Below are 56388 nucleotides of genomic sequence, written 5' to 3' on the forward strand. Positions count from 1 at the left end.
TCGCTTTCGACCTTGCAACGTCAATCGGGCATGCTTATGGCTGTTCATCCGGTTCCCTGGCGCGGGTTACTGATGTCTCGACAACCTCAGCTTCCTTCACCACAGCCGGATGAACAACCTATCGAATCGCAACACCTAGGCCCGTGCTGATGTCGGATAACCGCGCGCAAGCACCACACACGGTGTGACATGCGACGCGCTGCCTCTGGCAGATCAACTGTTCCGCATGCTCGCGACAATGCCGGCGAGCTGGCGCACGGCCGCTTCGGAGGCCGCGCGGTCGGGCGTGCGATCGCTATTGTTGAAGTCCCCGGTAGCCCCGAACGCTTGCACCAGCAAGCCATCGCTGCGCGGCACCACCCCGAGGGTATCGGTGGAGAGTGCGTAGTTGACTTCCGGTTGTGGAATGAGCCGCGCGGTTTGTCCGCGCACGGGGATGATCGACGAGTCGTTGAACAGGGCGCGGGCGCCGTATCCGGTGGCGTTGATCAAGGTGTGTTCCGGCAGCTCGAGCAGCTCGCGCGGATGAGTGAATTCGCGCACCACGATATGGCCGCCGGCCAATTGGAAATCCGCCATCAGCATGTGCGCGTAGGTGCTGATGTTGAACATCATGGTGGTATAGCGGCGCACCGGCCCGGGAAAGGGAGTGCTGCCGGCGGGGAGCGTGATCGAGCGCGGGGTAAGGTCGTGCACGCGATCCTGGAAGTCGCCGTAGTCCGGTTCGTCGGAAACCTTTTCGCCCTGGCCGGGCGAAGCGCCCGGCAGGTGGTAGCCATCGATCCATTCGATCGGACGGCCGGGCAGGCCCAGCAGGTTCTGGTACATCGCGTGAGACGTGCGCGCCATGTCCTCCCAGCGCGAGGCGAAGCCATCGGCATGTCCGGCATCGCAAATGCGCGAGTCGGGAGTCCACAGCCCGGTCGCGCGCATCGACAGGACATCCGGCGGAAGTGCCTTGGCATAGATGCGCACGGACAAGCCGGCGCGTTGCGCCAGCAGCGCAGAAGTGAGACCTAACGCGCCACAGCCGATCACGCCGATGCGCCGCACCCCGGTCGCCTGCGCCATGCGCAAGGCCAGCGCGCTCGAGCCCCACGATAGCGACCAGCCGCTGCCGCCGTGACCGTAGTTGTGGACGATAGTCTTGTGGTCCAGCTTTTCCGCTTCGACGCGCGGTCCAGCGGCACGGAACGGCCGGGTGCATACGTACACACCAGTGATGCGATCGGTCTGCGCCTTGATGGGCGCCAGTTCCGCAATGCCCGATGCCATCCGCGCCGCCGGTATGGGCAACGGTGGCGTGGAAGATTTCGGCAAGATGGCTTGCCTTGCGCATCCGGCAACACTGGCGGCGGAGGCGGCGGCCAGCGCCGCGCCCGCGTGGTGCAGAAACTGGCGACGTTGCACGCGCGTGCTTCCTGTCATGAAGGGACACGCGAAAGTAAACGCGGCACATCACAAAAGCAACGGCCCGCCGGCACGGGAGAATCCGTTGCTGGTCATGCTGCCGGTCATGTTGCCGAAGCAGGCCGTTCCCCTGGACGGCCTGCTTCGGCATGACCAGGCCACTTCAGAACCGGTACTCGCCCATGAGCGACACGATCCCGGTGGAGCGCTTCAGGTCGGCCGTTGCGACGCCGGTGGCTGGATCAATCACCTTGCCGGCGTTAGCGTGGAAGTAGTCGTACTGCAGGCCGATACCGAAATGCTCACTGATATCCCAGCCGGTGCCCGCGCCCGCGTACCAGCTGTCCTGGCCGGCACGGCCGGTGGTCAGCGTGCCGAGATTCCCGCCCATCTCGTAGGGATAGGCATGATCGTAGTTATTGGGATGGAAGTAGCCGCCGTGCGCACTGAGGTACCAGCCAGGCAGAAGATTGATGCGCCCATTCAGGCCAACGATCCAGCCGCGCAGGGCATTGACGCTCGAACTCTGGTTGACCGGCTGCGAATTGAAGATATTGCGCACGCGGAAATTACCCAGGTCCGCATAGCCGGCCTCGACGCCCAAGCCAACATCGGGGCCCACTTTCCAACGATAGCCCCCGGTGAGGCCGTAACCGGTACGGCGGTCACGCTGTCCTTGCGCGAAATCGAAATTGGAGAAATTGCCGAAATGCTGGTCGCCATTGCCATTGGTGCGGCCGACATTGGCATCCAGGAACCAGTTGCCGGAGCCAACCGGCTGGTCCGGCTGATAGGCGCCTTGCGCGGCGGAGGTGTCCTGTGCGGATACGGAAAAGGCGATCAGGGTGGCGGCGGCAATCGTCGCTGCGAGGCAGGTCTTGTACATGAAAGCATCCTCTTATAGTTCTGCTCCGGCCAGGCGAATGGATTCGCGTGGCCGGCGACCGCAGGGGTTTGCAGTCGGGCGACATTGGAAGGCAGAGGACTTCAACGCCTTGTGTTTGCGTCACAACGGATTTAAGCCGGGGTTAACGCACCTAAACGAACGCGACGATAGGTGAAACTTTATGCAGGCTTGCCGGTCAGCGGCGCTTGATCGTCGTGCAGGTGCAAGCGTGCGAGCGCGAGGTGACAGGCCGCGGTCCGTGGCGTGAGGCGTTTGGCCTGTGTTCGTTGCCGTCGTCGGTACCGACGCGGATCAGCTTATGGCGGGATCGCCCGTGGCGCGGCCGTCGGCAGCATGGTCTCCTGATGAGCCGCGATCTGCCTCCGGACCATTGTGAGGGCCGCTCACCACGACGCGATTGCGGCCATCCCGCTTGGCGCGATAAAGCGCGCTGTCGGCGGCAATCAGCAGGCGGCGCAAATCGTAGCCTTCGTGTTGGGTGGAGGCGATGCCGAAGCTGGCTGACACGGTAATGTCCTGCGATTCGCCCTCCGGCGTCGTGCTGATTGCCACGCGCAGCCGCTCGGCGCGCTCCAGCGCCTGTATTACCGAACTTTCCGGCAGCAGGATCCCGAACTCCTCGCCGCCGATCCGGCCAAATACATCGCAGGAATGCAGATGTTGCTGACACACGGCCACGGCGCGTCGCAGGACGTGGTCGCCAGCGGTATGCCCATGCGTGTCGTTGATCAATTTGAAATGATCCAGGTCGATCAGGATCAAGCAGGCCATGCGCATAGACTTGGCCGCATAGCGCAGCGTCTGTTCCGCTTCATCCACAAAATGCTGGCGGTTGAAGATGCCGGTAAGCCCATCGCGTCGCGCCAGGCGCATGAAGCGTAGCTGCGAGCGCTTCAGGCGCAGGAGCCACAAACCGATCGACGCCAGTACGGTAAGCAGCAGGGCAATGTAAAGACGGCCAGCTTCCACCGCCTTGTGATCGAGGGCCTGTTGCAGCTGGAGAATCTGGTTTTGCTTGTTCAGTTCGTCCAGTTCTACCTTCTTGGCTTCAACCTGTTGCTTGACGAACTGGTAGGCAAGCGCTTTTTCCCGCACGTCGTCCAGGCGGCCTTTATCGGCCGTCATGTATTTTTCGTGATAGTTGAGTGCGTCGCGCAGATCGCCTTTCTGGCGATCGATTTGGTAAAGCAATTGATAGGCGGTCGTAAGCGGTTCGATGAACTCGCTTTTCTGTGCCAGGTCGACGGTATTCAGCGCGAATTCTTCAGCCCGTGATGTATCGCCTTTCTGCCAATAAGCCTCTGTCATCAGCGCTGCGTATTCAGAGGTGAGTTCCAGGTAGTGGTACTTGACGACATTCAAGTAGTGGCTTTCGAGCAGGTTGATGGCATCGACCGTGCGGCCCTGTCGGATAGCAAAGCTGGCTACATCGCGCCGTGTCGCATCGGCAAAAAGATTTTCGTTGACCTGCGTGCATGCATTGATGGCTTGCTGCGCTTGCGATCTCCAGGATTGAGCCGATTTGCCGCCAAGGAAATCGGCATGCACCTTCAGGTACATGCCTATGCATCGGTTTCTACCGCTAGGATAATCGGCAATGATCTGGTCGGCGTAACTGGCGGCAAGGTCATATTGTCCGGCGCCAACCAGCAGTTGTGACGCTTCGCCCAGTATGTGAAAACGTGCGTCCTTATCGGTGACCTTCGGTAACTCGTCCAATGCGTGGTCAAGACGGGTATAAGCCTCTTCGTATTGATGGCTATAACCCAGGATATTGACGAGCGCTGCCGCGGCATGCATGCGGATGGCGTCATCGGGGGTTTCCCGGATGATCGTTTCCAGCAGCGGCCGGGCCTTTGCGAAGTCACCCAGATAAGCCACTTGCCAAGCTTTGAGATAGCGCAGCCGCCATTTTTGCGTGGCAGACAAGGCGACGGTATTTTTATCGAGTAATGCAAGCAATTCGACGAAGGCGGCGTTGTCGACCGTCTTGATTGTGTCGGCACGACCAAGCAAGTCTGCCAGGTTGCTGCTCGCGGGAGAGGCTGGAGCTGCCCGGCCCGCAAGCAACAACATGGCAAGGAGCCAAGAAGCTCCTGCGTATCGTTTCCGGCGCTTGCAGCCGGTTATCACCATCCGTGCGCTTACGCTTGAGCGAGCGATGGAGTGGTATGCGAGCCACGTATACCTTTCGGTCCCGGGTTCTCGCCTGGCTCGTCTTCCTCCTGCTCTTCCTCTTCTTCATCGGGTGCCGTAGGAAGCATGGTGCCGAAGAGCGGCGCCTGGTGCAGCAAGGCGTGCAACATGTCGTTGTCTTTGTCGAGAATGGCGTTGCGGACCGGCGTCTCGATATCTGTGCCGTCCAGCGCGAGTTCGATATCTTCCCGGGCCGCGTTGCGCCAGTGCGCCTCGCTACCCATTTTTTCCAAAAATTCAGTTACGCCTGGCATCGAATATCCCCCTGTTAGCTAAACGGTTGTTCCACTCGCGACCCAGGGTCGCGAGTGGATGATATCCGCTTGATCTCGCCATGGAACTGGCGCCGGCGAGTGTTTGATCCGTAACGCAATGATAGATTGACGGTGCGGCTATGGCGTCGCTATCGTCGCACGGTCCAGGGCCTGGAGCCTGGCCCGAACCTCTGCGTTTATCTGCAATGGACGCGCGGGGGGGATCGCCAGGGTATCGGCCATTCCCAGGTCTGCTTCTGGCAGTGCTCTAAGCGAGCGTTTTTCCATTCGAGGACTCTGGATGGGCAGGGTTGCCGCTCGATAGATAATGACTCCATGGTCCAGCGGGTAATGCTGCGCGAGCAGGTCGACCAGGATCTCCCGATAGGCGGGACCGGTGGCGAACCTCTTGTGGGTTTGGTCGCCAGCCAGGCCCACCTGCCAGAGGACCAGCCATGCGCTTGGATCGATGCAGCGCCGATAAAGCATGAACTGGCTGGTTTCGAAATGCTGGCAGCCGAAGGCGCCGGGATCGATGCCCAGGTCGGCATAAAGGCAATCTTCCGAAGAGATGCCGGGCTCCATGTGGGCCGGATAACCCTCCTGCCGGGCTATCTGGATCGCCTTGTGCGGCGCCCAGGCAAATACGCCCGGATGGCCGTAGAACACGCCGCAGACGCGCTTGCCGGCGCGAACCTCGGCCATGATGGCGGCGACCATTTCGCGGTAGGTCTTGTACCTCGACTTTCCTTCCCGGTAATACTGTTGAAGGCTGCGCACGTCCTTGTTCATGCCGGCGATCCATAGCTCGACCACGCCATCGGAGACCCCGACGAACACCACGTCAGCCTGCTCGATATGGCTGCGGGCCAGCGGACTGAGGTGCGAGCCCAGGGTGATGCCCGCGCCTACGCAAGCGAGGCTTCCCTTGGATGTTGCGTTGGTCAAGGCCTTACCCCTGAATCGGCTTGCGGGCAGTATTGCGTGATCGCGTGCAGGCGTCGAGCCGGCCGCATCGTTCCGGGAGCGGATGTGGGCACCGAGGGCCAAATCGATGATTGGGACGGGTCGCAAGCGGCCGTGCGAGGCAAGACGTTCGTCTATGTACTGCCGTGTGCCGGGGAGGATCTGACCAAGGTCGGTTTCACGCACGACCCGGTGCAACGATTCCGCAGCTTTCATCCCCGGTTCTTCGCCTTGTTCGATCTGGAACGGGGCATGCTGGTGGAGACCGGGCGCTTGCGCGACGCGCGCCGGGTGGAACGGCTGTTGATCGAGCGCTGGCCGGAGCACCGCGCCGCGGCGCCGCTGCTGGTATCGGAAGCGGCCGGCGGCCACACCGAGTGGTTCCGCGGGATAGCCGACCAGGCCGATGGATTGGTACGCCGGGTAGCCGAGCGCTATGGATATCCCTTGCACGCACCGCTGAGCGGCTGGTTGCGTGCCCGCTTTGCGGAACGTGCCGACCAGTTGTACGAATGGTCGCTGCGCATGCTGGACATGCTTGAATGGCAGGCGCTCAACCTGCCGCCGGAAGTCCAGGACGCGCGTCTTGCCGCGATGCTGGGCGATACGCTGGATGCTTGCCGCGCCGTCGGCATGGATATTGCGGCGTTGGTGCCGTCGCGCGTGATGGCGTGGCACGCAAAACGGCATGGTTAGCGACATGCTCACGCCTGGCCGATTACAGTTCAGGCTCCTGACCTTGCCAAAGGCGTCGCCGTGAAGCTTCCACGCCTGCCCCGATCCGCCTGGCTGCCGGCAGTCGTGGTGGTCGCGGTATTGATCGTGGTGCGCCTGGCCTTGCCGCAGGTGGTCCGCCACTATCTCAACCAACGTATCGCGCACATGGGGGCGTACCAAGGTTCGACATCCGACATCGATCTGCATCTGTGGCGCGGTGGCTATACCTTGGAGAACCTGCGTGTCGACAAGATCGGAGGGCGCCCGGGCGAGCCGTTCCTGATGGCGCCGCGCACCGAAGCATCGATGAGCTACATGGCGCTGCTGCACGGTCACCTGCGCGGCAAGATCGGTTTCTACAATGCCACCGTGAACTTCATTGACGGCAAGACCGCTGGCGAAAAGCAGACCGGCACCGGTGTCGACTGGAGCGAGAAATTGAACATACTCATTCCGGCGCAGCTCGACGAAATCCACGTGCACAACGGTACGGTGACGTTCCGCAATTTCGTTTCCAGTCCGCGCGTCGACCTGAAGATGACGGATGTCGAAAGCACGATGACCAATCTCGCCGCTTCACACCAGCGCGATGGCGCCCGCGTAGCGACGTTGCATATGACCGCGCACATCCTCGGCGACGCCGCGCTGGAGACCGATGCTTATTTCGACCCGGCGAACCATTTTGGCGATTTCGACTATCACATCCGCGCCACGCACATCCAGCTGGTGCGCGCCAATGACCTGGCGCGTGCTTATACCGGGCTGGATTTCGCCGCGGGTACCGGCGATTTCACGATGGAGCTGAAGGCAAAGGACGGCTATCTGCATGGCTACGCCCAGCCCATCTTCAACAACCTGCAACTATTCAGCTGGAAAAAGGACGTGGAGCAGGAGAAGAAAGGGCCGGTCAAGCTGCTGTACGAGGCCGCGGCCCAAGGGGTCGTGGATCTTTTGAAGAATCAGTCGAACGGTCAGTTCGCCACGCATGTACCGATCAGCGGCCGCATCGACGATCGGCAGCTCGATGCGCCACAAGCCATTCTCAATGTGCTGCGCAACGCTTTCATACAAGCGTACAAACCGCAGCTGGATCACCTGAAGCCGGCCTCCGAAGCGCCCGCCCAACATTGACCTTGCAGCGAGCCCGCACTGCGCTGCAGGGCGGGCCGGCAGCGTGCGCTTGCGCGGTGGCGGCTATGGCGCGGCGTTGACCGCTGCGCCGCGGCATGCCGGGCGCGCAAGGGAGGCGGAGCGAGGTCCGAGCCAAATCTCAGGGTTGCCCGGGTTTCAAGACAACCTTGGTCCATCCTTGCTTGCGCGCATCGAAATTCTTGTAACCCTCCGCTGCCTGCTCCAACGGCAATTCATGCGAGATGATCATCGAGGGTTTGGCCCGGTCGGCTTCGATCAGCTTGCAAAGCCGTCGGTTGTACGCTTTTACATTCGCCTGGCCGGTGCGAATTTTCTGTCCCTTGAACCAGAAGTGGCCAAAATCAAACGCCATCTGGCCCTTTTTCGCCAATTCGTCTTTCGCGCCGGGGTCCTCCGGAATGAAGACGCCTATGACGCCGATGCCGCCGGTGGCTTTTACCGTCTTGACCAGATTGTTCATGGTCAGATTGGGCACTTCATGCCCTTTCTGGTTGCAGCATTGATAGCCGGTGCACTCGCAGCCGCAATCGGCGCCCATGCCGTGGGTGAGTTCGAGAATCCGCTCCACGCCTTCCTGCTCGACATTGTCGACCGTGATGGCGCCGAGCTTGTCGGCGAGCGCGAGACGATCTTTGTGCGTATCGACCACGATGACCTTGCTGGCGCCACGGATCATGGCCGAATGCGCCGCCATCAAGCCTACCGGGCCAGCGCCATAGATGACGATCGTTTCGCCCGGTTGAAGCCCGGCCAGTTCGACCGCGTGATAACCGGTCGGGAAGATGTCGGCCAGCATCACATAGTCGTTTTCCTTGTCCTCGGCGTCGGGGGGAAGCACCAGGCAATTGAAATCGCCGAACGGAACGCGCAGGTATTCCGCCTGGCCGCCCTCATAAGGGCCCATGCCGGCAAAGCCATAGGCGCCTCCGGCCGTGCCGGGATTCACGGTCAGGCAGTAACCGGTCAGGCCGCGTTCGCAGTTCTCGCAAAATCCACAGGCAACGTTGAAAGGCAGGCAGATACGGTCGCCCACTTTGATGCGTTCGACGGCTTTGCCGACCTCGACCACTTCGCCGAGGTTCTCGTGTCCGAGAATACGGCCGCTTTCCATGTCGGTACGGCCTTCATACATATGCAGGTCGGAACCGCAGATGTTGGTGGATGTAATGCGCACCAGCACGTCGGTGGGCTTTTCGATTTTCGCATCGGGCACGTCAAGCACCGCTACGTCGCGTGGACCGTTATAAACGAGGGCTTTCATGTCAGGGCTGTCTCCTATCAGATGGGCTCGCCTGGTTCGCCGGTGGAGCGGCGCCGTAAAGCGTGGCGCGTGCCTGGCTGCTTGCCCGGACCGGCCATGGCACACGAAAACTACCGGACATACCGTCACAGGCACGGGTAGGCAGGGTGGTAATCAGGTGATGCCTTGGATCGGCATGCCGGCAACCCCAGATCCGTCCGATAGACGATGTTTTTCAGGAGGTGTCCCATGGCTATCGGTTGGGCCGGCGATGGCGCTGTGCAAGACCAGATCGACGCTACCGTCAACGACGCGGTGCAACGCGCGCGTTTGCAGCTCAAGCACGGTCCCGGGCGAACGCACTGCGAAGAGTGCGACGCGCCGATTCCCGCCGCGCGGCGCAAGGCCGTACCAGGCGTGTGCCTGTGTGTAAATTGCCAGCAGGCTCACGATGCGGGGCGCGGCGCCAGCCTCTACAACCGACGCGGCAGCAAGGATAGCCAGTTACGTTGATGGCGGTCTGCGCGCGATACGTAGACCGTAACGAGAAATATCGCGCTGAATAAGCGCACTTGCTTCCCGGCGTGGCATTTGCGCGAGAGCAGCCGCGTCCTGCGCAGGGAGATATGCGGGACTCGAAAGATAGTGGTGCCCTGAGCCGGAACGGCAACCTTCCAGTTGTCATGGCTTATCCAGGCGCCATGCCAATCAAGCAAGCCTTATGGGACTACTCGTCCGGGATGTTCCACACCCATGTCCCTCTTTGCGTCCTGGTCTATTTCCTCCGCTCCCTGTTTGGTCTTCCGGTTGCGTTCTTTCTGCAGGGTATGGTCCATGTCAGCGACGCCGGACTCGTTGCGATCGCCGGATTCATGCTTGCTGGAATCGCTTTGTTTTTGCACTGTCGTCACCTTAGGCCGCCGGCATGGCGACGACCTAAACGTTACGCAAGGGCAGCTGTCCATGGCGGCTAGGGGCAGTGAACAAGCTCATCTACAATGCCATGCGCCGTCTGGTTAAACATATCGAAGACAGAGCGATACAAGGCTTGGTGATAGGCTTTGCCCATCGCCATAAACCTGAGGAGCCGTCCATGGAAGTCAGCTTCACTAACTGGGGTGAGGCAGTCGCGTTCCTTTCCGAGCGGACCGACATCGCGCTGGAGGGGTTGATGGCGTTGAGCGCGCAGCAGATGGTGGACCAGCAAGTGATTGCGGCGCTCCTTTCGTCTCATTCCCACCTGCGTGCCGCAGCTGACGCATGGCGAAAGATGGCCTCGGCCACGCTGCCCATTACCCACGTGCGAAGCCTGCAGAACGACCAGCCCGAGTCGGTGCGCGAGGCCTATTCGGAGCGCATGGCGTATTGGGAAGAAATCTTTCGCCGGGCCATTCCCGAGAACGAATAGGGGCAAAACGCCGGCATTCCCGGATCAGGGGGTGCATGCGGCAGGGCGGCGTGCAACCATATGCGCGCTGTTTTTTCCCCCTTGCCGCAGGCCTGCCGATGCGCCCTTCATTCCGACGCCTGCTGGCGTCCGCCCTGTTGTTTTTCGCCGCGCATGCTGCGCTGGCGCAAACGCCCCAGACGGTTCAACTGCAAAACCTTACCTGGACCGAACTGCGCGACCAGGTCCGCGCCGGCAGAACCACGGTGATCATTCCCATCGGTGGTACCGAGCAAAGCGGGCCCTATGTCGCGGTGGGCAAGCACAATGTGCGCGCGGCCTATCTCGCCGACAAGATCGCGCGGCAGTTGGGCAACGCGCTGGTCGCGCCGGTGGTGGCCTACGTGCCGGAAGGCGGCTACGACCCGCCGACGTCGCACATGCGTTTTCCGGGCACCATCACGATCCCGGGCGACGTGTTCGAGAAAATGCTGGAATCGGCGGCCAACAGCTTTGCGGTCCATGGCTTTCGCAACATCGTGTTTCTCGGCGACCACGGCGGTTACCAGAACGACTTGAAGCTTGTGGTGGCGCATCTCAACAAGAGTTGGGCCGGCACGAAGACGCGCGCCTTCCTGCCACCGGAGTACTACCAGGCTTCGTCGGAAGGTTATGCGCAGATCCTGCGCCAGCGCGGTTTCCGCGACGATGAAATCGGCACGCACGCCGGCCTGGCCGATACCTCGCTGCAACTCGCCGTCGCGCCGCAGATGGTGCGGCTCGGCCCATTGCGCAGCAGCGCAAAACTGGGCGCGGCCGATGGCGTCTATGGCGGCGACCCGCGCCGCTCCAGCGCGGAACTGGGCCAACTGGGCGTGGATGCTATAGTTTCGCGCACGGTCGAGGCCATCCGGAAAGATACAGCGGGGCGCTGACCTCTTGCCGGACCGGAAACTTTTGTTGCCCTCCTCACTACGGGAATCTTGCTGTGAAATTTGATCGTTTCGGGCGTCTTGCCCTGCATGCCGGCGCCATCCTCGCCGGCCTGTGCGTTAACGCCGTTGCCATGGCGCAAACGGTAACCACCGTTCCCGGCATGCCGCCGGTAACCAATCCCAAGAACATGTATAGCGACGCCGGCTTCAATATGTTCAGCCCGGCCGTGGCTGGTGCGTTGCCGCGCATCTATGTGCCGAACCTGCGCTCGGACAACGTCTACGTCATCGATCCGAAGACCTTCAAGGTGGTCGACAAATTCCCGGTTGGCCACAGTCCGCAGCATGTGGTGCCGTCATGGGACTTGCAGACGTTGTGGGTGACCAACAACGCCGAAGGCCGCACCGACGGCAGCCTCACCCCGATCGACCCGAAGACCGGCAGGCCGGGCAAGGCCGTGCTGGTGGACGACCCGTACAACATGTACTTCACGCCGAACGGCAAGGAAGCCATCGTGGTGGCCGAAGCGCATGCGCGACTGGATTTCCGCGACGCGCACAGCATGGCGCTGAAGTCGAGCCTGCAGGTGCCCGAATGCAAGGGCATCAATCACGCCGACTTTTCGATCGACGGTCGCTACGCCATCTTTACCTGCGAATTCGGCGGCAAGGTGGCGAAGATCGACATGGTCCACCAGAAGGTGGTGGGCTACCTGGAGCTGCATAAGGGCGGCATGCCGCAGGACATCCGCGTCTCGCCCGACGGCAAGGTGTTCTATGTCGCGGACATGATGGCCAACGGCGTGTACCTGCTCGACGGCGACAGCTTCAAGCAGATCGGTTTCATCAAGACAGGCATCGGCACGCACGGCATGTATCCCAGCCGCGACGGCACCAGGCTCTATGTTGCCAACCGCGGCTCGAACAAGGTGCATGGTCCGCGCAACGGCCCGGGCAGCGTGTCGGTAATCGATTTCGCTACGCGCAAAGTCGTTGCCAATTGGCCGATTCCCGGCGGCGGCAGCCCCGACATGGGCAATGTCACCGCCGACGGCAAATGGCTGTGGCTATCGGGCCGCTTCGACGACGTGGTCTATGCGTTCGATACCGCCACCGGCAAGGTGAAGATCGTCAAGGTCGGCATGGAGCCGCATGGCCTGGCGGTATGGCCGCAGCCCGGCCGTTACTCGCTGGGTCACACCGGCATCATGCGCTGATCGGATACGTCGAACGAATGGAAGCGGGAAGGCCGTCGCATCGACAGCCTTCCTTTTTTTATGCTGCGGTCGCTAGTGCGGCTAGTGCAGGGAAGTAGCAAGGGCATCCAGCGATGTGGATGCCGGCAGGGTTACAACTGCACGACGTCGAAATGTACGTCGGGCGGGATGTCCGCGTCGTAATCCACATCCGCGCGGGCGAAACCGAACAGGCGCAGGAAGTCATGCTTGTAGCCGGCGTAGTCGGTCAGCTGCGACAGGTTTTCGGTGGTGACCTGTGGCCATAGCGCCTTGCAGGCCTGCTGCACGTCGTCGCGCAGTTCCCAATCGTCCAGGCGCAGGCGGCCCTCGCCGTCGGTGGCCGGAGCCGCCTGGTCCTGGCGGTACAGGAAATCGTGGAACAGCCGGTTGATCTGTTCGATGGTGCCTTCGTGGATGCCTTTCTCCTTCATGATGCGGAACACCATGGAGACGTACAGCGGGATCACCGGAATGGCCGAGCTGGCCTGGGTCACCACCGATTTCATCACGCCCACATACGCCTGCAGGCCCTGGGCGGCATGGCGCGTACGCAGTTCGCGCGCGGTGTTGTCCAGGTGCTGCTTGGCCCGGCCCAGCGTGCCGTGCCAGTAGATCGGCCAGGTGATTTCCGTGCCGACGTAGCTGTAGGCCACGGTGGTGGCGTGCTCGGCCAGCACGCCGGCCTTGCTCAGCGCATCGATCCACAGGGCCCAGTCTTCGCCACCCATCACCTTGACCGTATCGGCGATCTCCTGCTCGGTCGCCGGCTCGACCGATACCTGCACCACGGTATCGCGATTGGTATCCACCGAAGACGCGGTGAAGGTGTTGCCGATCGTCTTCAGCGCGGAGCGCACCGTTTCACCCGTGTCCGGCAACTTGCGCACGGGCGAAGCCAGCGAATAGACCACCAGGTCGATCGGGCCGCCCATCTCGTTCTTGATCAGTTCGATCGCGCGATCGCGCGTTTCGTTGGCGAATGCGTCGCCATTGATGGACTTGCTGTACAGGCCGGCCTGCTTGGCGAGCTTGTCGAAGGCGGCGGAGTTATACCAGCCGGCCGTGCCGGGCTTGCTTTCGCTGGAGGGCTTTTCGAAAAACACGCCCAGCGTCGCGGCGCCGTAACCGAAGGCCGCGGTAATGCGCGAGGCCAGTCCATACCCGGTGGAAGCGCCGATCACCAGCACCCGCCTGGGACCGGCGGCCGGCGTGCCGCTGGCCCTGGTGATGCCGATCTGTTCGGCCACGTTTTTTTCGCAGCCGGCCGGATGCGCTGTGATGCAGATAAAGCCACGAACCTTGGGATGGATGATCACGAAAAACCCTCATGCGAGCAGGTCCGCCATTCTAATCGGCGAAACGACCATGCGCCGCCGCAGGGAACCGCAGCCAGACCGGAACAGTGCACATTCCCTTGACGCGATCCGCACCCGCCGTTCGGGTCCGCTGCGCCATGCTGCGAGCCTGTGCAAGCCTGACGGCGGAGGAAGACCAGCATGCATGCCCCGAAAAAACCCAGCGATTCGCAGGACGCGGAGCGCCAAGACCCCAACACACAGCCCGATCCCAAGCATCGGCGAGGCCCGCCGCAACGGCTGGAAGATACCGATGCCAGCGGGGATGCGCTGAACGATACGGGCGAAGATAACCACCGCCACAAGCACGAAGATTGAGCCGCTTTAAGCGCAAGCTGGCGGTGGCGAGGTTATGGCGGGGCGGGTTTGACCATCCCGCTCCTCGCCGGCAGCGGGACGGTATGTGCTGCATCAGACAAACATGCCGCCCGACGCTTCGATGCGCTGGCCGTTGATCCAGCCGCAGTCCTTCGACAGCAACGCGGCGACCACGCCGCCGATATCGTCCGGCAAGCCAGCGCGGCCCAATGCTGTTTGCGACGCGACGAACGCATTCAAGTCCGCGTTGTCGCGCACCACGCCGCCGCCGAAATCGGTTTCGATCGCACCGGGCGCCAGGGTGTTGACGGCAATCTTGCGTGGGCCCAGTTCCTTGGCGAGATAGCGGGTGAGTACCTCGATCGCGCCTTTCATCGAGGCATACGCGGCATGGCCGGGCAGGGCGAAGCGGGCGAGGCCGCTGGAGATATTCAGAATGCGGCCGCCGTCAGCGATCAGTGGCAACAGGGCCTGGGTCAGGAAGAACACGCCCTTGAAATGCACATGCATCAGTTCGTCGAATTGCGCCTCGGTCGTGTCGGCAAACCCGACATGGATGCCGATGCCGGCATTGTTGACCAGGTAGTCGACCTGGCTGCGCTGCCATTGTTGTTGCAGCGCTTCGTGCAACTGTGCGGCGAACTGCTTGAAGGTCGACACGTTGCCGGCGTCCAACGGCAAGATGGCGGCGCGGCGGCCGAGCTTTCGGACTGCCTCGGCCACCGCCTGCGCTTCGGCCTCGCTGGAGCGATAGGTCAGTACCACGTCAGTGCCGTGTTCGGCCAGTTTCAAGGCCATGCTTTTGCCCAGTCCACGGCTGCCGCCGGTGATCAGGGCGATCGGGGTTGGTGTGTTCATGGTGCGCTCCATCGTTGGGGAATCGATAGCGGCCAGCATATTGGTCTGTACATGCCGCATAAACCGCCGGATCATGACTGCTGTGTTCGTAAGAGACGAACAATTGCACGACGCGAAGGTGAGCCATGAACCGGATCGAAGCCATGCAAATTTTCGTGCGGGTAGCGGAGCTGGCCAGCTTCACCAAGGCTGCCGATAGCCTGGGCTTGCCCAAGGCCAGTACCTCCAGCGCCGTGCAGCAATTGGAGGCGCAGCTCGGCACGCAACTGCTGCACCGGACTACCCGCAAAGTGCAGATGACGCAGGACGGCCAGCGTTTCTACGAGCGAAGCAAGGACCTGCTCGCGGACATGGACGAATTGAACAGCATGTTCCGGCAGGCGCCGCAGTTATTGAGCGGCAGGCTGCGCGTGGATATGAACAGCGGCGTGGCAAGGCGCGTCATGCCACGCCTGCCGCAATTCCTGCGCGCGCATCCGGGCCTCGAAGTGCAGCTCAGCTGCACCGATCGCCGCGTAGATGTAGTGGGCGAAGGCTTCGACTGCGTCGTGCGCGTCGGCACGCTGGATGATTCCAGCCTGGTGGTGCGGCCATTGGGCCTGTTCCCCGTCATCAACTGTGCCAGTCCGGCGTACCTCGCCGAGCATGGCGTGCCGGAAACGCTCGACGATCTTGCCGGTCACAAGCTGATCCATTATGTATCGACGCTGGGCCAGCGGCCGTCGGGATTCGAATACCTGGAAGGCGCCGAGTGCCGTTACGTGCCGATGCAGAGCTTACTCACCGTCAATAGCATTGATGCTTACGAAACCGGATGCGTAGCCGGGCTAGGCATCATCCAAGTGCCGCGCGCAGGCGTGCTGAACCTGATCGAGGCAGGGCAACTGGTGGAAGTACTGCCGCAGTACCGCGCGGAGCCGATGCCGGCATCGCTGCTTTACGCGCAGCGGCGCAATGTATCGACACGGGTGCAGGTGTTCATGGATTGGCTGGCGGATACCCTGAAACCCTACCTTGATCAGGCATGAGCCGGAGCGATGTGCGACGGAAAACGTCACACTGGACGGATATGGTGATGCGCACACCAAACTGGCATGACGCTGCATGCATGGTCGATGTGGCGAAATGCAGACTACTTTCGAAGGGAGCACGATATGTCCGCAACCGGCGCCAATCCGTTATCGGCCATCAACCACATCGTTGTGCTGATGCTGGAGAATCGCTCGTTCGACCATATGCTCGGATTCCTCTACACCGATGCCGGCAATGTGTCGCCCTCGGGTCAACCGTTCGACGGGCTGACCGGCAAGGAATCGAATCCCGGTGCCGATGGCACGCAGGCGGTGAGCGTATCCAAGATCCAGGTGGCGACGAGCAGCACGTATTTCATGCCCGGCGCCGATCCGGGCGAGGGATATACCGCCACCAATGCCCAGTTGTTCGGCAGCACTACGGCACCGGTGCCGCCGGCGGCCACCAACCAGGGATTCGTCAGCGATTTCTCCTACACCTTGAGTTGGGAGTCCAAGGAAAAAAATTCGGTGCTGCCCGGCACGGTCGCCAATGACATCATGGGCATGCATACGCCCGAAACGTTGCCGGTGCTGTCCGCGCTTGCGCGCGGTTTTGCGGTGTGCGACGGCTGGTTCGGCTCGGTGCCGACAGAAACGTTGCCCAATCGCGCCTTCGTCCACGCGGCTACGTCGCAAGGCCATATGGATGACAAGACCAAGACCTTCACCTCGGCCACCATCTACACCGCGCTGAGCAAACAGAACATCAGCTGGAAAATCTACGGCTACGATGCCGATCCGCTGACACGCCACACCTTCACCGAGCTGACCTCGCTTGCGGATGCCTATTTTGGCGAGTTCAAGGATTTCCAGGCCGATGCGGCCAGCGGATCGCTGCCTTCGTATGCTTTCCTCGAACCGAGCTGGGGATCGAAGGGCAACAGCCAGCATCCGAATTACGATGTATCGCTCGGCGAGCAATACATCCAGGACGTGTATGTCGCCTTGCGCAACAGCCCGTTGTGGAACGAAACCTTGTTGATCGTTACCTACGACGAGCATGGCGGTTGCTACGATCATGTCGCGCCGCCGACCAGTGCGATACCGCCCGATACGTCGGCGGGCGAATACGGATTCGACTTCAAGCGCTTCGGTCCGCGCGTTCCCACCTTGCTGATCTCGCCGCGGATTCCGGCCGGCACGGTGTTGCGCGTGCCGGCAGGCTCGATGCCATTCGATCACACCTCGATTCTCAAGACGGTCGAACGGCGCTGGAATGTGCCGGCGCTGACGGCCCGTGATGCTGCCGCTCCGGACGTTGGCGCGGCTTTGAGCCTGAATACGCCACGCACGGATGATCCGTTGGCGGGGGTAACCGCGCCGGTCTCTACAGGCGCCAATCCCGCCGCAAACCAACCCTCGCACCTGCAGGAAGTCTATGCCGAACTGGTCGCGCGCCTGCCGGTGCCGGATGCGGGACAGGACACGCAACGCCAGCCTCCGCTGCAAAACGGCGACGATTACGACCGTTACATCAAGGAGCGGCTGGCGGCGTGGAAGGCCAGCCGCAGGATGGCGAAACCATAGGCCCGGTTGGTGCGCGTCGTCGCACGGCTTTCCCCGCCACGGCTAAAGCCCGTTCCCGGCAGCGCGAAAGGTCACTACCAGTACATCGCGGTGTGCCGGCTCGTCGGCGACGAGCGGCGTTACCGGCGTGACACCATGGAACACGCGCGGATCATGGATCAATGCCGCGTCGAACGGATGGGTCAGCGTGAAATCGCCCAACGGTTTTCCGTCCGGCGTATGGATGGTGGTGGTGCCGCTGGCGATGTTGTGCCGATCCACCAGTAACACCAGTACGAAATCCACGCCATCGCGGTGGCTGCCCTCGGGCGTGGGTTCGCCGGCCGTACCGCTGCTCGCTTCGATGCGGAATTGATGTACTTCCACATGCCACTGCGTGATGCCAGGCGACAGCGCGCCGAAGAAGCCGTGGCAGAACCCGAGGATGGAGCGCAAGCTGGCGCCGTTCGCCACGGCCGGTTCGATCGGCTCGAACCAGCGCTGGATATCGCCTTGCAGTGCGTTGTAATGCAGCGACTGATAATGCGCCTGATGCGCGGCAAGTTCGACCGGACCTTGGGCGCGGGCCATGAATGTTGCGTGCCGGCGCCGGCGGAAGCGCCCTTTTGCCGCGAGATAAGCATCCGGGCCAAGCCGGTTCCAGCTCGCGGCAAAGGCGGGCCAGTCAGTCAATTCCCCGGCGGATTCCAGCAGCGGCTGCATGATATCCGCGGTGGCGAATGAAAAACCGTCGTGTCGCACGGCATCGAGCAGCGCGGCAGCCGGCGAAGGGGATGGGGTGTGCATGGCGGGATTATAGACGCTGGTGCCGGGGGCTGGATTTGCCGTGCGGATCGCAGCCGTCTGGTGACGCCCTGGTGCGGCTCCCTGGGCGATCGAACGCTGCAATGGCGCGCGCAGCATCGCTGTCGATCGGCAAGGTGCCAGGCATCGTTATCGGAAAGGATGTGCATTGCCGATCGATGGCTCGGCGCACATCGGGATTCGCCATCTTGTGCTGCCTTGCGCTTGCGAAGAGTGCACCAGCATAAAAAAAGCAGAGGCACGGGCCTCTGCTTTTTTGCGGATAGATCGCAAAGTTCAGGTGCTGGGCGCAGAGGCCGTCGAGGACGCGCTGGCCGGCTTGCTGCCCTTGTGCCCACGGGCGCTCGGGTGATGCATCGGCCGGTTCCGGAACAGGTCGTCGGCGGTCTGTTTCTGTTCCGGCGACAGTGCTGCGTACAAGGTACTGAAGGCGGATGAAAGCTTCTGCATGTTGTCCGCATGCAGCTGCGCCAATTCCGCATAGGATTTCATCACTTCGTCGGCATTCATGGCCGACATTTTCTGTGCGCGTTCCTTGAATGCTTCACCGGTCTTCTGCGCGTTGTCGCGCATGGCCTGGGCGTATGCGTCCCATTGGCTCGATTGCGCGTCGGTGATGCCAAGCTTCGTATGCAGGCTGGTGATCTGCTGTTCCACTTCGTCCGCGCGCCGCTGCGCGTGGGTTTTCGTGGCGGCTGGCGCGGTGGATGCAGGCATCGCCGAGGCTGGCGCCGTGCTCTGGGCGATGGAGGCGCCGGCGAACATGGCAAGCGACAGCGCGAGAGGTAGGGCAGCCTTGCGTATAAGGTTTTTCATGAGATGAAAACTCCGATTCCGATTCATGAGTACGGGCCGAGGACACCGACCGGGCGTGGTGGCTGGACGCGCGGGGTGCTCGCTATCACTGCGGCGGATAGCCGTTGCTGTAATAGACCACGCCAGGCGGTGGCGGCGGAGGCGGTGCGGGTTGTACGTACACTGCGCCAGGCGGCGGCTGCGCGGCGGCCGAATTTGCAATGGCTGCGCCCGCCACGACGCCTAGCAGTCCGGCCGCGATGGCCACGCCGGCGTTGTTGCCGCCGCGATGGCCGCGATCCCAGCGCGGCGGCGGAGGCGGTGGACGGTGATAGCCATGGCCGGGACGGTTGTAACGCTGTGCCTGCGCCGGCATCGCAGGGGCCACCATGGCAAGTGCGATGGCTACGGCGGCAATCTGCCGGTACAACGGAATGGGGGAGCTGCGAGTCATCGATCTATCCTCCTCGCTATGCGGCGTTGGTCGCGTGCATCGAGCCAGCATCGGATGCCCGCGGGATGGAAATCCATAGGGCGATAGGGCGGCGCTACAACCTCTGGCACGTCACCGCGCATCGTCGTGCTGGGAGTCTATGACAAATCGCGCGAGGGTTTGTCCGGCAAGGTACATGGTGTGGGGATCGGTTCATCTAGCGCTTATCGCCATATGCTCGCCTTCGCGGGTATTGCGCTGCGGCACCGCATCGTGGATGAGAGGGGAATCTCCATGCCGGTCACTATGGTTCGCGAAGACGCCAATGACGCGGATCGGAAGCATCATGGACTGAACACCAGCACCAGGAATACCACGAACAGCGAAAGGTGCACCGCGCCTTCCAGCATCGTGGTGCGTGAATTGGAAAAGGTGATCGAGCTGAGGATCAGCGTCGCGATCAGCATCACGATGCTGGAAGGCGGCAGGCCGAGCAGTACGGATCGGCCCGTATACAGGCTGATGGCGAGCACCGCCGGAACGGTCAGCCCAAGCGTGGAGGTGACCGCGCCAAGGCACAGGTTGATGGCGCGGGTCAGGCGATCGGCGCGGATCGCAATCAGGGCGGAAATGCCTTCCGGAGCGAATACCAGCATGGCGATCACGATGCCGCCGAGCGCCGTCGGCGCGCCGGTGGCGGCGATGCCGTAGTCGAGGATCTTGGCCAGGCTCTTGGACAGAATGACGATCGGCAGGATGTTCGCCAGCAACAACAGGAAATGCAGCGCAAGCGCTTTCTTGTCGATCGCCGCCGGACGGTGGTGCTCCATCTCCTTGGCATCGATCGGCTGTGCATCCGGCGCCACGAAGTAACCGCGATGCCGTCCGGTTTGCAGCCAGAGAAAGATGCCATAAAGGCCGATGGTCAGGAGCGAAAACATCACTGCCTGGGTGGGTGTAAGCGAGCCGTCGCGGGTGGAGATGGTGAAATCGGGCAATACCAGCGCGATGATGGTCAACGGGATGATCACCGACAGGTAGGCCGACGCGCCTTTCAAATTATAAGTCTGCTCGTAATGCCGGATGCCGCCCATCAGCAGGCCCAGTCCGACCACGCCGTTGAGCACGATCATCAGCACCGCGTACATCGTGTCGCGCGCCAACGTGGCGTTGTCGTGCGAGCCAAGCATCACGGCCGAGATAAGCACTACCTCGATCACCACGATGGACAAGGTAAGCACCAGCGTGCCGAGCGGTTCACCCAGCATCTCGGCCAGTGTTTCGGCCTCGTGCACCACGCCGAAGGCCACCCACACGATGGCGAAGAACAGCCACACGAACAGGCCGAGCGCCATGGCATGGTGAGCGAGGCTGCCCATCCATCCCGGTCCGAATATCAGGAAAAGCGCTACCGTGAGCCAGCCGATGAAAGGCCGTACCGTGGTCATGGGTATCCGCATGGTGATCCTTACCTGTTTTCCGCCCGTGCATCGGGCTGGTTGATAGTAAGCGCTTCGGTCGTGCCAAGGCGAACCCGCGCCGCATAAGCGGTGCCGGCTTTGATTCGCTTGCGCTGCGGATCAGGGCTCCCGGCCCGGTAATCTGCCGGGTCACCAGTCGAGCCGGTTTCATGCATCGATGGCGATGGCTCGGGCCTGTTCGCAAGACAAGCGCCGCCAGGCAGCTTCGCGCGGAGCGTCCATGGGCATTTGTCGCATCCGGTGGACAAGTTCGATATGCAACCCCCGAACACGAGATAGTGGCGCCCGATGCCATGGGCCGAGGTTGTTGTTGATGCTGCAAACCTTGTTTCCCATTGAACGGCTGGCGTCCGTGCTGCACGGCATGTTCGGGATATCGTCGATGACGCGCTCATGGTAGGGCGGTGCGCAAAGCAGCGAGGCTGTTTACCAGTCATGTGTGGCGACTCGTGCAGGGTGCGCCTAAGCGCTGATGCAGATAGCGCCCGCCAGCGGGAAGTGCTCGCCGCGTTTTTTACCGCATGTGTCCTTTGATTTTTTTGCTACCGGCCTGCTCAATCCGGATGTGTTACTGGTTGCCGATGCTGTTGCCGCGCAGGCACGGATGCGCCAATGCCCACAGCGGAATCACGCAGTGCGAAAGCAATGGCCGGGATGTTCTCCCGGACGCGCCAAGGGCGTGCAACTGGCACCTATCGATGGCGTTGCAGGCGCGCTGTGCATCGGGGCATTGCCGCGCGTTAGTTTTGCTTCCAGGTCGAGGCAGGAAAATGATGCAGATCGAACGGTCGCCGACCCGGCGCGCATCCGGCAATTGGATGTAGTGCTAATGGATACTTGAGCGCAGCCATGACACATGCCGCGGCAGCAGGCTGCCAGCCGTGCGATGCCGGACGGTCAACCTGTCCCCCTTCGACCTGTCACCGTTATGCGCTTGTTTCGCCACGGATTCAGTCGTCGCGGCAGGGTCGAATCAGCTCTTTCATCACGGTTTTTATACTCATGCGCGGTATACGCTTTCACCACGCCGCCTTCATGTCGGGCGGCTGGGAAACAACGTGTAGAGCGCTGTCGAATGCGCAAGCGGGACTGGTGAAAGGCTGCGGAGTGCGCCGATGGTCCGTGTAAGACGAAACGGCACCGGCTACCTATGTAATCCCGGACGCAGCTGCTTTGAATGACTGGGGTATCGGGAGTTGGTCCGCCCCAGGGCGATAGTCGCTTCAATTCAACCCATCCAGATTCGAACAACGTGCGAAGTTGGGCGTGAAACGGTCGCGTATCCTGCTAGCAGCACCCTTGCCGACCGCGTCCAGCATCGCCGCATGGAGGCTACACGATGCCACGATTGCCACGGTTCGATATTGCCAATGTCCCGCAACACGTGATCCAGCGCGGGCATGGAGGCAACCCTTGTTTTTTTGCTGCGATGGATTACCGCTGCTATCTCACGCAGTTGTTGCATGCAAGCCGGCGCTGGGAATGTTCCGTGCATGCTTACGTGCTGATGAGTAATCACGTACACCTGCTGGTGACGCCTTCGCGCCTCGGTGCCATGGCCAACATGATGCAGGCGATCGGGCGCAACTACGTCAGCTATTTCAATGCCACCTACCACCGTTCCGGCACGTTGTGGGAGGGGCGCTACAAATCCTGCCTGATCGATGCCGATTACTTGCTCACTTGCCAGCGCTACATCGAGCTCAATCCGGTCCGCGCTGGTTTGACAGGCGAGCCCTCGGGCTATCCGTGGTCGAGCTACGGCAGCAACGCGCTGGGCGATGCCGATCCGGTGGTGGTGCCGCACATGGAATATGCGGCGCTGGGATCGAGCCCGGACGAACGCATGCGTGCCTACCGCCAGCAATTCCTGGTAGACATCGGGCCGGAAGTGCTTACGGAAATACGTGCCTACATCCAGCAACAGCGCGCGCTGGGATCCCCCTCCTTCCAGGCGCGGGTTGAAACCATGCTGGGTCGCTACGCCAGGACCAGGCCGGCTCATCGTCCCCGACGGACCCCGGAAGCGGTGGCGCAAGATTCCTAGCCGCAGCGGCGTTGCTGTCTCAATGACCAGCTGCCCCGTGCGATGAGCGACGGTACTCAGACGGGTTCGAAGCAGCCGGTGCGCAGGCATGACGCTTGCGCACCGCAAGGCTTGCACCGCAGCGTTGCCGGGTCTGGCAGAATCGGTCCAATTTCTCCAGGGGTCCTCAGGAAATGCGGGATGCATCTATACCGGCCAATTCGCCGGGCCGAGTCTTGTTTGCCAGTTTGATCGGCACCACCATCGAGTTCTTCGATTTCTACATCTATGCCACCGCCGCGGTGCTGGTTTTCCCCAGGCTGTTCTTCCCGGCCGGCGACGCGGCTTCGGCAACCCTGCAATCGTTCGCGACGTTCGCGCTGGCGTTTATTGCGCGGCCGATCGGCTCGGCCGTGTTCGGGCACTTCGGCGATCGCATCGGCCGCAAGGCAACCCTGGTCGCGGCGTTGCTTACGATGGGTTTGTCCACGGTCGCCATCGGGCTGTTGCCCACCTATGCGCACATCGGCCTGATCGCGCCTTTGCTGCTGGCGTTGTGCCGCCTCGGGCAAGGCCTGGGGCTTGGCGGCGAGTGGGGCGGTGCGGTGCTGCTGGCCACCGAGAATGCGCCAGCTGGAAAACAAGCCTGGTACGGCATGTTCCCGCAACTCGGCGCCCCGATCGGATTCTTGCTGGCGACGGGCTTGTTCCTGTGGCTGACCCAGGCGATGGGCGATACGGCGTTTTTTGCGTGGGGATGGCGCGTGCCGTTCCTGGCCAGCTCCGCGTTGGTGGTGATCGGCCTGTGGATGCGCCTGCGCCTTACGGAAACGCCAGCCTTTGCACGTGCCATGGCCCGGCACGAACGGGTAAAGCTGCCCATGCTCAGCGTGTTTGCGCAACATCCGCGTGCACTGCTATCGGGTACTTTCGCGGCGCTGGCGACGTTCGTGATTTTCTACCTGATGACCGTGTTCGCGTTGAGTTGGGCGACCTCCCGGCTCGCTTATCCGCGCGAAGAGTTCCTGATCGTGCAGATGGTCGGTGTGCTGTGCTTCGCCGCATTCATTCCCGTTTCGGCATGGCTGGCCGACCGCCGCGGTGGTCGTTTCACGATGATGCTCGCGACCGTGCTGATTTTCCTTTTCGGCATCGCCTACGCGCCGCTGTTCGCGCACAGCGGGCTGCTTTTCATGGTGATCGGCATGTGCGTGGTGGGGATTACCTATGGACCGCTGGGAACCGTTCTGGCGCAGATGTTTCCTACCGCCGTGCGGTATACCGGCGCTTCGCTCGCTTTCAATCTGGCCGGTATTTTCGGCGCCTCGCTGGCGCCTTACCTTGCCACCTGGCTGGCCAAGACCTACGGGTTGGCCTATGTGGGCTATTACCTGTCGGCCGCCGCGCTGTTGACCATGCTGGCATTGTTGCTAAAGCCGCGCGACGCGATCTGAGCGATAACGCAGGAGGGGATCCGCAGGCGTGCTTGCGGCTCCTTTATGTATTGCGTTCCTGCGCTGTCTGCTGTCGCGCCCTCAGGTGTGCGCGGCTGTACGTGGGCGATGATGCATGGGGGGCGGCGAGGCCGGTGCCCTGAAGGGGAGGATGCCGGCATGGACCGGCAGTTGCGCATCGCCAAGCATGGCGAGCAGCGTTTCGCCGTAGATCAGCTCGAAGGGCTTGCCGGCCACGAACTTCCATGCGTCCTCGGAATAATCGCCGCAGGCAACGATTTTTACGGCAGCAGCATGATGGAATTTCATCAGGCTGTGCATCTCGCGCACATCTTTCACGTCGACGTTGCGGTTACGCCAGTGCCGGCATTGAACCAAGGTCGTTGCGCCATGCTTGTGTACGATCAGGTCCAGGCCGTTATCGATATCGGCAGGCCCGGCGCGTTCCACGGCAAAACCGCGATAGCGGAAGGCCTGCGCGACCTGATTTTCGAACGTGCGCCAGTGCATTCGGCATAGCCGGGCGAGTCCGTCCTGGACCAGCAGCCGATGCATGCGCTTGCGATAGTCCAGACAGGATGCGAAAGCGCAGGCCCAGCACGCGATCAGCGCCAGCCAGAGCAGCAGCATATACACATCGCTGTGTCGCCCGCGGCCATAGTGAACACCCAGATAAGCGCTCAAGCCGAGCAGGATGCCGGCGGGCCAGTGCACCGCGGCGAGATGCCCGATGCGATGTGTTCCGTGCTTCGCCATCAACTCCCCCGAGCTGTGAACGTTGCTTTCGAACTGCGACTCGACCTTAGCGCGGACGATTCGAGACTTCAGCGTGCACTGCGGCATTCGGCCGCAGCGCCGTTCTGCCGCGTATAAACGCTCAATCCAGGCGTTCAGGGATATTGATTTGCTGCGATGCGGCGACGATTTATGGCGGCGCGGAGCATTTGGATGACAAGGGTTCGTCAAATTTTCCTATTAATTCACACAACCCGCGCCTTCAGGCCCCAGGGTAAAGGTTGACGGAATGCTGGCCTGCTCGTCGGTTGGCAGGCCGTGCAGCCGTATCGCTCGTTACAGCTTCTTCACGTGGCTAGCCAAACCATGCTCGCTGCAGTTCGACGGATCACCCCCCATGACACACAAGGCGCATAACAAGGTTTCGAATGTCCGGGTCGACTGGAGCGATCCGGAGCTGTCCTCGCTTCTGCTTCGGAGCGAGACGTGGAAGCTCGACAACCGCGGCGGGTTTTCACCACAGGAAGTGCAGGTTTATTTTGGCTGGAGCGGCACGATCGGGCGATCCGCCAGTTTAGTGTGGGAGCGCGATAAATCCGTGGTGCTGGCGACGGACTTCCCGATCGGGCAAGGCGAGCAAGTGCGTGTGGACAAGCATCTGGGCGACCGCATCCGAACGCTGTGGGGCACGGTGGTGGAGGGGCGCGAGGGAGCGCGTGAAGACGATCGCAAGAAGGGTATTCGCCTGTACTGGCTGCATATTCGCTAAGGCCTGTTCACGCCGCTGGCGTGGCCCGGCCAACGAGGACGTGTACGTCCGACGATGCCACCTGCGGCAAACAGGCTTTGTGCTTCGGGCTAGCGTTGCATGGCCGCCGTGCGGCAGCGCAACGTTTTGCCTTATGGGCAGTTCCCAGGCAAGCCGCATCCAGTCTAAAGAAAGCGCTCGCCGTGCCGATAAGGCGCTTTAAGGGCGCGAGCCATCCACAAACCTGGGTTTCCCATATTCCGGTCCCGGCCAGCGCATGGCGAACCAGCTCGGATAGCTGGCGCGACTCGCGCTTGCAGCGCAGGCAGGGATAGCGCGGTGCAGGAAGCGAGCGATGCTGCCGTCGATTGGATGCATAACCGCATGAGCCATTTCAAACCCAACTCGAAGTTGCCGGGCAACCAGGTGGACTGGAGCGATCCGCGCCTGGAATCGCTGCTGCGCAAAACGGACAGTTGGAAACTCGACAATCGGGGCGGTTTTGCCGCGCAGGAGGTGCACATCCATATCGGCTGGGGCGCCAATACCGGACGCAAGGCCACGCTGGTGTGGGAAACCGATCAGGTGATGGTGCTGGAAACCTGCTTCCTGATCCCACCGGGCGAGCACGTGCGCGTGGATCGGCTGCAAAGCGATGGCGTGCGCACGTTATGGGGCGTTGTGGCTGAGGGTCGCGAAGGATTTCGCGAGGAAGACCGCAGGAACGGAATATATGTGCACTGGCTGCACGTGCGTTGAGTTCGCCCGGGCATCGAAGTGACTGGCCGCAAAGTCGTGCGCGTTGCGCAGCGGTGGCGCGCCGCGCGCCATGTCAGTCGTCGCCTGTTTCCGGACAGGCAGGGTTCCCAGCTGCCGCAGGCGCTTGCTCGCGCGCGGCCTGGGCCTGCAAGACCAGCGCAAGGAGCACCGCGCCCATGGCCGCCACCGCGGCGAATCCATAGATCGCGTTGTAACCCATGCCGCTGGCGATCCATCCGCCAAGCGGACCGGTCACGGCCATCGCTACGTCCATGAAAACGGAATACACGCCGAGCGCGGAACCGCGGCTATGTTCGGGTACGCGATGTACCGCCTCGACACCGAGTGCGGGAAACACCAGCGAAAAGCCGAGTCCGGCAATCGCCGCGCCTACGCCGGCCATGCGGGCATCGTTGGCCAGGCAGATTGCGATCAGTCCGATGGCTTCGATCGCCAGGGAAGCCATGGCGACGCGATAGCCGCCCAGCCATGGAATGGTGCGCCCAAAGATGAAGCGCACGCCGACGAACACCACGCCGAACAGGGTCAGCGCCAGCGCTGCGTCGTCCCATCCATGTGCTGCGTAGAACAGCGTGATGAAGGTGGCAATGCAGCCAAAGCCGATCGACCCCAGCGCAAGCCCGATGCCGTAAGGCACTACGCGGGCTGCCACGGTGCGGAAGGGCGAACGTTCGCCGGTTGCGACTACCGTGGCGCGCTTGAGCCGTGCCAGCGGCAAGGCCGCGAGCGGCAGCAGCAGGCTGACGGCGCCGATCGCGGCGAAGCCGCAGCGATGCGCGATCAGCACACCCAGCGGCGCACCGGCGGCAAGCGCGCCATAGGTCGCCACGCCGTTCCATGAGATGACGCGCGCGGTATGCGTATGTCCCACCTGTCCCATGCCCCAGGCGATCGCGCCGGTACCGACGCAGCTTTCGGCGCAACCCAGCGCGAGCCGCGCGAGAAAGACCAAGCCCAGGCTCAGCCATGGCAAACCGCTGGCCAGTGCGCCGAGCAACAACAACGTGCCGCTGACGATGCACATGTTCAAGCCAGTCATGACCGTGCGCTTGGGGCCTTTCGCATCCGCCATGCGTCCGACTTGCGGACGGCTGAGCAAGGTGGCCACGTACTGCGTGCTGATCGCCAGCCCTGCCAGCATCGCGCCAAAACCGAGTCGGGTATGGACGAAACTGGGCAGCACCGCCAGCGACAATCCGATGGTCAGGTAGGTGATGAAGGTAAATGCGACAGTGCTTAGGATGGACAGCAGCACGGTGCTGGAAGAGCGAGATGCATCGGCCATGGGGTAGGGGGCTTGGCGGATTTCCGGCGAGGAAAGCTGGAATCGACGCATTATACGCTCGTTTGGTGCGCTGCGTCATGCGCGTGCCGCGTTTATGGTCGGACTCGTGCCTATCGCGCGACGAGAATGTGTTCCGTCGCAAGGCACCTCGCCTCGACCGTGCAAGCGGATAGAAGGCACGGCGTGGCCGTGGCTGGGCCATGGCCTGCTGCCATCGAGCCAAGTCGATCTTTCATCGACAACATGGCATGCAGCCTGTTGTGACGGGAGAACCGGCATGCATCAGAAGCTCGATCGATCGCACCGGCTCGGTCTGCGCGAAAGTACGAAGCGCTCCTTCAGCCAGCCGCATTGCTGCGCGCAGTGGATCGCCGCCTTCTGACAGCGTATTCAAGTAAGGGGCTATTTCGCTTGCGTGCGGCAGTTCAACGCCAGCAGCAGTCGTAGCAAGGATGCGCGAGTTATGAAAGATCGAAACGTAAAAACCGGCTGCTCCGTCGGCTGGTTATTGAACCCGCGCAAAGGCGTGATGCGTTGGAATCGCGAACCCATGTTTTTTGCCGTTCGCCCGGCGCATAAGCAAAAGCGTCGGACGGTGGCTATCGTTGTCAGGAGTGTCCGGTAAATGTGCTATCTCGCCAGGCGCTTCATGTGCGTTCGTAGCCGCTGGCGAGACAGCATGAAAAGAGCCGGGCATCGTTTCTGATTCTATTTTTTACGAGCCACGATGTTGCATTGCAGCGCCTGAAACCTGCTTTTTTGCGCTGCGTTTCGCCATGTTCTGCGTGCAAGCCGTGTGAATTTCTTCGAAGCACATATGACAATTTTTTCTTTGCGATAAGAATCACGTTCCAGCGTGGGCAGATCGGCCAAACACGCTGGACAACGTTGTCATCAGAAGCAGATACTCGCCGCACTTCGCGTCCTTGCAGTTTCGTTACAAGCACCGAAGTGCATGGATGCATATGGCGACTGTCCCCTCATGGCTGTCCGGAATGCGGTCGTGAAATCGCCGACGTTGTTTACCTGTTGCGATTCCATCAGCCCTGGAGACAGTCCCATGCATGTAAAGAAGTCGACGAAGTGGTCCACCCTGACCTTGAGCACGTTGAGCACTGCCGTTGGTGCGGCGCTGGCTACTACTTTGCTCACCGCTGCGCCTGTACAGGCAGTGCATGCGGAAGCAACCTGCGCCGCAGCTTGGAGCGCGAGCGCCATTTACACGGCGGGCAATGTCGCGAGCGAAGGCGGCATCAATTACGAGGCGAACTGGTGGACCCAAGGTAACAACCCCGCCACCAACAATGGCGGAGCGGGCAGCGGCCAGCCATGGACATCGGAAGGCGCATGTAGCGGTTCACCGACACCTGCTCCCACTCCGACACCTACCCCGACACCCACGCCTACCCCGACGCCCACTCCGACACCCACGCCAACGCCAACTCCCACACCTGCGCCGAGCGGATTCGTGTTCAGTCCGTACAAGGACATCACGATCAACCTCAACTGGAATACGAACACCATGCAGACGGCGATCACGGGCACCACGCTTCCCGTCGTCGGCAGCGGCAGTTTCTATTCGACGGTGGAACCGAACCTCCCGGCCATCACGCTGGCCTTCGCTACTGGCTCGTGCGGCAGCGAAAGCTGGGGCGGTGTCACCGCTTCGGGTTTCATTTCCAGCAATATCAGTGCGCTCAATAGTGCGGGCCTGAGCTACATCGTTTCCACGGGTGGCGAGGCGGGCGTGTTCACCTGTTCGTCGGCGTCGAGCTTCGAGAGCTTCATCTCCGAGTACTACACCGCGCACATGCTGGGTGTGGATTTTGATATCGAAGGCGGGCAGACCCAGGCCGATATCCAGCAGCTGGTCGCCGATGTGGCGGCTGCGCAGTCGCAATATCCGAATCTGCGTTTCTCCTTCACGCTGGCCACGCTGGGTGCATCGGACGGCAGCTACGGTGGCGTCAACCAGCTCGGCCAATGGGTGGTGCAGGCGATCCAGGCCTCCAGCCCCGCGATCAAGAACTACACCATCAACCTGATGGCGATGGATTACGGCAGTGCGATCGCCGCCAACTGCGTGGTGGTGAGCGGCGCTTGCGAAATGGGCCAGTCGGCCGTCCAGGCTGTGAAAAACCTCGAGCATACGTATGGCATTCCCGCCAGCCATATCGAACTGACGCCGATGATCGGGCAGAACGACGCGCAGGGCGAAATCACTACCCTGGCCGACGTCGATACCATCACCAGTTATGCAACCGCCAATGGCCTCGCCGGCCTGCATTTCTGGTCGCTGGATCGTGACACGCCATGTGCTGCCGGTTCGGCATCGGCAACCTGCAACTCGTATCCCAGTGCGGGTGCGGTGGCCTTTACCAATGAGTTCCTGAAAGATCTCGGCAAGTAACGCGCAAGCAACGGGAACAGGGGATCTGTCGCGGGCCAGGCCAACCTGGCCCGCGCAGGCGTAAGGGTGTGTGCGGCCCGCCGTGGCTGCATTTTTCGATCATTGCAAAGTCCACTACACGCGGTACCAGGCATGGACGCGCGTGACGACGAGTGTTCCCGCACGGCTGCCGGATGCGGCTGTGAAATCACCGATGTTCCTCACCTGTTGCGGTTCAATCCAACCCTTGGAGGCAGTCCCATGCAAGTGACGAGATCAACAAAGTGGTCCACCCTGACATGGACTTCGTTGAGCACGGCCATATGTGCCGCGCTTTCCACGACCGTGCTTACAGTAGTGCCAGTTCAGAGCGTGCATGCGCAAACCACCTGCGCTGCCACGTGGAATGCATCCACCGCTTACACGCAAGGTAATGTCGTGAGCGAAGGCGGTATCAACTATGTGGCAAATTGGTGGACGCAGGGCAATGACCCGGCGACCAACAACGGTGGTTCGGGCACCGGCGAGCCATGGACCTCGGAAGGCGCCTGTGGCAGTGGCGCGCCAGCCCCGACGCCTGCTCCGACCCCGACGCCCACACCCACACCATCTGGCGCTTGTGACCCGGCCTGGAATGCAGCGACGGCCTACAACGGCGGCGCGCTGGTGAGCGAGAACGGTATCAACTACAAGGCGAACTGGTGGACGCAGGGCAACGATCCGGCGACCAGCAGCGGAAGTTCCGGCAGCGGGCAGCCATGGACTGAGATCGGTACCTGTAGCGGCGCGCCAACGCCCACGCCTGCCCCGACGCCCACGCCTACTCCGGCACCAACTCCTACTCCTACTCCGACGCCGACCCCTGCACCGAGCGGATTCGTATTCAGTCCCTACAAGGACATGAGCATCAATATGAACTGGAATACCTACGCCATGCAGACGGCGGTAACGGGCACGGATATTCCAGTCGTCGGCAGCGGCAGCCTGTATGCCACGCAAGTGCCAGACCTTCCCGCGATCACGCTGGCGTTCGCCACCGGCGAATGCGGCAGCGAAAACTGGGCAGGCGTGACACCGGCTGAATTCATTGCCGCCAATATCACCCCGGGTGCCACCAATTCACTCGCCAGCGCCGGCCTCGACTACATCGTGTCCACCGGTGGCGAAGCGGGCGTATTCACCTGCTCGTCGGCATCCGCGTTCGAAAGCTTCATTGCCAAGTACTACACCGCGCAGATGATCGGCGTGGACTTCGACATCGAAGGCGGCCAGTCGCAGGCGGATGTCCAGCAGTTGGTCGCCGATGTGGCGGCAGCGCAGTCCGAATATCCGAACCTGCGTTTCTCCTTCACGCTGGCCACGCTGGGCGCTTCGGACGGCAGCTATGGCGGCGTCAATCAATTGGGAGCATGGGTGATGCAGGCGATCCAGGCTTCCAGCCCGGCGCTCAAGAACTACACCGTCAACCTGATGGTGATGGACTACGGCGGCGCCACCGCTTCCAATTGTGTGGTGGTGAGCGGCGCCTGCGAGATGGGCCAATCGGCGATCCAGGCAGTGCAAAACCTGGAGCATACCTATGGCATTGCGCCTAGCCACATCGAACTGACTCCGATGATCGGGCAGAACGACGCGGCGGGCGAAATCACCACGCTTGCGGATATCGACACCATCACCGATTACGCATCCGCCAACGGTCTGGCCGGCGTGCATTTCTGGTCGCTGGATCGCGACACGCCGTGCGCGGCGGGTTCGGCCTCATCGACGTGCAATTCCTATCCAAACGCGGGTGTGCTGGCCTTTACCAAGGAGATCCTGAAGGACTTGGGCAAATAGCAAGAAAAGGAGCAGGGACGGGCTGCGGGACGGGAGGCATGCCTGTCCCGCAGCCGGGTGACAGGCGGGCCGCCGGCAAGGGAGCGCCGGCGGCTTTTCCCGCAAGCAAAGCCATGCTTGTTTGGCTGGTGCTGTACGTAGAAAACACCGTCCAGGGAGACTCCAGGTGCAGGAGCGGGCGAGCTGAACCGGCGAACGGCCCATTGGTGGCGACGATGCGCCTCGCACGCACCCAAGTACATGGTGCGCATGACGTTTTTTATAGACAGGCGCAGCACGTCCGTGTAAATTGCGTCAACTTACGACAACCTGACGCGCGCGTTTGGTTGTTTCAGTGCCGCCGAGCCAATTCGGCGACGCACGTTCAGTAGTCATCAATGCGGGGGGCGCCAGCTGCTCATGCAACGAACCTTTGTCGTCGGCTGCCCACGGTCGGGCACCACCATTGTGCAAGCCATGCTGGCGCGGCATCCGCAAGTTTTCACCCTTCCAGAAACCGACTTCTTCCCACGTCTGCTGGGCGGGCTCCATCAGCGCCTGGGCGATGAGGGCGCCAAGCCACGTCGGCGCAAGCTGGCCCGGCAACTGGGGCTCACGCGGCGCTACGGCCGGCGTGAGTTTCGCCAATTGCAGCGCGAGTTGCTCGGCGATGATGCCAAAGTGCATGCGCCCTGGTTCCAGAAGACATGTGTGGAACGCTTCATTGCCATGCTCGACAGCCTGGCCGCGCGTGCCGGCCGTTCGGCCTGGATCGAGAAGACGCCACATCATCTGTTGTACCTGCCCGAGATCGAGCATCACTTGCCGGATGCGCGTTTTATCCATGTGATCCGGCCGGGCATGGATGTGCTGGCATCGATCACCGATGCCGACCTGCGTTACGAGAACACCTCGTTCAGTGGCGGGTTGATGCTATGGACGCGGCGTTGGAACCGCGCGGTGGAAATGCACCGCTCACGCATCGGCATGCGCAACCATCATTTCGTTTTCCTGGAAGATCTGGTCCGCAATCCGGCGCAGGAATGGCAGAGGCTATGCAACTTCCTGCAACTGCCGATGCACGTCGAGCTCGACCAGGCTTGCCATCAGAAAATCGCCGATCCCAAGGCCGAGCCTTGGAAGCAGGATGCCCTCAGCGGCCGGCCGCACCAGGCGGACAATAAAGTAGAGAGCCTGTTCGGCCCGCAACTTCGCGAATGGCTGCGCGAGCGCCTTAGCTCCTATGAAGACCTGTATGCCGCCAGCAGCCTCTCGTACAATCGCGAGGACAGTTTCAGCTTGCCCGCGGATGCGCTGCCCCTGCTGCGTGCCAACGAGAAGGTTGAGGCGGAGCTGGATACCGGCGTCGTGGTGGCGGACGGACGCATCCGGGTCGCCTGATTCGCTCGGCACGAGCGATGCGTGTGCGTGACCGCTCTGCCGTCCACGTTGTCGGGCATCGCCGCATATGCGTGTAAGGCAATGCATGAACGAATGGCCTGCCTGCCTGTCACAATTCACGATTCCACGTAAGGCAGGCAATCTTTCTCGTGAACCGCAGAGCTAGAAAAAATCAGGCAGCATACGGAAGCTGGATCGTAGCCCTTATCGTCGTGCTCGCGATCGTGGCGGCAGGCGTGTATCTCGTGCGCAAGGCCATGCATCCGGGCGCCCCCGAAACATCTCCGACGGTAACGCCGCCGGCACCCTCGACGAGTGCCCCCGCACGCGCAGCCTCGACCATCCAGCATCCCATCACGCAAGCTTCTTCCGGCCCGGCGCCGGCCACCACTGCGGCGCTTCCGGCGCTGGTCGATAGCGATGCCAATGTGCGCGATGCGCTGGCCGCCCTGGTGAGCGGTGGCGACCTGCATGCGTTGCTGGTGCCCAGCCAGATCATTTCGCGCGTGGTGGCGACAGTGGATGCATTGCCTCGCCAGGGCATCGGCAGCACCTATATCCTGCCGCTGCGGACCCCCAAGGGAGCGCTGCAGACCGGGCAGGCCAATGGCACCACCGTCATCGCCGCTGCCAACGCGGATCGCTACGCGCCCTACATGACCCTGTTGGAGAACGTCGATCCGCACGCCCTGGTCGCCTGGTACAAGCATGACTATCCGTTGTTCCAGCAGGCTTATCGCGAACTTGGTTATCCGCACGGCTACTTCAACGACCGCCTGATCGTGGCAATCGACGACATGCTGGCTGCGCCGGAGGTGCACGAGCCCATCGCCGTGACTCGTAATGGCGCGCATTACGTACTGGTCGATCCACGCCTGCAAGCGCTTTCCAACGGCCAGAAACTGATGGTCCGGCTTGGGCCCGGGAACGAGGCACAGTTCAAGGCAAAGTTGCGCATGATCCGCGAACTGCTGGCGGGCGGCCAGATAGCGCACTGATGCGCGAATAGATCCGCCATCGCTCATGAGGAACGCCCGCCGGAGCGGGCGTTCCTCGTTACGCATGCTGGTCGTCAGTTCAACCGCGGCGCGAATCGTGGCCTTGCGAATGGCCCCCACCGCCGCGCGGCGCGGTGGGACGTGCGGCAGGGTGATACACCTGGGCGTGATAGCGCGGCTGCGCGCGGCTCTGCGATGCCGGTCGGTACGCGGGCGCCGGGCCGCGGTAGGTGCTTGCCCGATGTGCGCCGTAGCCGGGGCGTTGAGTGCCGGCGGGACGATAGGCGCGGCCGTAGTTTCCAGCCGGACGCGCTGCACCGGTCGCCGTGTTCGCATGCGGTGCGTAGCTGGCCGAGCGCAATGTACCGCCGCCCGGCTGCGCGCGCATGGCGTTGCCACTGATGCGTTGCACATGGGCCGCCGCCGGCGAAAAGGCCGCGCCGTGTGCGGCCGCGACGCCGGCTCCGGCGAAGGCGCCGGCACGCGATGTGGCGGCAATCGGCGGGTTACCGTGATTGAACGATGCGCGCAAGGCCTGCTCATGGCTCGCCATCGTCATCTGCTGTTGCTGCGCGGCTACCGGCCCGGTATGGGGATCGCGCGCAAATGCCACGTCTTGCGGGGTGGGGCGCGCCATCAGCCCGCCTCGGCCGCCGTTATAGCTGGTGCGATTGACGTAGGTGTTATTGATCACCGTGCGGTTGTAGACATTGGCGACGTGCACGTTGCCGAAACGGTTGACGCTGCGGTTGTAGTAGAAGCCGCCATGTCCCCAATAGCCGCCCGCATAGCCTACGCCGGTGTAGCCATAGCCGTAGTTGACGCCGCCATAGAAACCGACATGGCGACCCCAGTAACCAGGATGAAATACATAGAAGCCGCCGTCCCAGCCCCAATAACCGGGCGTCCACAGCGCGCCATAGTACGGCGCGAGCACCCAGGTGCCAGGCACCCAGTAATAGCCGGCGCCGTTCCAGGCCCAGTAGCCGGGCGTCCACATATAGCCGGATGCGGGAATCGGCGGTTGCACATAGACGGGTAGCGGCGGCGGCGGGATCCCGACCGAAACTCCGACGCCGATGAAAACGCCCGCGTCCGCCTTTTGCGGAAGCGCGCCTGATGCGACGAGCGCGGCGAGCAAGGCGACCGACGCGCGCATCAGCCATGTGCGCTTCGTCGAAATATGTTGCGAAATGCTGATGGTTTGCATGTGTTTTTCTCCTCGGCGTGCACCGTACAGGAGAAAGCGCAGGAAATCGTGCGATGCCATACCGTAGTTCGCCGACAAGTTCGTGCGTGTTCAGCGGACTAGTGCGGCACATGCCTCACAAGGGATTGGGTCGACTGGCTTTAATGTGTTTTCTAATGCTGTGTGAATGACCTGCCCGTGCCCGAAAGTTGCAAATACACGGAGCGCGCGCTATGCATCCCACTGCATCTCGATGGCATCGGCGTCCAGCACGCCAAGCCAGTAACTGCCCAGGCGCAGCCAGCCGCTGCGGATGCGATGGGTGGAGGAGTCGTATACCTTCACATAGACCAGTGTCTGGTTTCTGCTGGTCGTGAGCAGCATGCCGAGGGATGGCGTGTGCGCCCAGAACCGCCCGTGCTCCAGAAGCGTGTACCCGTTACTGTCAGCCCATGCATGCAGCATCGTGCGTACACGACGGATCTGCCAATAAATGCTCAGCCCGGTTGCTAGCAGCATGAGCACGATTAAAAGGTGCGCATACGGATGCATCGGCTCCCCCTGCCTCTGCCGGGATGATTCCCGTGTGCGCATCATAAGCAAAAAAGCGTGGTGGCGGCGGCTACGATAATGGCGTATCGACCCATCGCCAGAGGGAGGCCGCATGTCGCACCTTGAGCATCTCCAACTCCTCACCCGCTACCGGGCATGGGCCGACCGAAGGCTCTACCAAGCGCTGGCGGCGTTACCGGAGCATGTTCTGGTGACAGCCCAGCCGATCGTATTCGGCAGCCTCTTGCGCACCCTCAACCATGTTTACTGCATGGACCAGGTATGGAAGGCCCATTTGCAAGGTGAACAGCACGGCTTTACGACGCGCAATCCGGAAGATTGCCCTCCGTTTGAAACCTTGCTTGCGTCGCAGGAAGACATCGATGACTGGTACATCCGTTTCGCTACTTCGCTTGATGATCGCTCTTGCGATGAAACGGTTCGTTTCACTTTCATCGGCGGTAGTGAAGGGCAGATGCGCCGTGCCGACATCCTGCTGCATGTCGTCAATCACGCGACCTATCATCGCGGCCATGTCGCGGCGATGATGTACGGCGTGCCGATGCTGCCTCCGACGACGGACCTGCCCGTGTTTCTGCGTGAAGCGCATTGATCAGAGCATCCCTCGGTGTGGCTATGCGTATTGCATCTTGACCGTCATGCCGCCATCCACCACGAACGATTGGCCGGTAACGAAACCCGATGCGTCGCTGAGCAGATAGCTCGCGAGTGCGCCGATATCTTCGGGTGTACCTACACGTCCAGCGGGATGCTGCGAACGGTCGCGCCGGCTGAGCTTGGGGCGGTGGCGTGCCGTCGGTTTTTGCCATGCATCAGTGGCGATCCAGCCTGGAAGAATCGCATTCACACGGACCGCAGGCCCCGCGCTGATGGCCAGCGCGTGCGTCAATGCCAGCAGCCCGCCTTTGCTTGCCGCGTAGGCTTCGGTGTCCGGTTCCGATTGCAGGGCGCGCGTGGAAGCGATGTTGACGATGGCGCCCGAAGCAGCGGCGAGCGACGGCAATGCATGCTTGCTGCATAGGAACGCGCCGGTAAGGTTGGTGCCGAGATAGCGATTCCACGTTGCCAGCGAAAGCTCATGGAGCGGACCCTGGTGCGGATCAGCGATGCCCGCATTGTTCACCAGGCCGTGGATGGTGCCGAAGCGTGCGAGCGCGGCCTTGACCCAACGTTGCACGCTGGCTTCGCGCGATACGTCGAGCTGGCGGAACGCCGCACGTTCGCCTGCCTGCCATTCATCCAGGCAGGCGTGTCCCGCTTCGGAATCCAGGTCGCCGATCATCACCGAGCCGCCGGCACTGAGTACGGCTTGCGCGATACCGCGTCCGATTCCCTGCGCGCCGCCTGTGATCAGTACGACGCGGTGGCGCATCGGCTGGGTGTCGAATGCGTGAATGGCGGGCAAAATGGACATGGCGCAGAGTCATGGTTGTCAGCAGATCTGCAAAGATTAGCGTATGCATGCGTGAGGAATCGGGTACGCTTTCCGCTATGCATACCGAAAGATCCGACGCCCAGATCGAGCTTTTCGGCCAGCCTCCCGCGCACGCCGAAACGCACCGCCTATTCTTCGCGCTGATGCCGGACGTGGCCTTGCGCCATGAGATCAATCATGCCGCGGCGCTGGTGCAACTGCAGTATCCCGAGCTGCGCGCACGCTGGGTAAAGCCCGAGCGCTTTCACGTTACCTTGAACTTTCTTGGCGATTACGCCGCGCCGCCCGAGGAGGCCGCGGAAAAGGCGAAGGCTGCCGCGGGCCGCTTGCAAGCGAATGCGTTCGACTGGACGCTGGATTACGTTGCCAGTTTTCGCGGGCGCGAACCGCCCTGCGTGTTGCGGAGCACGGCGCAGCCGGAACCGCTGCTGACACTGTGGCGCACTATGGATAAGGAACTCACCCAAGCCGGCGTGCGGCGGCCGATCGAGCGCCAGCTCACGCCGCACGTGACCCTCGCTTATGGCCGGCACGAGTTGCCTGGCCCTACACCGGTCGCACCGATCAACTGGCACGTGGACCGATTCGCGTTGATCCATAACGTGGTGGGAAAGGGCAACTACCAGGTCCTTGGAAGTTGGCTGCTGGGCAGGTCCGGCGCCAGGGACGAGTAGCCATGGCCGTTATTGCCATGGGCCACAAGTCGGATAGGCGGCCCTGGCGCGCTGGCGCACAATCCTGCGGTGACTCACCCACCCAAGGAGATCGTCATGCGTTCGATATCCGTCGTTTTGCTTGCTGCATTGAGCCTTCCAGGCGCCTCCCTGGCACAGGCGCAGCAAGCGCATCACCTGCCAGCTGTGCATTATGTGCCGCCGTATGTACGGGCGGCAGTGAGCGATCCCGCGCGCGGTCAAGACATCAGCAACGATGCGCGCCGCAAGATCACGGATGTGATGGTGTTCAGCGAGGTCAAGCCCGGCCAGAAAGTGCTGGAGCTGATACCCGGCAGCGGCTATTTCACGCGCGTGTTCAGTGCCATCGTCGGGCCGCAAGGTCATGTCTATGCGTTATGGCCGAATGAGTACGCCAAGGAGGACGCGGATAATGTCGCGGGTTCCGAAAAACTCGCCGCCGATCCCCATTACGCGAATGTCTCGGTGCTCAAGCAACCTGCCGCGCAGCTGAGTGCGCCGCAGACGGTGGATCTGGTTTTCACCGCGCAGAACTATCACGACTATCCGGACGCCTTCATGGGCAAGGTCGACCCGATTGCATTCGACAGGCAGGTGTATGCCGCGCTGAAGCCGGGTGGCCTGTTCGTGGTGATCGATCATGTGGCGCCGGCCGGTTCGGGCATGGCCGATACCGACACGCTGCACCGCATCGATCCGGCGATCGTGAAGAAGCAAGTGGAGTCCGTCGGCTTTGTATTCGCCGGCGAAAGCAGCGTACTGCGCAATCCGAACGATCCGCACACGATCAAGGTGTTCGACAAATCGATACGCGGCCACACCGATCAATTCATGTATCGGTTTCGCAAGCCTGGTTGATGTGTGATGGCGCCCTCTCTGCGCTGCAAGCGGATGGGATAAGGAGCGCGCTGCGGTGACGTTTTTTCCAAGCTGGCACCGAAGAACTTTCCCGCAAGCGTGTCCCTTCGCCTCGATCCTCTCCCCGCAGGGGGAGAGGAAGCAGATAAAAAATGCGCTAATCGTGCAGGCCACGCCACATGTCATCCAGCAATTCGTCGCTGGGATCGGCGGTCTGTTCCCAATACATGATGCCGCCCAGGTGCTGCGCCCTGATGTAGGTCATCTTGGCGGCAATCGATTGCGGGTCGTCGTAGGTGATGAAGCGATGGGTCTGTGCGTTCCATAGCCACGGCGCCTGCGCCGCTTCATCCCAGTGGCGCACGTAGCCTTGCTTGTTGATGTAATCCTGCTTCAGCTCGGGCCAGTTGTGGCCGCCCTGGTAATGGCCGTAAGTCTGGTAGAGACCGTCGTGGTCGGCTTTTACGTCGGCGAATTCGCGACCGTATAGCGCGGCGCCGATCAACAGCTTGCGCGGCGATACCCCGGCGGCGAGGAACTGTCGCACCGCGCGATCGGTAGTGCGTCCATCGCCGGCGATCAGGGCCGAAGCGTGCAGGCCGGTGTGATGACCGGTGGTCGGCGTCATCGCATTGACAAAATCGTAGGTCATCAAGTTGAACCAATCCAGGTAGGGATCGATGGCGGCGATATCGATGCCGCTGACGAACGGGCCATCGGCGATCGCCACGCTGAGCGTGTAGTGGCGGGCGCCGCTGCGGCCGTTCGCGGCGCCGACCCGGTCGAGGCTGGCGCGGATCGCTTTCAGCAACAGGGTGTAATCGGTTTTGTCCTGCGGGCTGGAGTGGATGCCCGATTCATGATGGCCTGGGTATTCCCAATCGATATCGAGGCCATCGGCATGCTGGGCCGCGACCAGTTGCGCGGCGCTGTCGGCGAACTGCTGGCGACCGGCGGCGGTGGCGGCCGCTTCGGAAAAGCCGCCAACTCCCCAGCCACCGATCGAGATATCGACTTTGAGCCGCGGATTCAGCGATTTCAGCGCGAGCAGGTCGTGCAGATGCCTGGCGTCGTTAGCGTCCAGCACCACGCTGCCGTTCCTGGGATGGGCAAAGGCGAAGATCAGCGTGTCGATTTTGCCGACATCCTTGGTTTGCGCGGGAATCCAGCCGGTGGCATAGCCGACGATGCGACAGGGTGCCGGCGGATTCGCCGATGCGGCGTTGCCGGAGGCAAGCAGCAACAACAAGAGGCTGGTGGCCCAGTGACAGGGAAAGCGGAAAGAAAACGTAGACATCTGAATGCTTCCTGGTGATCCGTGGATACTTGCAGCCAATGCGCGCCGCTGCCTGATGCTTCGATCCATGGCGAGCGAACGTGCCCGGTGTTGTGCGCCGGGGGCTATCATGCCGGCGATATCGAGCCATCTTGCCCATGAATCCTGCCTCCGACGACATCCTGCGCGAGGATCCGCCACCGCCGCCGCCGGTCGAGCCCGACCCCGGCGAGTGTTGCGGCAACGGTTGCGATCCGTGCATCTTCGATCTCTACGAAGAAGCACGGCAGCACTATCGCCAAGCGCTGGCGGCCTGGTGCGCGCGTCATCCCGGCGTGGATCCGGTCACGCGCTCCACGCCGGCATCGCGCTGATTCAACGCACGCCGTAGAGGGTTTTTACGTCCTGAAGCAAAGCTGCCTGACTGGCCGGACGCGCATAGAACATATGCCCGCCGGGATATTCCTTCACCTGCACGCGGGTGGGATCGCCCATCGCCGGCATCTGGTCGACGATCAGTACCGAGGCCATGAACGGACAGGACAGGTCGTCCCAGCCGTGCGCGATCAGCACGCGCAGGCTGGGATCGTTGGCCACGGCTTCGCGCAACTGGTCGACCGAGCCTTTGTTGGCGTCCTCGTCCTCATGCCAGAGATTATTCACGTCATAGCTCAGTGCGTTGTAGCGGCCGCCGTACTTCCAGCCGACCGTTTGCGTCACGAAGTTGACCATGGCCGAGGTGGTCGGCGCGACGATGCCGTTGAGGATCGGATCGCCGCCGACCTGGTGCGGTGCGTAGGGGAAGGGGTCCCAGGCGGTGACGTTGGAATCGTAGCGGCTGCCCAGTTTGCCTTCGGCGCGGTACACCTCGCGCAGGTAGGCCTGGGTCTCAAGCCGGCCGCCGGAACGTTTCACGAATACCGGGTCGAGGCCGGTAAGTTCGGTCACCTTGCGAATCATGGCATCGGTCGCGGCGGGATCGGTGCGGCCTTGCATCAGCGTGGTGGCGTAATCGCCGCGCGTGTAGGCGATGATCGGCGCCATCGCTTCGGGCGTCAGCTGATGTTCGCGTTCCAGCCGCGCGGCGGCGATGGACGGCAGCGTCAGCATCCACGGCAGCGGCGAGACATTTTCATCATCGGATGCGGCAGCATCCAGGTAGGGCGATAGCAATACCAGGCCATTCATCGCCACGCCGAGCTGGGTCTGCAGGTATTCGGTGACGCGCGGACCGCGGAAGCCGCCGTAGCTTTCGCCGACCAGATACTTGCGCGATGCCATGCGGCCGTTCTGCACCAGCCAGTCATAGACGATGCGCGAGAGATACTTGATGTCGTTATCGGTGCTGTAGAACAGCTTGGTGGCTTTGTCCGCCGGCACCAGCGCGCGGCTGTAGCCGGTACCGATCGGATCGATGAAAACCAGGTCGGTGAAGCCGATCCAGGTGCCCGGGTTGTCGTGCAGCACGGCCGGATCGGAAGGATTGTCGCCGTCCATCCCGAACGCCACGTGCTTGGGACCGATCGCGCCGAAGTTGAGATAGACCGACGACGCGCCGGGGCCGCCGTTGAGCGCGAAGGTCACCGGGCGGTCCTTGCCGGGCATGGTGTAGGCGGTGAACACCACTTGGCCCGTGAGGTCGCCCTTTTCATCGCGTACCGGCAGCGTGCCGACGGTAACGGTGTATCTCAGCGTATGCCCGTCGACTTCGACCGATTGGCTCACATGCGCGTCGGCAGGCAGTGGCGGCAGGTGGAAGCCATCGGCACCGACGTCATCCTGGTTGGGAGAAGGCTTGGCCTTGTCGCCGGCATGAACCGGGGTGGCGACGGCGATGATCAAGGCGGCGAGCAGGGCGGGCGACAGAATTTTGCGCACAACGGTTCCTTCGGACATACAGACCGCAAGCGTACCCAAGCCTGCACCGCCGGCACCGTGCCCAAAGGCATGGGTGGCGAACTGGGTCGCAACCCTTGCAGCGGGACGTTGATGCTATTGCTGCGCTGCATTAGATTCGAGGCCGTTAAAGAAGGGGAATCCAATGAAACGTTTGATGGTGATCGGCGCCGCGGCGCTGCTTGGTGCGTGCGGCGGCCAGGATGTGCGCATGCCCGCAGCGGTCGGCAATCTGGTGAAGCCGGGCACGGCGCCATGGCTGAGCGTGACCGGCGGCGCGAACAAACTCGACGTGCGCGGCCTGGATCACAAGCTGATCCTCGAGCCATCGCCGGATACTTCGGTGGCCTTGCAGTCGCAGTTGGGCGCACGGTTGCAGTCCAGTTATTTCCAGGACCTGGTCGTGACTTGTTCCGCGCTGACCGCGGTGATGCGGGTGGATCAGGACAAGGCGCCGGGCCATGTCTCGATGGACCTGGCGCTCCATTGCTCGGTGTGGGCGCGCGGGTTTGACGCCAACCACGATTACAAGGCGCAGGTTTCCACCGCTGCCGCCGCAGCGGACGACCAGGCCTATGCGCAGGCGGTGCCGGCGTTGCTGTCCGAGGGCGCCGATGCCATCGCCGAACAGTTGCGCGCGGATCTGCGCACGATCGGGCACGCCCAGCGCTGAGCGTTTCGCCACGGGCCGGCGCCGCCATCGCGGCGTTGTCCTGGCTGTGCCGTCATGACCATGCGATGGCGATCTCGCGCCGTGGGCAAAGACCGCAAAAGTCCTACGCCGGGTGTGGCGCGCCAGCCAACATCGTCCCCACGATCCACGCTATCTTGTCAGCTGGACAGTTTGGGGAGAACCGCCCGTGAACGCAGTACCTGGACCCGGCGCGCCACGCGCCGAACTCACCTTCCGCGGCCTGGTCATAGGCATCGTGATCACGCTTGTGTTCACGGCGGCCAACGTGTTCTTCGGCCTGAAGGCCGGCCTGACGTTCGCCACCTCGATTCCGGCGGCGGTGATCTCGATGGCCATCCTGCGCGCGATGAAGAATGCGACGATCCAGGAAAACAATATCGTGCAGACGGTCGCCTCGGCGGCCGGCACGCTCTCGTCGATCATCTTCGTGCTGCCGGGCCTGATCATCGTCGGCTGGTGGACCGGGTTTCCGTTCTGGATGTCGTTCGGCATCTGCGCGGCGGGCGGCATCCTTGGCGTGATGTACACCATTCCGCTGCGCCGCGCGCTGGTCACCGATTCGGACCTGCCGTATCCCGAAGGCGTGGCGTGCGCGGAAGTATTGAAGGTAGGCTCGGGCGAGGTGGTAGAGGCGTCCGATTCAGCGGCGGTCGAAGGCGGCAGCAGCGGACTGATGGCGGTAGTGGTCGGCTCGATCGTGTCGGCGGTGTTCTACGTCATCGTGGAAACCAAGCTCTTCGCCAGCGACGTGGCGCAATATTTCCGCATCGGCGATCGCGGCGCAGCCAGCGGCTACGACTTCTCGCTTTCCTTCGCGCTGTTCGCGGTGGGGCACCTGGTGGGCTTGTGGGTAGGCATCGCCATGCTGCTCGGCGCGGCGATCGGCTGGGGCTGGGCGGTGCCGCATTTCACCATGCTGCATCCGGCGGCGGGGGATGCCGCCGACGTGGCACAGGCGGCGTGGAGCCATTACGTGCGTTTCGTCGGCGCCGGCACGATCGGCGTGGCGGCGATCTGGACGCTGGCCAAGCTGGTCAAGCCGGTGGTGAGCGGCCTCAATTCCGCGATGGCCGCTTCGCGCGTGCGCAAGGCCGGCAAGGGCGACACGCTGCCGCGCACCGAACAGGACATGCCGATCGGCCTTGTCGGCCTGATCGTGCTGCTATGCATGCTGCCGATCGCCTGGCTGCTGGGTCACTTCAGCGTCATCAGCGGTCTCGCTTCGCATGCGGCGCTGCTGGTGATCGGCGGTGTGCTGTTCGTGCTGATCCTCAGCTTCCTGGTGTCGACGGTTTGCGGCTACATGGCGGGCCTGATCGGCTCGTCCAACAGTCCGCTATCGGGCATCGGCATCCTGGTGGTGATCATTGCCGCGCTGCTGTTGGTGGCTGGCGTGAAATCCAGCCTGCCGGCCGATTCGGGCAAGGCGCTGGTGGCCTTCGCGTTGTTCATCACCTCGGTGGTGTTCGCGGTGGCCGCGATCGCCAACAACAACCTGCAGGACCTGAAAACCGGCCAGCTGGTCGATGCCACGCCGTGGCGGCAGCAGGTGGCGCTGGTGATCGGCGTGATCGCCGGCGCGATCGTGATTCCGCCGGTGCTGGACCTGCTCAACAAAGCGTATGGGTTCCTCGGCGCGCCCGGCGTCGATCCCGCGCATGCGTTGCCTGCGCCGCAGGCGGGGCTGATTTCGGCGCTGGCGCAGGGTGTGATCCAGAACAATATCGACTGGAGCCTGATCAGCACCGGCGCCCTCATCGGCGTCGGGCTGATCATCCTGGATGCGCTGCTCGGCCGCTTGACCAAGTCCGTGCGCCTGCCGCCGCTGGCGGTCGGCCTGGGTATCTACCTGCCCACTTCCACCACGCTGATGATCGTGGTCGGCGCCATCGTCGGCTGGTATTTCGACAAGCGCGCGGAGCGCACGCCGAAGGCTGAAGCCACCAAGCAGCTGGGCGTGCTGCTCGCCTCCGGCTTGATTGTCGGCGAGAGCATCATCGGCGTGGTGGTGGCCGCGATCGTGGTGTTCTCCGGCAAGCCGGCGCCGCTGGCGCTGGTGGGCGACAGCTTCCAGAACGCCTCGATCTGGATTGGCGGGCTTGCATTCGCGTTGGTGACCTTTGCGATGTACCGCTGGATCAGCCGGCTCGGACAGCGCAGCTGATTGGCACGCCGCGGCGATAGCTGACGCATGTTTCGTGCGCGGCCCCTCTCCACGCGGAGAGGAGCCGCGGCCGATGCGTACAATAGGCACTGCCCAATTCCCGGATCAATCTGCCTTGACGACGGTCGGTGTCCACGCATCCACCCCCGACGCGGTGCTGGATGCATTATTCCTGCCTTTTACAGCAGGCCTGCTGGACTTGCCCGCGGACGGCAACGTGCTGTTTCTGCGGGCGCGCGACGGTTATCGCTTGCGCGAAATCGCGCGACCGGGCTGGTTGTGCGAGCAGAGCCTGCGGCCGTTTGCCGACGCGCTGGCGCGCAGCGGCTTCCATGTCGGCGAGGCGACAGCCGCGGCGCGCTTCAAGCTGGTGCTGGTACTGCCGCCGCGTCAGCGCGATGAAGCACGCGCCCTGTTTGCCCGCGCGGCGCGACATGCGGAAGAGGACGGCATCGTGCTGGCATGTGTGCCGAATGCGGAAGGCGCCAAATCCGCCGAGGCGGACCTGGCGGCGCTGCTGGGTACGGTGAGCCATCTTTCCAAACACAAATGCCGCGTGTTCTGGGCCGCGTCGCGGGCATCCACGTGCAACCCGTCGCTGCTCGAGACATGGTTGGCGCTCGACCATCCGCAGCCTAACGCGGCTGGCTACCTGAGCCGTCCCGGCTTGTTCGCCTGGGACCGGGTGGATGCGGCCTCCGCGTTGCTCGCCGCGCATATACCCGATGATTTGCATGGCCGTGTCGCCGATTTCGGTGCGGGCTACGGTTATCTGGCGACGCAGCTCATCGCGCGCTGTCCGCACGTTACCGCGCTCGACCTATACGAAGCCGAGTCGCGTGCGATCGAGCCGGCACGGCTCAACCTGGAACGCACGCTGCGCGAAAGCGGCCGCGAGTTGGCCTGCGAACTGCATTGGCATGACGTTACCGTGGGCGTGGAACGGCGTTATGACGCGATCGTCAGCAATCCGCCATTCCACCAGGGCAGGGCGGACCTGCCCGATCTCGGTCGCGCTTTCATCGCGCAGGCGGCGAAGGCGCTGGTTCCACCGGGCCGTCTATGGCTGGTGGCAAATCGTCACTTGCCTTACGAGGCGACGCTTGCCGCGTATTTCGAGCAGACGCGCAACGTGGTGGTGCAGGAGGGTTTCAAGGTGATCGAGGCCAGGGGCGTGCGCGGATGAGGCTGGTCAGGCTGATTGCGAATCTCGGCTACGGCAGCCGCAAGGATGTCGCGTGGATGTTCCGCGAGGGGCGTATTACCGACGCCGACGGCGAGGTGCTGTATGCCGACGACAAGGTCGAACATGCCGCTATCCGCATCGACGGCGAACCGCTTGATCCACCCGCCGGGTTGGTGCTGATGATGCATAAGCCGCTGGGCGTGACGTGCTCGCGCAAGGATCCCGGTCGCGTCGTGTACGACCTGTTGCCGCCGCGTTACCGCGCGCGCACCCCCGCACTGTCCACGGTCGGACGGTTGGATCGCGATACGTCAGGCCTGCTTTTGTTTACCGATGACGGCGCGTTGCTGCATCGGATCATTTCGCCGCGCGCAAATATCGCCAAAGTCTATGAAGCCACGCTCGCGCAGGACCTTCGGGGCGACGAGCAGCCATTGTTCGCCAGCGGAAGCTTGATGCTCGACTCGGAGAGCACGCCGCTGCTGCCGGCGCTGCTGGATGTACTGGCGCCGCGTCATGCACGGCTTCACATCCACGAAGGCCGTTATCACCAGGTGCGCCGCATGTTCGCCGCCACCGGCAACCACGTCGAGAGCTTGCAGCGCACGGCGATCGGCGGTCTGCAATTGCGTGGCCTGCAGGCCGGTGCGTGGCGTCAACTCGGTGCGGATGACGTGGCGCAGATCTTCGAGCCGGCGAACCCGTAACGGGTTGCCGGCGCTACATCATGGTTTTGTTATGGCTCTGCCTGGGTTTGCCGAATACGTGCCAGTTCGTCTTCGCGACGGGAATGGACATTGGAGGCCCAGGAGACCAGCTTGAACTCCGAGGCAATGGTTTCTGGCCTGGCGTCCTGCATGGCTAAGACTGAAAGCATCCCTGCTACCAGCTGCATTCCGCGCACCATGGCGGAACGAGCGAGAAGCATGTGCATGTTGTTTACTCCACCGGCTACCCCTGCGTAGCCGCGAGCAGACTTTAGCAAGCTTTCCCGGCGAATGTATAGCTGGCGTGAATGTTTATCTTTATTGTGACGACCATCTTGCGTTAGCCGCCATCTACCCGATATCCGCTCCATGCCCTTGACTTCGCTGCGATTCGACAATGCTTTCATCCGCGACTTGCCGGGCGATCCGGACCACGGCCAAGGCACGCGGCAAGTACGGGGTGCGCTGTATTCGCGCGTCGATCCCAGCCCGGTGGCGGCGCCGCGCACGGTGGCATGGTCGCGGGAGATGGCGCAAGCCCTTGGCCTGACCGATACGGATCTCGCCAGTCCGCTTTTTGCCCAGATGTTTGGCGGCAACAAGATTGCCGAGGGTATGGAGCCATGGGCGTCCAATTATGGTGGACACCAGTTCGGCACATGGGCTGGCCAGCTGGGTGACGGGCGCGCCATCTCGCTGGGCGAAGTGCTGACCGCACAAGGGGAACGGTTGGAATTGCAATTGAAGGGAGCGGGCATGACTCCCTACTCGCGCGGGGCGGATGGGCGAGCGGTATTGCGTTCTTCGGTCCGCGAATTTCTGTGCAGCGAAGCCATGCATCATCTGGGTGTGCCGACCACGCGCGCGTTAAGCCTGGTAGCGACCGGTGAAACGGTCGAGCGCGACATGTTCTACGACGGCCATCCACAGGATGAACCGGGCGCGGTCGTCTGCCGCGTGGCGCCTTCGTTCCTGCGCTTCGGGCATTTCGAACTGCCGGCATCGCGTGGCGACGTCGAGTTGCTGCGTCGCCTCGCCGATTTCACCATCCGTCGTGATTTCCCGCATCTGCATGGCAGCGATGAAACGCGCTATGGCGACTGGTTCGGCGAGGTCTGCGTGCGAACGGCGCGCATGATCGCGCACTGGATGCGCGTGGGTTTCGTGCACGGCGTGATGAACACCGACAACATGTCGATCCTGGGTCTTACCATCGACTATGGTCCCTACGGATGGATCGATGATTTCGATCTGGATTGGACGCCCAATACCACCGACGCCATGCGTCGCCGTTACCGTTTCGGGCAACAGCCGAACGTGGCGTGGTGGAACCTCAGCCGCCTGGCCGCAGCGCTTTCGCCGTTGTTCGGCGATATCGCCCCGCTGCAGGCTGGCCTGGACCGTTACACAGCGCAATATGCCCGGCAGGATCGCCATGACACAGCGGCCAAGCTTGGTTTTTCCGAATGCCGCGATGACGATCGCGCGCGCATGGAAACCTTGCATGGGTTGCTACAACAGGCGGAAGTGGACATGACCTTGTTCTTCCGCGCATTGAGCGACATCGATCCGCACGCGCCGCAACTGGCAACGCTGCGACATGCGTTCTACGACGCCGCCAAGCTCGACACCGCCCAGGCCGATTTCCTGCGCTGGCTTGACGACTATGCGGCTCGCCTGCGCGAGGACCCGCTCTCACCGGCGCAGCGTCGGCAGCGCATGCACGCTGCCAATCCGCTATACGTGCTGCGCAATTATCTTGCGCAGGAGGCGATCGACCAGGCGGCGCAGGGCGATGGCGAAGGCATCAACAGCTTGCTCGACGTGCTGCGGCATCCGTATGACGAACAGCCCGGACGCGAGCGCTTTGCACGCAAGCGGCCCGAGTGGGCGAAGACCCGGGCGGGCTGTTCGATGCTTTCTTGCAGCTCTTAAAGAGCCGGTCCGTGGCGGGATGGCAAGGCACTCCTTCGAACCTTGCCATCCCGCTCCCACCAGCCGTCAACCGCCGTTATTCCCGTTATTGCCCTGCTTCGGCTCAGGCCGCGGCGCGGGACGGGCGCGTTCTGCGGGCCGGTTGCCTTGACCCGGCTGAGGACGGTTACCGCCGCCAGGGGGCGGTGGACGATTACCAGCCGGCGGCTGCGGGCGATTGCCAGTCCCTGGCGGCTGCGGGCGATTGCCAGCTGGCGGCTGTGGACGGTTCCCGCCCGGTGGCGGGCGATGGCCATTCCCTGGCGGCTGGGGACGATTTCCGCCCGGCGGCCTGGGACGGTTGCCGCCTGGTGGTTGTGGCCGGTTGCCGCCCGGTGGCGGGCGATGGCCACCGCCCGGCGGCTGCGGACGATGGCCTCCTGGTGGACGGATCGGATGCGGCGGCCGTGCCGGCGGGCGGATCGGAATGGGCCGTCCATACCAGCGCGCGCGATCGCGATAGAACGGGCGATTGGTGTAATAGCGTCCCCAATACGAAGCGATCGCGAACGAGACAATCGGAATGCCTATCTGCGCGCCGTAATCGGCCACGTACACCGGTTGGTTGTTGTACTCGTACTCGATATAGGTGCCAGCCACCCAGCCCCGGTTGGGGCCGGTGATGACATCGCACCATTCCCATCCAGCCGTGCAACCTTGCACGGAAACGGGCGTGCCCGATGGCAGGACCAGCAGCGCTGGATATTCGGTATCCGGGCCGGCGCGCATATTCACGTCGGCGACCAAGTAACCATCCGCGGCGAACGCCGCGGCGGGCACGATCATCATCAGGGCGGCCACCAGGGACCACGGCATGCATTTCATCGGGCAATCCTCCAGCTTGGGCGATGGGGACTTACGACGTCAGGAACCAATGCCGGGCCATCATGGAACAATCCGGCGGAAAAAACATGCCGCCGTCCGCGCAGCTCAATGCACTTCCAGCAGCTCGATGTCGAATACCAGCGCACTGTTCGGCGGAATGTCGTCGCCGGCGCCACGCCGGCCGTAACCCAGGCTGGAGGGCATGATGACGGTGCGTTTGCCGCCCACCCGCATGCCTCTCACGCCGCTCTCCATGCCGGGGATCACTTCGTCCGCACCGAGGGTGAAGGCCAGTGGGCGGCCGCTGTCGTAGGAGCTGTCGAACTTCGCGCCGTGATGATCGGGCGCCTTGGCGTCGTACAGCCAACCGGTGTAGTTGATGCGCACCTCCGAATCGTCCCGTGCCTCGCTGCCGGTCCCCACTTTCTGATCCGTCACCACCAGCTTGGGCACGTCGTCGGCATGGGCGGGCGGCGGTGCGAACACGCCTAGTGCAAGCATGGCGGTAGCGAGGAAGGCAAGCGGACGATGCATGGAAAACTCCGGAATTGAGGATGCGCGCGCCCATTCTACGTACGTGGCGGCAGTTTGCTCGTGCAATGCAATGTGGTATCACTAGCACCATGACCACTGTCTCCCGCCGCTATTGCTTCTGGTTTTATGGCTATCCGAAGCCGGCGGCGGAGCATGGTGCGCGATCGTAACTAGCAAGATCACCCACTTTCCTCGAAAAGCCGCCAGCCTCCCTGGCGGCTTTTTTTATGGCCGCCGGGAACCAGACCAGGAGTTTATTTTCATGACCCGTTCGACCGATGACCTGCGCATACGCGAGATCAAGGAACTCGCCACGCCCGCCGAGGTGATGCTCGACAGCCAGCCCAGCCCACCCGCCCTTGCCACTGTCGCCGACGCCCGCCAGGCGCTGCATCGCATCCTGCACGGCAAGGATGATCGCCTGGCCGTGGTGATCGGCCCCTGCTCGATCCACGATCCGGTTGCCGCGATGGAATACGCCCGTCGCCTTGCCGCGGAGCGTGCGCGCCATGCCGATGCGCTGGAAATCGTGATGCGCGTGTATTTCGAAAAGCCGCGCACCACCGTGGGCTGGAAAGGCCTGATCAACGATCCCGACCTCGACGGGAGCTATCACATCGACAAGGGCCTGCGCCTGGCCCGCCGCCTGCTGTGCGACATCAACGCGCTCGGCTTGCCGGCCGGCTGCGAATTCCTCGACTTGATCACGCCGCAATACATCGCCGACCTGGTGGCGTGGGGCGCGATCGGGGCACGCACCACTGAAAGCCAGTCACATCGCGAACTGGCTTCCGGCCTTTCCTGTCCGGTGGGTTTCAAGAACGGCACGGATGGCAACATCAAGATCGCAGTGGACGCGGTATTGGCCGCCGCCCGGCCGCATCATTTCATGGCGGTGACCAAGGGTGGCCGCAATGCGATCGCGGCCACGTGCGGCAACGAGGATTGCCATGTGATCCTGCGCGGCGGCAAGCAGCCCAACTATGACGCCGCCAGTGTGGCGAGTGCTTGCGGTGTACTGGCCCAGGCGGGCGTGGCCGAGCGCCTGATGATCGATGCCAGCCACGCCAACAGCGGCAAGCAGCCTGAGCGCCAGCCGCACGTGGTGGCTGATATCGCCGCGCAACTGGAAGCGGGCGAAACACGCATCCAGGGCGTGATGGTGGAAAGCCACCTGGTCGCGGGACGGCAGGAGCTCGTGCCGGATCGCCAGCTGATCTATGGCCAAAGCATCACCGACGGCTGCATCGGCTGGGATACCACGGTGCAAGTGCTGGAACGTTTGGCCAAGGCAGTGCGCGTGCGCCGGGAACGAAGGGTGCAGGCGACACCGGCATAGCGCGCGCCTGGGAGTCCATGGTCTTATGCTTGCCTCGTCAGCGGGCACTCTTCAACAACTGGGCAGAAAGCATCATGGCTCTGGACATCCGGCATCTAGCCACGGCACACCGCTTCGAAACGAACGTGGACGGTTTTACCTGCGAACTCGATTACCGCCTGCAAGACCACGTGATGACCATTACGCACACCGGCGTGCCCGGCGAAGTAGGTGGTCGCGGCATTGCCAGCGAACTGGTGCGCGCAGCCTTCGAGACGGCGCGCAAGGAAGGCTGGAAAGTGGTGCCGGCCTGCAGCTATGCACGCATCTGGCTGGAACGTCACCCGGACTATGCCGGGCTGCGCGCATGAGCTTCATCGTCGGTCCAGAATACGGGAGCGGCCATGAGCCCGCATACCAACGGTAAGCCGGCGACCACCGCCGGCCGGCGGCGATGGGCGCCGGTGCGTTTCGTGCGTGCGCGACCGTGGCTGGTGACTGCCAGCATCGTATTCGTGGCAGCGTGCGTATTGTTGACGATCGCCGGCGTCAAACCGGCTTCGGCGCTGCTGCTCAGCTTCGACCTGGGCGCCTTGCTTTACCTGGGCACGCTGGCGCGCATGTTCGTGCGTGCCGGTGCCGAGCACATGGCGCGGCGTGCACGGATGCAAGACACCGGACGGCGCGCAACGCTGTGGGTGGCGGTAGCGCTTTCCAGCGTGGTGCTGGTGGCCTTGTCGACCGAATTGCATGCCGCCAGGCACGGCGGCGCTACTGCATTGAGCATAGCCGCGCTCAGTATCGTGCTGTCATGGCTATTCATGAACACGATGTATGCCTTGCACTATGCGCATGGCTATTACGGCGATTTTGGACAACAGCACGAAGGCCTGGAATTTCCGGGCACGCGGCAGCCGGATTACTGGGACTTCGTGTATTTCGCCTTCGTGATCGGCATGTGTTTTCAGGTATCGGACGTGCAGATCACCAGCCAGACCCTGCGCCGCACCGCGCTGCTGCATAGCGTGGTGGCGTTCTTTTTCAATGTGTTCATCATCGCCATCAGCGTCAATATTGCCGCAGGATTGGCGTAGGCGCGAAAAGGTTTGCGTTGGGCGAAGTGGCAGCCAGTCAGTCGCGGAAGTTGTCGAATTGCAGTGGCAATTCCACCTCGGCCTTGCGCAATGCCGCGATCGCCAGCTGCAGGTCGTCGCGCTTCTTGCCGGTCACGCGCAGCTTGTCGCCGTTGATCTGCGCTTCCACTTTCAGCTTGGCCGCCTTCAAGGTAGCGATCAGCTTCTTGGCGACCGGCTGCTCGATGCCCTGTTTCACCGTGATCTTCTGCCGTGCACCGGCCAGGTTGACTTCCGGATCGGCGATATCGAGCGCGCGGGTGTCGATCTGTCGCGCCGCCAGGCGGCCGCGCAGGATATCCATCATTTGTTGCAACTGGAATTCGCTGGGGGCGCTTTGCGTGATCACGAATTTGTCCAGCTCGAACTTTGCATCGGTGCCCTTGAAGTCGAAACGATTGGCGAGTTCACGGTTGGCCTGGTCGACCGCGTTGGTAAGCTCGTGCTTGTCGACTTCGGAAATCACGTCAAAGGAAGGCATGGTGGCGGTCCGTAGCGGGAAGATCGCAAGTTTAAGCCATGCGAGTGTTGGATAATGCACCGATGTGCAGCTACGACCCTGCGGCGGTGATGGCGTGAAAGTGGATGTCCTGGTGATTGGCGCGGGGGCTGCGGGATTGATGTGCGCCATCACGGCCGGCCGGCGCGGACGGCAGGTGCTGGTACTCGACCATGCCAACAAGCCCGGCAAGAAAATCCTGATGTCCGGCGGCGGGCGCTGCAATTTCACCAATCTGGGCGTGACGCCCGCGCAATACCTGTCGGCCAATCCGCATTTCGCCAAGTCCGCGCTGGCGCGATATACGCCGGCCGATTTCATCGCGCTGGTGGAAAGGCACCGCATCGCCTATCACGAAAAAGAACAGGGCCAATTGTTCTGCGACGAATCGTCCAAGCTGATCGTGCGCATGCTATTGGACGAATGCGCGGCGGCGAAGGTGCGTGTCGAAACCGGTTGCGGCATCCGGCAGGTACGCAAGAGCGGCGAGAGCTTTGCCGTCTCGACGGTGAAGGGCGAGATCCATGCCGATTCGGTGGTGGTCGCCAGTGGCGGCTTGTCGATTCCCAGCATGGGGGCCACGGGCTTTGGCTACGAGCTGGCGCGCCAGTTCGGGCACAACGTGCTTGCCACGCGCGCCGGCTTGGTGCCGCTGACCCTGAGCGGCAAGCACCAGGAGCATTACCAGGACCTCGCCGGCGTTGCGTTGCCGGTTGCCGCAGCGAAGGTAGGCAAGCAGGCTTTTCGCGCGGGCCTGTTGTTTACTCATCGCGGCATCAGCGGCCCGTCGGTCTTGCAGATTTCCTCCTACTGGCAACCCGGCGACGATCTGCGTATCGATCTTTCGCCCGAGCAGGACCTGGGCCAGTGGCTGCTCGTCCAGCGCGCCGCGCGGCCGGCGGCCGAGTTGCGCAATGTCCTGGGCGATCTTCTGCCCAAACGCCTCGCGCAGCGCTTGTGCGAGCGCTGGCTATCCAGCAAGCCGATGCGCCAGTACCGCGATGCCGAGCTGCGCGACATGGCGGCGCGATTGCACGATTGGCCGATCGTGGCCAGCGGCACCGAAGGCTATCGCACGGCCGAGGTCACGCTGGGCGGCGTGGACACGGATGGGCTCTCGTCCGCCACCATGCAATCGAAGCAGGTGCCAGGGTTGTATTTCATCGGCGAAGTCGTGGATGTAACCGGCTGGCTGGGCGGCTATAACTTCCAGTGGGCGTGGGCGTCCGGGCATGCGGCAGGCGAGGCCGCTTGATGCGTTCGCCTGCGGTGAACATCCACCATGGTGAACTGGCCACCACATGCAACGGTACAACGGGAGACCATCATGAAAGTCGGCTTTATCGGACTGGGTGCGATGGGCAGTGCCATGGCGAGCAATCTGGTCGCGGCCGGGCACAGTGTCACCGTGTGGAACAGATCCGAAGCGGCGACCGAAAAGCTCGCCTCGCTGGGCGCCAAGGTGGCGCGCACGCCGGATCGCGCGGTGCAGGGCGATGTGCTGCATAGCATGCTGGCGAACGACCAGGCCGTGCGCGAGGTGTTCATCGACGGCGGCCTGCTCGACGCGATGGATCCCGGCACGGTGCACGTCAACCATGCCACCATCTCCGTGGCGCTCGCCCGGCAACTGGCCGAGGAGCACGCCAGGCGCAACCTTGGCTATGTGTCGGCGCCGGTATTCGGCCGGCCCGATGTCGCCGCCGCGGGGAAACTCAACATCCTGGTCGCCGGCGTCGCCAATGCGATCGAGAAGGCCAGGCCTTTGCTGGAGGCGATGGCCGCGAAGCTCTGGCCCATGGGCGAGCTGCCCGAGCGCGCCAACGTGGTGAAGCTGGCGGGTAATTTCATGATCGTCACGGCGATCGAAAGCATGGCCGAAGCGTCGGTGCTGGCACGCGCCTATGGGGTCGGTACGGCCGATTTCATTGAGCTGATGACCAGCACCCTGTTTGCTTCGCCGGTCTATCAGGGCTATGGAAAATCGATCGCGGATCATCGCTTCACCCCGCCGGGATTTGCCTTGCCGCTTGGCCTGAAGGACGTGATGCTTGCGCAAGAAGCCGGACACGCCGAGCGCGTGCCGCTGCCGCTGGCGGGCGTGCTGCGCGATAGCTTGCTCGAAGCATTGGCCGATGGCGCCGAAGGCATGGATCTTTCCGCCCTCGCCAGGGTGTCCGTGCGACGTGCCAACCTGGATCGGCGCGGCAGCGATTAGCGGTCAGCGCGGAAGCTGCGCCAGCCAGCGATCGAGCTGATTGGCAAAGGCCTGCTTGTCGCGCGGATGCAGGGCGGCCGGACCGCCGGTATCCACGCCGGTGCCGCGCAGTTCTTCCATGAAGTTGCGCATGCTCAGGCGCTGTCGGATGGTATCGGGCGTATAGAGTTCGCCGCGCGGATGGACCGCCAGCGCACCCTTTTCGATCACGGCGGCGGCCAGCGGAATGTCTTGCGTCACCACCAGATCGCCGGGCATGACCTGGCGTGCGATTTCATTGTCCGCCACATCAAAGCCGCCGGGCACCTGGATGCCGCGGATGTAGGACGAAGGTGGCGTGCGCAGCGCATGATTCGCCACCAGGGTCACGTGCACCTGCGTGCGTTGAGCGGCGCGAAAGAGTATTTCCTTGATCGCCACCGGACAGGCATCGGCATCCACCCAGATGCGCGCTGGCTCGCTCATGGCAATTGCCGGCCGGCGCGGCAACGTGGGTACCAGGGGCAGGGCCGGCTCATTCGCCGTTCCAGCGCAAGG

57 protein-coding genes (1 of these 57 only partly in view) are annotated in these 56388 nt (G+C 62.6%); 32 read left to right on the plus strand and 25 right to left on the minus strand.

Annotation, left to right across the window (positions count from 1 at the left end; translation table 11 throughout):
- Positions 1-213: 213 nt before the first annotated feature.
- The 5 genes from ISP15_RS10585 to ISP15_RS10605 all read right to left on the minus strand — a co-directional run bounded on the left by ISP15_RS10585 (position 214) and on the right by ISP15_RS10605 (position 5715).
- Positions 214-1410, minus strand: coding sequence for an FAD-dependent oxidoreductase (locus ISP15_RS10585; protein WP_404547275.1), 1197 nt, complete (start codon positions 1408-1410; stop codon positions 214-216).
- A gap of 163 nt (positions 1411-1573) precedes the next feature.
- Complete coding sequence (locus ISP15_RS10590) at positions 1574-2296, minus strand: outer membrane protein (RefSeq protein WP_404547277.1); 723 nt, start codon at positions 2294-2296, stop codon at positions 1574-1576.
- A gap of 312 nt (positions 2297-2608) precedes the next feature.
- Positions 2609-4393 carry a diguanylate cyclase gene (locus ISP15_RS10595; protein WP_404547278.1) on the minus strand — a complete coding sequence of 595 codons (1785 nt, stop codon included), beginning with the start codon at positions 4391-4393 and terminating at the stop codon, positions 2609-2611.
- A gap of 68 nt (positions 4394-4461) precedes the next feature.
- The gene (locus ISP15_RS10600) at positions 4462-4767 is read right to left on the minus strand and encodes a hypothetical protein (protein WP_404547279.1); all 306 of its coding nucleotides are present in this window, start codon (positions 4765-4767) and stop codon (positions 4462-4464) included.
- 138 nt (positions 4768-4905) lie between these two features.
- On the minus strand, positions 4906-5715 hold the full coding sequence (locus ISP15_RS10605; RefSeq protein WP_404547280.1) for an SAM-dependent methyltransferase: 810 nt from the start codon (positions 5713-5715) through the stop codon (positions 4906-4908).
- Between the two features lie 84 nt (positions 5716-5799).
- Here ISP15_RS10605 and ISP15_RS10610 point away from each other — a divergent pair, with 84 nt between their 5' ends.
- The gene (locus tag ISP15_RS10610; protein WP_404547282.1) at positions 5800-6429 is read left to right on the plus strand and encodes a GIY-YIG nuclease family protein; all 630 of its coding nucleotides are present in this window, start codon (positions 5800-5802) and stop codon (positions 6427-6429) included.
- A 60-nt stretch (positions 6430-6489) separates the two neighbouring features.
- Entirely contained in the window at positions 6490-7581 is a 1092-nt protein-coding gene (locus ISP15_RS10615) for an AsmA family protein (protein ID WP_404547283.1), read from the plus strand.
- A gap of 139 nt (positions 7582-7720) precedes the next feature.
- Here ISP15_RS10615 and ISP15_RS10620 read toward each other — a convergent pair whose 3' ends face one another.
- A complete protein-coding gene (locus tag ISP15_RS10620) occupies positions 7721-8863 on the minus strand; it encodes a glutathione-independent formaldehyde dehydrogenase (protein WP_404547284.1) in 1143 nt (380 codons plus the stop codon).
- A gap of 228 nt (positions 8864-9091) precedes the next feature.
- On the opposite strand from ISP15_RS10620, the gene ISP15_RS10625 reads away from it, so the two are divergent.
- The 4 genes from ISP15_RS10625 to ISP15_RS10640 all read left to right on the plus strand — a co-directional run bounded on the left by ISP15_RS10625 (position 9092) and on the right by ISP15_RS10640 (position 12381).
- A complete protein-coding gene (locus tag ISP15_RS10625; RefSeq protein ID WP_404547285.1) occupies positions 9092-9355 on the plus strand; it encodes a DksA/TraR family C4-type zinc finger protein in 264 nt (87 codons plus the stop codon).
- 466 nt (positions 9356-9821) lie between these two features.
- Complete coding sequence (locus ISP15_RS10630; protein WP_404547287.1) at positions 9822-10250, plus strand: hypothetical protein; 429 nt, start codon at positions 9822-9824, stop codon at positions 10248-10250.
- A gap of 98 nt (positions 10251-10348) precedes the next feature.
- Entirely contained in the window at positions 10349-11164 is an 816-nt protein-coding gene (locus tag ISP15_RS10635) for a creatininase family protein (RefSeq protein ID WP_404547288.1), read from the plus strand.
- A gap of 53 nt (positions 11165-11217) precedes the next feature.
- The gene (locus tag ISP15_RS10640) at positions 11218-12381 is read left to right on the plus strand and encodes a YncE family protein (RefSeq protein WP_404547289.1); all 1164 of its coding nucleotides are present in this window, start codon (positions 11218-11220) and stop codon (positions 12379-12381) included.
- Between the two features lie 131 nt (positions 12382-12512).
- Here the strand turns inward: ISP15_RS10640 and fabV are convergent, their stop codons facing one another.
- A complete protein-coding gene (gene fabV / locus ISP15_RS10645) occupies positions 12513-13718 on the minus strand; it encodes an enoyl-ACP reductase FabV (RefSeq protein WP_404547290.1) in 1206 nt (401 codons plus the stop codon).
- 180 nt (positions 13719-13898) lie between these two features.
- On the opposite strand from fabV, the gene ISP15_RS10650 reads away from it, so the two are divergent.
- On the plus strand, positions 13899-14075 hold the full coding sequence (locus ISP15_RS10650; RefSeq protein ID WP_404547291.1) for a hypothetical protein: 177 nt from the start codon (positions 13899-13901) through the stop codon (positions 14073-14075).
- A 93-nt stretch (positions 14076-14168) separates the two neighbouring features.
- On the opposite strand, the gene ISP15_RS10655 is transcribed toward ISP15_RS10650, so the two are convergent.
- Positions 14169-14933: an SDR family NAD(P)-dependent oxidoreductase gene (locus ISP15_RS10655; RefSeq protein ID WP_404547292.1), complete on the minus strand. Its 765-nt coding sequence runs from the start codon at positions 14931-14933 to the stop codon at positions 14169-14171.
- Between the two features lie 125 nt (positions 14934-15058).
- Here ISP15_RS10655 and ISP15_RS10660 point away from each other — a divergent pair, with 125 nt between their 5' ends.
- Positions 15059-15961 (plus strand): LysR family transcriptional regulator, encoded by a 903-nt coding sequence (locus ISP15_RS10660; RefSeq protein WP_404547293.1) that lies wholly within the window; start codon positions 15059-15061, stop codon positions 15959-15961.
- A 126-nt stretch (positions 15962-16087) separates the two neighbouring features.
- Positions 16088-17533: an alkaline phosphatase family protein gene (locus ISP15_RS10665; protein WP_404547294.1), complete on the plus strand. Its 1446-nt coding sequence runs from the start codon at positions 16088-16090 to the stop codon at positions 17531-17533.
- Between the two features lie 42 nt (positions 17534-17575).
- On the opposite strand, the gene ISP15_RS10670 is transcribed toward ISP15_RS10665, so the two are convergent.
- The 4 genes from ISP15_RS10670 to ISP15_RS10685 form a co-directional block, all read right to left on the minus strand.
- Positions 17576-18319, minus strand: coding sequence for a 2OG-Fe dioxygenase family protein (locus ISP15_RS10670; protein ID WP_404547296.1), 744 nt, complete (start codon positions 18317-18319; stop codon positions 17576-17578).
- A 294-nt stretch (positions 18320-18613) separates the two neighbouring features.
- Positions 18614-19153: a Spy/CpxP family protein refolding chaperone gene (locus ISP15_RS10675; RefSeq protein WP_404547297.1), complete on the minus strand. Its 540-nt coding sequence runs from the start codon at positions 19151-19153 to the stop codon at positions 18614-18616.
- Positions 19154-19238: 85 nt separating this feature from the next.
- A complete protein-coding gene (locus ISP15_RS10680) occupies positions 19239-19586 on the minus strand; it encodes a hypothetical protein (RefSeq protein ID WP_404547298.1) in 348 nt (115 codons plus the stop codon).
- 323 nt (positions 19587-19909) lie between these two features.
- Positions 19910-21013, minus strand: coding sequence for a calcium:proton antiporter (locus ISP15_RS10685; RefSeq protein ID WP_404547299.1), 1104 nt, complete (start codon positions 21011-21013; stop codon positions 19910-19912).
- Between the two features lie 505 nt (positions 21014-21518).
- On the opposite strand from ISP15_RS10685, the gene ISP15_RS10690 reads away from it, so the two are divergent.
- From ISP15_RS10690 to ISP15_RS10700, 3 genes are all read left to right on the plus strand, one after another.
- Positions 21519-21887, plus strand: a complete 369-nt coding sequence (locus tag ISP15_RS10690; protein ID WP_404547300.1) for a hypothetical protein — start codon at positions 21519-21521, stop codon at positions 21885-21887.
- A gap of 498 nt (positions 21888-22385) precedes the next feature.
- Complete coding sequence (locus tag ISP15_RS10695) at positions 22386-23093, plus strand: transposase (RefSeq protein ID WP_404547301.1); 708 nt, start codon at positions 22386-22388, stop codon at positions 23091-23093.
- Between the two features lie 173 nt (positions 23094-23266).
- Entirely contained in the window at positions 23267-24526 is a 1260-nt protein-coding gene (locus tag ISP15_RS10700; RefSeq protein ID WP_404547302.1) for an MFS transporter, read from the plus strand.
- Between the two features lie 81 nt (positions 24527-24607).
- On the opposite strand, the gene ISP15_RS10705 is transcribed toward ISP15_RS10700, so the two are convergent.
- Positions 24608-25282: a restriction endonuclease gene (locus ISP15_RS10705; protein WP_404547303.1), complete on the minus strand. Its 675-nt coding sequence runs from the start codon at positions 25280-25282 to the stop codon at positions 24608-24610.
- A gap of 376 nt (positions 25283-25658) precedes the next feature.
- Between ISP15_RS10705 and ISP15_RS10710 the strand changes: the two genes are divergently transcribed.
- Positions 25659-26030, plus strand: coding sequence for a hypothetical protein (locus tag ISP15_RS10710; RefSeq protein ID WP_404547304.1), 372 nt, complete (start codon positions 25659-25661; stop codon positions 26028-26030).
- A 363-nt stretch (positions 26031-26393) separates the two neighbouring features.
- Positions 26394-26768, plus strand: coding sequence for a hypothetical protein (locus ISP15_RS10715; RefSeq protein ID WP_404547305.1), 375 nt, complete (start codon positions 26394-26396; stop codon positions 26766-26768).
- A gap of 73 nt (positions 26769-26841) precedes the next feature.
- On the opposite strand, the gene ISP15_RS10720 is transcribed toward ISP15_RS10715, so the two are convergent.
- Positions 26842-28125 carry an MFS transporter gene (locus tag ISP15_RS10720; RefSeq protein ID WP_404547307.1) on the minus strand — a complete coding sequence of 428 codons (1284 nt, stop codon included), beginning with the start codon at positions 28123-28125 and terminating at the stop codon, positions 26842-26844.
- A 1009-nt stretch (positions 28126-29134) separates the two neighbouring features.
- Between ISP15_RS10720 and ISP15_RS10725 the strand changes: the two genes are divergently transcribed.
- The 4 genes from ISP15_RS10725 to ISP15_RS10740 all read left to right on the plus strand — a co-directional run bounded on the left by ISP15_RS10725 (position 29135) and on the right by ISP15_RS10740 (position 34677).
- Positions 29135-30484 carry a carbohydrate-binding protein gene (locus ISP15_RS10725; protein ID WP_404547308.1) on the plus strand — a complete coding sequence of 450 codons (1350 nt, stop codon included), beginning with the start codon at positions 29135-29137 and terminating at the stop codon, positions 30482-30484.
- A 240-nt stretch (positions 30485-30724) separates the two neighbouring features.
- Positions 30725-32299, plus strand: a complete 1575-nt coding sequence (locus ISP15_RS10730; protein ID WP_404547309.1) for a carbohydrate-binding protein — start codon at positions 30725-30727, stop codon at positions 32297-32299.
- Positions 32300-32698: 399 nt separating this feature from the next.
- A complete protein-coding gene (locus ISP15_RS10735; RefSeq protein WP_404547310.1) occupies positions 32699-33679 on the plus strand; it encodes a sulfotransferase family protein in 981 nt (326 codons plus the stop codon).
- Positions 33680-33891: 212 nt separating this feature from the next.
- Positions 33892-34677, plus strand: coding sequence for a DUF3014 domain-containing protein (locus ISP15_RS10740; RefSeq protein ID WP_404547311.1), 786 nt, complete (start codon positions 33892-33894; stop codon positions 34675-34677).
- A 79-nt stretch (positions 34678-34756) separates the two neighbouring features.
- Here ISP15_RS10740 and ISP15_RS10745 read toward each other — a convergent pair whose 3' ends face one another.
- Together ISP15_RS10745 and ISP15_RS10750 are read right to left on the minus strand one after the other, a co-directional pair.
- Complete coding sequence (locus tag ISP15_RS10745) at positions 34757-35887, minus strand: YXWGXW repeat-containing protein (protein WP_404547312.1); 1131 nt, start codon at positions 35885-35887, stop codon at positions 34757-34759.
- Between the two features lie 210 nt (positions 35888-36097).
- Complete coding sequence (locus ISP15_RS10750) at positions 36098-36418, minus strand: hypothetical protein (protein ID WP_404547314.1); 321 nt, start codon at positions 36416-36418, stop codon at positions 36098-36100.
- A 112-nt stretch (positions 36419-36530) separates the two neighbouring features.
- Between ISP15_RS10750 and ISP15_RS10755 the strand changes: the two genes are divergently transcribed.
- On the plus strand, positions 36531-37031 hold the full coding sequence (locus tag ISP15_RS10755; protein WP_404547316.1) for a DinB family protein: 501 nt from the start codon (positions 36531-36533) through the stop codon (positions 37029-37031).
- 21 nt (positions 37032-37052) lie between these two features.
- Here ISP15_RS10755 and ISP15_RS10760 read toward each other — a convergent pair whose 3' ends face one another.
- Positions 37053-37853 (minus strand): SDR family oxidoreductase, encoded by an 801-nt coding sequence (locus tag ISP15_RS10760; protein ID WP_404547317.1) that lies wholly within the window; start codon positions 37851-37853, stop codon positions 37053-37055.
- Between the two features lie 47 nt (positions 37854-37900).
- Between ISP15_RS10760 and thpR the strand changes: the two genes are divergently transcribed.
- Positions 37901-38548 carry an RNA 2',3'-cyclic phosphodiesterase gene (gene thpR / locus ISP15_RS10765; protein WP_404547318.1) on the plus strand — a complete coding sequence of 216 codons (648 nt, stop codon included), beginning with the start codon at positions 37901-37903 and terminating at the stop codon, positions 38546-38548.
- Between the two features lie 96 nt (positions 38549-38644).
- Positions 38645-39427, plus strand: coding sequence for a class I SAM-dependent methyltransferase (locus ISP15_RS10770; protein WP_404547319.1), 783 nt, complete (start codon positions 38645-38647; stop codon positions 39425-39427).
- Between the two features lie 157 nt (positions 39428-39584).
- Here the strand turns inward: ISP15_RS10770 and ISP15_RS10775 are convergent, their stop codons facing one another.
- Positions 39585-40724, minus strand: coding sequence for a glycoside hydrolase family 18 protein (locus ISP15_RS10775; protein WP_404547320.1), 1140 nt, complete (start codon positions 40722-40724; stop codon positions 39585-39587).
- 137 nt (positions 40725-40861) lie between these two features.
- On the opposite strand from ISP15_RS10775, the gene ISP15_RS10780 reads away from it, so the two are divergent.
- Entirely contained in the window at positions 40862-41077 is a 216-nt protein-coding gene (locus ISP15_RS10780) for an oxidoreductase-like domain-containing protein (protein WP_404547321.1), read from the plus strand.
- Between the two features lies 1 nt (position 41078).
- Here the strand turns inward: ISP15_RS10780 and ISP15_RS10785 are convergent, their stop codons facing one another.
- Entirely contained in the window at positions 41079-42581 is a 1503-nt protein-coding gene (locus tag ISP15_RS10785; RefSeq protein ID WP_404547322.1) for a S10 family peptidase, read from the minus strand.
- A gap of 163 nt (positions 42582-42744) precedes the next feature.
- On the opposite strand from ISP15_RS10785, the gene ISP15_RS10790 reads away from it, so the two are divergent.
- The 4 genes from ISP15_RS10790 to ISP15_RS10805 all read left to right on the plus strand — a co-directional run bounded on the left by ISP15_RS10790 (position 42745) and on the right by ISP15_RS10805 (position 47350).
- Entirely contained in the window at positions 42745-43272 is a 528-nt protein-coding gene (locus tag ISP15_RS10790; RefSeq protein ID WP_404547323.1) for a hypothetical protein, read from the plus strand.
- A 187-nt stretch (positions 43273-43459) separates the two neighbouring features.
- The gene (locus ISP15_RS10795; protein WP_404547324.1) at positions 43460-45457 is read left to right on the plus strand and encodes an OPT family oligopeptide transporter; all 1998 of its coding nucleotides are present in this window, start codon (positions 43460-43462) and stop codon (positions 45455-45457) included.
- Between the two features lie 115 nt (positions 45458-45572).
- Entirely contained in the window at positions 45573-46643 is a 1071-nt protein-coding gene (locus ISP15_RS10800; RefSeq protein ID WP_404547325.1) for a class I SAM-dependent methyltransferase, read from the plus strand.
- Positions 46640-47350 (plus strand): pseudouridine synthase, encoded by a 711-nt coding sequence (locus ISP15_RS10805; RefSeq protein WP_404547326.1) that lies wholly within the window; start codon positions 46640-46642, stop codon positions 47348-47350. Before ISP15_RS10800 ends, ISP15_RS10805 begins: the two co-directional genes overlap by 4 nt.
- Positions 47351-47379: 29 nt before the next feature.
- Here ISP15_RS10805 and ISP15_RS10810 read toward each other — a convergent pair whose 3' ends face one another.
- Complete coding sequence (locus tag ISP15_RS10810; RefSeq protein ID WP_404547327.1) at positions 47380-47577, minus strand: hypothetical protein; 198 nt, start codon at positions 47575-47577, stop codon at positions 47380-47382.
- Positions 47578-47725: 148 nt separating this feature from the next.
- On the opposite strand from ISP15_RS10810, the gene ISP15_RS10815 reads away from it, so the two are divergent.
- Positions 47726-49285 (plus strand): protein adenylyltransferase SelO, encoded by a 1560-nt coding sequence (locus tag ISP15_RS10815; RefSeq protein ID WP_449757819.1) that lies wholly within the window; start codon positions 47726-47728, stop codon positions 49283-49285.
- A 66-nt stretch (positions 49286-49351) separates the two neighbouring features.
- Here ISP15_RS10815 and ISP15_RS10820 read toward each other — a convergent pair whose 3' ends face one another.
- Together ISP15_RS10820 and ISP15_RS10825 are read right to left on the minus strand one after the other, a co-directional pair.
- Positions 49352-50149 carry an SH3 domain-containing protein gene (locus tag ISP15_RS10820; RefSeq protein ID WP_404547329.1) on the minus strand — a complete coding sequence of 266 codons (798 nt, stop codon included), beginning with the start codon at positions 50147-50149 and terminating at the stop codon, positions 49352-49354.
- Positions 50150-50254: 105 nt separating this feature from the next.
- Entirely contained in the window at positions 50255-50683 is a 429-nt protein-coding gene (locus ISP15_RS10825; RefSeq protein WP_404547331.1) for an FKBP-type peptidyl-prolyl cis-trans isomerase, read from the minus strand.
- A gap of 262 nt (positions 50684-50945) precedes the next feature.
- Between ISP15_RS10825 and ISP15_RS10830 the strand changes: the two genes are divergently transcribed.
- The 3 genes from ISP15_RS10830 to ISP15_RS10840 all read left to right on the plus strand — a co-directional run bounded on the left by ISP15_RS10830 (position 50946) and on the right by ISP15_RS10840 (position 53095).
- Positions 50946-52022: a 3-deoxy-7-phosphoheptulonate synthase gene (locus tag ISP15_RS10830; protein WP_404547332.1), complete on the plus strand. Its 1077-nt coding sequence runs from the start codon at positions 50946-50948 to the stop codon at positions 52020-52022.
- Positions 52023-52096: 74 nt separating this feature from the next.
- The gene (locus ISP15_RS10835; protein ID WP_404547333.1) at positions 52097-52372 is read left to right on the plus strand and encodes a GNAT family N-acetyltransferase; all 276 of its coding nucleotides are present in this window, start codon (positions 52097-52099) and stop codon (positions 52370-52372) included.
- Between the two features lie 33 nt (positions 52373-52405).
- Entirely contained in the window at positions 52406-53095 is a 690-nt protein-coding gene (locus ISP15_RS10840; RefSeq protein ID WP_404547334.1) for a DUF1345 domain-containing protein, read from the plus strand.
- 37 nt (positions 53096-53132) lie between these two features.
- On the opposite strand, the gene ISP15_RS10845 is transcribed toward ISP15_RS10840, so the two are convergent.
- Positions 53133-53615: a YajQ family cyclic di-GMP-binding protein gene (locus ISP15_RS10845; protein WP_404547335.1), complete on the minus strand. Its 483-nt coding sequence runs from the start codon at positions 53613-53615 to the stop codon at positions 53133-53135.
- A gap of 94 nt (positions 53616-53709) precedes the next feature.
- Between ISP15_RS10845 and ISP15_RS10850 the strand changes: the two genes are divergently transcribed.
- On the plus strand, positions 53710-54888 hold the full coding sequence (locus tag ISP15_RS10850) for a BaiN/RdsA family NAD(P)/FAD-dependent oxidoreductase (RefSeq protein WP_404547337.1): 1179 nt from the start codon (positions 53710-53712) through the stop codon (positions 54886-54888).
- A 27-nt stretch (positions 54889-54915) separates the two neighbouring features.
- On the plus strand, positions 54916-55851 hold the full coding sequence (locus ISP15_RS10855; protein WP_404547338.1) for an NAD(P)-dependent oxidoreductase: 936 nt from the start codon (positions 54916-54918) through the stop codon (positions 55849-55851).
- A 3-nt stretch (positions 55852-55854) separates the two neighbouring features.
- On the opposite strand, the gene ISP15_RS10860 is transcribed toward ISP15_RS10855, so the two are convergent.
- Together ISP15_RS10860 and ISP15_RS10865 are read right to left on the minus strand one after the other, a co-directional pair.
- The gene (locus ISP15_RS10860; RefSeq protein WP_404547340.1) at positions 55855-56316 is read right to left on the minus strand and encodes a YaiI/YqxD family protein; all 462 of its coding nucleotides are present in this window, start codon (positions 56314-56316) and stop codon (positions 55855-55857) included.
- Between the two features lie 49 nt (positions 56317-56365).
- On the minus strand, positions 56366-56388 hold the 3' end of the coding sequence (locus tag ISP15_RS10865; RefSeq protein WP_404547341.1) for a PhzF family phenazine biosynthesis protein. Its footprint extends 859 nt past the window's final position; the window shows 23 of its 882 coding nt (coding positions 860-882); its start codon lies beyond the right edge, outside the window — the gene reads right to left on this strand; its stop codon occupies positions 56366-56368.

Origin of the sequence: Dyella jejuensis (assembly GCF_044904675.1) — a bacterium.
Lineage (GTDB): Bacteria > Pseudomonadota > Gammaproteobacteria > Xanthomonadales > Rhodanobacteraceae > Dyella_B > Dyella_B jejuensis.

Excerpts from the sequence above, each read along its gene's own strand:
- ISP15_RS10720 (WP_404547307.1), bottom strand. The coding sequence starts at position 28,125 with ATGCGTCGATTCCAGCTTTCCTCGCCGGAAATCCGCCAAGCCCCCTAC.
- ISP15_RS10745 (WP_404547312.1), bottom strand. The coding sequence starts at position 35,887 with ATGCAAACCATCAGCATTTCGCAACATATTTCGACGAAGCGCACATGG.
- ISP15_RS10830 (WP_404547332.1), top strand. The coding sequence starts at position 50,946 with ATGACCCGTTCGACCGATGACCTGCGCATACGCGAGATCAAGGAACTC.
- ISP15_RS10805 (WP_404547326.1), top strand. The coding sequence starts at position 46,640 with ATGAGGCTGGTCAGGCTGATTGCGAATCTCGGCTACGGCAGCCGCAAG.
- ISP15_RS10690 (WP_404547300.1), top strand. The coding sequence starts at position 21,519 with ATGCAGATAGCGCCCGCCAGCGGGAAGTGCTCGCCGCGTTTTTTACCG.
- ISP15_RS10790 (WP_404547323.1), top strand. The coding sequence starts at position 42,745 with ATGAAACGTTTGATGGTGATCGGCGCCGCGGCGCTGCTTGGTGCGTGC.
- ISP15_RS10680 (WP_404547298.1), bottom strand. The coding sequence starts at position 19,586 with ATGACTCGCAGCTCCCCCATTCCGTTGTACCGGCAGATTGCCGCCGTA.
- ISP15_RS10670 (WP_404547296.1), bottom strand. The coding sequence starts at position 18,319 with ATGCACACCCCATCCCCTTCGCCGGCTGCCGCGCTGCTCGATGCCGTG.
- ISP15_RS10685 (WP_404547299.1), bottom strand. The coding sequence starts at position 21,013 with ATGACCACGGTACGGCCTTTCATCGGCTGGCTCACGGTAGCGCTTTTC.
- ISP15_RS10780 (WP_404547321.1), top strand. The coding sequence starts at position 40,862 with ATGAATCCTGCCTCCGACGACATCCTGCGCGAGGATCCGCCACCGCCG.
- ISP15_RS10625 (WP_404547285.1), top strand. The coding sequence starts at position 9,092 with ATGGCTATCGGTTGGGCCGGCGATGGCGCTGTGCAAGACCAGATCGAC.
- ISP15_RS10755 (WP_404547316.1), top strand. The coding sequence starts at position 36,531 with ATGTCGCACCTTGAGCATCTCCAACTCCTCACCCGCTACCGGGCATGG.
- ISP15_RS10775 (WP_404547320.1), bottom strand. The coding sequence starts at position 40,724 with ATGTCTACGTTTTCTTTCCGCTTTCCCTGTCACTGGGCCACCAGCCTC.
- ISP15_RS10675 (WP_404547297.1), bottom strand. The coding sequence starts at position 19,153 with ATGAAAAACCTTATACGCAAGGCTGCCCTACCTCTCGCGCTGTCGCTT.
- ISP15_RS10845 (WP_404547335.1), bottom strand. The coding sequence starts at position 53,615 with ATGCCTTCCTTTGACGTGATTTCCGAAGTCGACAAGCACGAGCTTACC.
- ISP15_RS10695 (WP_404547301.1), top strand. The coding sequence starts at position 22,386 with ATGCCACGATTGCCACGGTTCGATATTGCCAATGTCCCGCAACACGTG.
- ISP15_RS10730 (WP_404547309.1), top strand. The coding sequence starts at position 30,725 with ATGCAAGTGACGAGATCAACAAAGTGGTCCACCCTGACATGGACTTCG.
- ISP15_RS10725 (WP_404547308.1), top strand. The coding sequence starts at position 29,135 with ATGCATGTAAAGAAGTCGACGAAGTGGTCCACCCTGACCTTGAGCACG.
- ISP15_RS10750 (WP_404547314.1), bottom strand. The coding sequence starts at position 36,418 with ATGCATCCGTATGCGCACCTTTTAATCGTGCTCATGCTGCTAGCAACC.
- ISP15_RS10650 (WP_404547291.1), top strand. The coding sequence starts at position 13,899 with ATGCATGCCCCGAAAAAACCCAGCGATTCGCAGGACGCGGAGCGCCAA.
- ISP15_RS10840 (WP_404547334.1), top strand. The coding sequence starts at position 52,406 with ATGAGCCCGCATACCAACGGTAAGCCGGCGACCACCGCCGGCCGGCGG.
- ISP15_RS10825 (WP_404547331.1), bottom strand. The coding sequence starts at position 50,683 with ATGCATCGTCCGCTTGCCTTCCTCGCTACCGCCATGCTTGCACTAGGC.
- ISP15_RS10620 (WP_404547284.1), bottom strand. The coding sequence starts at position 8,863 with ATGAAAGCCCTCGTTTATAACGGTCCACGCGACGTAGCGGTGCTTGAC.
- ISP15_RS10810 (WP_404547327.1), bottom strand. The coding sequence starts at position 47,577 with ATGCACATGCTTCTCGCTCGTTCCGCCATGGTGCGCGGAATGCAGCTG.
- ISP15_RS10700 (WP_404547302.1), top strand. The coding sequence starts at position 23,267 with ATGCGGGATGCATCTATACCGGCCAATTCGCCGGGCCGAGTCTTGTTT.
- ISP15_RS10760 (WP_404547317.1), bottom strand. The coding sequence starts at position 37,853 with ATGTCCATTTTGCCCGCCATTCACGCATTCGACACCCAGCCGATGCGC.
- ISP15_RS10735 (WP_404547310.1), top strand. The coding sequence starts at position 32,699 with ATGCAACGAACCTTTGTCGTCGGCTGCCCACGGTCGGGCACCACCATT.
- ISP15_RS10855 (WP_404547338.1), top strand. The coding sequence starts at position 54,916 with ATGGTGAACTGGCCACCACATGCAACGGTACAACGGGAGACCATCATG.
- ISP15_RS10820 (WP_404547329.1), bottom strand. The coding sequence starts at position 50,149 with ATGAAATGCATGCCGTGGTCCCTGGTGGCCGCCCTGATGATGATCGTG.
- ISP15_RS10860 (WP_404547340.1), bottom strand. The coding sequence starts at position 56,316 with ATGAGCGAGCCAGCGCGCATCTGGGTGGATGCCGATGCCTGTCCGGTG.
- ISP15_RS10770 (WP_404547319.1), top strand. The coding sequence starts at position 38,645 with ATGCGTTCGATATCCGTCGTTTTGCTTGCTGCATTGAGCCTTCCAGGC.
- ISP15_RS10705 (WP_404547303.1), bottom strand. The coding sequence starts at position 25,282 with ATGGCGAAGCACGGAACACATCGCATCGGGCATCTCGCCGCGGTGCAC.
- thpR (WP_404547318.1), top strand. The coding sequence starts at position 37,901 with ATGCGTGAGGAATCGGGTACGCTTTCCGCTATGCATACCGAAAGATCC.
- ISP15_RS10660 (WP_404547293.1), top strand. The coding sequence starts at position 15,059 with ATGAACCGGATCGAAGCCATGCAAATTTTCGTGCGGGTAGCGGAGCTG.
- ISP15_RS10665 (WP_404547294.1), top strand. The coding sequence starts at position 16,088 with ATGTCCGCAACCGGCGCCAATCCGTTATCGGCCATCAACCACATCGTT.
- ISP15_RS10635 (WP_404547288.1), top strand. The coding sequence starts at position 10,349 with ATGCGCCCTTCATTCCGACGCCTGCTGGCGTCCGCCCTGTTGTTTTTC.
- ISP15_RS10835 (WP_404547333.1), top strand. The coding sequence starts at position 52,097 with ATGGCTCTGGACATCCGGCATCTAGCCACGGCACACCGCTTCGAAACG.
- ISP15_RS10590 (WP_404547277.1), bottom strand. The coding sequence starts at position 2,296 with ATGTACAAGACCTGCCTCGCAGCGACGATTGCCGCCGCCACCCTGATC.
- ISP15_RS10710 (WP_404547304.1), top strand. The coding sequence starts at position 25,659 with ATGACACACAAGGCGCATAACAAGGTTTCGAATGTCCGGGTCGACTGG.
- ISP15_RS10600 (WP_404547279.1), bottom strand. The coding sequence starts at position 4,767 with ATGCCAGGCGTAACTGAATTTTTGGAAAAAATGGGTAGCGAGGCGCAC.
- ISP15_RS10655 (WP_404547292.1), bottom strand. The coding sequence starts at position 14,933 with ATGAACACACCAACCCCGATCGCCCTGATCACCGGCGGCAGCCGTGGA.
- ISP15_RS10715 (WP_404547305.1), top strand. The coding sequence starts at position 26,394 with ATGAGCCATTTCAAACCCAACTCGAAGTTGCCGGGCAACCAGGTGGAC.
- ISP15_RS10595 (WP_404547278.1), bottom strand. The coding sequence starts at position 4,393 with ATGTTGTTGCTTGCGGGCCGGGCAGCTCCAGCCTCTCCCGCGAGCAGC.